Raw genomic sequence first — 55,931 nt, forward strand, 5'->3', positions numbered from 1 at the left:
AGAACAAGGTCGCCTGCGCGGTGGCCATGCGTGTCGTTGATCGATTTGAAATGATCGATATCCAGCATGAGCACGCCCATGGACGCCGCGCCGCTCGATCTGGAGAATATCTCTTCCGCTTCCTCGAAGAAGCGTCGGCGGTTGAGGATCCCGGTCAGCGGGTCGGCATTGGCAAGCACCTTGAGCTGCTCGGCATAGGCGCGCTCCTTCGTCACGTCGATGTAGAGATTGACGTTGAAGTTGCCGACCGTCCTTTGCCGGAACTGGATGCGCTTCGTCGCGCCGCTGGCCGTCCTGACGTCGAGATCGAAGGGCGTCATCTCGCGGTTCTCGCGCCGGGCGTCTGCGATCGAGGAATGCCATTGTGTGCGGGCATATTCGCGGTATTGCGGATCGGGATAGACGAGGCGCCACCAGTCCTCGATGCTTTCGATCTCGTCCTGAGTATAGCCGAAAAGCGCCTTGAACGTCGAATTGGCGAACTGGATCTGGTCGTCGCTGCTGGCGATTTCGAAGCCGAAGGGCAGCCAGTCCAGAAGCGAGATCATCTGTTCCTGCCAGCCGGCAAGGGAGACGGAACCCTGCGGCGGCGCATCCGTGAAGGTGAACAGGCGCACGAGTTCGCCCTCGATCGCGATCTTGGTGACCTGCACCATCAGCACGCGTTCCTGCGCCTGCACCATGGCCCGGATCAGGAAAGGCTCGCCCGGCACGCCGATCGGCGCGACGCTCCATATCTGCGAGAGGAGAATGCTCGCCTCGCGACCGACGAGATCTTCGATGGGCAGGTTCTCGAAGGCTTCCAACCCCAGTCCGAACAGGACCGCGGCATTGGAATTGGCCCGGCGCACATGCAGCGTGCCCTTCTCGACAAGGACCATCGGTGCACCAACGCAGCCCATCCAGAAATCGACGTCCTCACGGGACCTGCCGTAGGGAACATCGTCTGTCTTGGTTCGCTGCGACGCTGTACTGCTCATGCGATCCGATACCCATCGTCCTCTGTGCAAGGCCACAGAGACCTTCCGTGCCCGAAGATAGTCACCTAACGTAAGAAAAGGCTTAAGCGCCCGCAGATTCCATCTGGCCAAGCTTTCTGCGTTTTCCGGCGCTTCCAGCAACGCAGTGCCTCTCGTGCGCAAAACGGTGGCGTCTGGGTCATGCCGGCATTTTTAGGGGTGGGGCGCATTGCGAAATGCGATAGTCCGTGAGCAAAAGGATTTCGGGAAGATCCCGGTCCCCCCGACGGACGGCCGCCAGCCAAGCGAGAACTCAAATGCCGCAACGAGACAAAGACGCAGACGTCGCCATGCCCTCCGATGCGCTGAGGACATATCATCCGGTCTGCGATGCGATTGCGCTCATCCTGCAGCCCTATGCGGAGGTGGTTCTCCACGATCTCTCCAGCGAGACGGTGAGCTACATCGCCAACAACTTCTCGAAGCGGGATCTCGGGGAACCGTCGCTGCTGCACGAAATCGACTTCAAGCCGAACGACCGGACGATCGGGCCTTATGAAAAGGTGAATTTCGATGGAAGGCGGCTGAAATCGGTGAGTGCGGTGTTGCGCGCGCCCGATGACCGGGCGATCGCCATCCTGTGTATCAACATCGACGTTTCGCACATCCAGTCTGCGATCCAGGTGCTGAGCGCCATGTCCACTGTCTCCATCGACCAAGGCAAGCCCGCTGCCCTGTTCAAGGAAGACTGGCATGAGCGGGTCAACGAATATGTGCACGGCTGGACGACGAAGCGGGGCCTTATGATCGCTGACCTCACCCGGGCGCAGAAACAGCAGCTTGTGCGCGAGCTGGCCGAAGACGGCGCCTTCAGCGGAAAGCATGCGGCTGCCTATATCTCGAAGATCCTGCAGATGGGCCGGGCGACGGTTTACAACTACCTTCGCGACACGAAAGCCTGAGCCCCGAACGGCAGAAGGGGCGCCCGCGGGGCGCCCTCTGTGGTGGCGGTCGAGCGGGCTGATCAGCGGCCGTAGATCGCCTGTGTGATGAGATCGCGGTCAAAATTCGCGCCGCAAAGCAAGATCACGCTCGTCTGGCCGGAAAGGCTGGCTGCAACCTTTTCGAAGCCGGCAAGCGCAAGGGCGGCCGAACCCTCGACGATCATGTTCTCCTCGAGAGCGAGTGTTTTCAGGGCGGCGCGGATGTCGTCCTCGCCGCATTCCACGACCTCGTCCACGGTCGCCATCGAAAGAGGCAGCGTGATCGTGTCGAGATCGATGCCGCCGGCGACGGCATCGGCGAGCGTCTCGCGATGCTCGGTCTCGACCACGCGGCCGGCCGCCATCGATGCCGCCAGCGCCTTCGAATGGCTCGCGGCGACGCCGTAGAGCTTCGTGCGCGGGCTGAAGGCCTTGAGCACCGCACCGATGCCGCTGATCAGGCCGCCGCCGCCCATCGCGACGAAGACATTGTCGACGCCGGCACACTGTTCGAGGATTTCGAGCGCGATCGTGCCCTGGCCGGCGACGATATCGGGATCGTTGTACGGCGAGACATAGGCGTGCCCTTCGGAGGCAGCGCGTTCCTGGGCGTGCTGTTCGGCAAGGCCGGTCTCCTCGCCGTGCAGGATGACCTCGACGCCGTAGGAGCGGATCTTCTCAAGCTTGGCGGGCACGACGGTCTGCGGCAGCACGACGGTGAGGCTGCGGGAAAGCGCCTTGGAGGCGTGCGCCGCACCGATGCCGTGGTTGCCGGACGAGGCGGTGATCAGCCGCCCGCCCGCGGGCTGGGCGGACATTTTCGACATTGCACCCCTGATCTTGAAGGATCCGGTGAGCTGGAAGTTCTCCGCCTTGAAGAGCACCGTCGCGCCTTCGGCCTTGCCGGCCTTGCGGGCGGGCAGGAGCGGTGTCTGGTAGATATGGTCACGAATGCGGGCCCTTGCCCGGACGGCGGCGGCCGCGGTTTCGAAGACGATGGTCTGCATGGTTTCCTCGCTGGTCAGTGTTGCGGCCCGATTTGTCGAAGGAATTCCTTCGTACGGGCATGGGATGGATGACGGAAGAACGTTTCGGGATCCGCCTCTTCGAGGATCGTTCCGCGGTCCATGAAGACGATGCGGTCCGCCACGCTTCGCGCGAAGCCCATTTCGTGGGTCACGACGATCATCGTGAGGCCCTGGCGGGAAAGATCCGTCATGACGTCAAGTACCTCCTTGACCATTTCCGGGTCGAGGGCGGAGGTGGGCTCGTCGAACAGCATGACCTTCGGCTTCATGCACAGGGCGCGCGCGATCGCCACGCGCTGCTGTTGTCCACCGCTGAGCTGACGCGGATAGTTGTCCGCCTTTTCTGTCAGCTGCATGCGCGCCAGCATCGCCAGCGCCGCCTCTTCAGCTACCAGGCGTGGTGTCCGGCGTACCCGCCGCATGGCGAGTGTCAGGTTGTCCAGAACCGTCAGATGTGGAAAGAGGTTGAACTGCTGGAAGACCATACCGACGTCGCCGGCAAGCGCCAGCACGTTGGCACAGTCGGCCGAAAGGCTGTGGCCGGCGATTTCCACGGTGCCACCCTGCCGTTCCTCCAGCCCGTTCAGGCAGCGTACCAAGGTCGATTTGCCAGAACCGGAAGGCCCGCATAGGACGATGCGCTCGCCGGCTGTAACCTTCAAGCTGACCCCGTGCAGGACTTGCGCCGCGCCATAGGATTTGACCAGGTTTTCCGCGATGATCATGACGAGGCTCCAAGGGTGGGTGAGCGCGGATGCACCGTACGGCCGCTCCTGCCGATAGCGGCGGCTCCCGGAATGCGACGTTCGAGAAAGCGGAAGGCGAGGCCGAACAGGAAACCGATCGCGAGATAGAGGATGCCGGCGACGATGAAGACCTCGAAGGGTGCGTAGGTTTTCGCCGTGAAGGCGCGTGCCGCTCCCGACATTTCCATGACCGTGACGGCGCTCGCCAGCGAGCTGGCCTTCAGCACAAGGATCAGTTCGTTGCCGATCGAAGGCAGGATCGCCCGGTAGACCTGCGGCAGGAGCACATCGCGCATGCGGCTGAAGCTTGAAAGACCGAGCGAGATGGAGGCCTCCGCCTGGCCGGGTGGAAGCCGCCTCAGGCCGCCGGCGACGATCACGGCGACATAGGCTGCGGAATTGAGGCCGATGGCGATGATGGCGCAGTTCACGGGCTCGCGGATGATCGGCCAGATCACGCTGGCGCGCACCGCATCGAACTGGGCGAGGCCGTAGTAGAGGATGAAGAGCTGAACGAGGAGGGGGCTGCCGCGCACGAGGAACGTATAGATCGTTACCGGCCAGCGCAGCAACGGGGATTTCGCTGTTAGCCCCAGCCCGAGCGGCAGGGCGAGGATCTGGCCGAGTAGGAAGCTGGCCAGGGTGACGACCAGGGTCAGCTTCAGGCCGGCATAGACGATGGGGATGGACTGCAGGAGGATCTCGGAGGACATGGTGCTCACCGTCCGACCGTCAGGCGTCGATTGCCATAGGCGAAGATCGCCATAGAGATGCTGGTGATGGCCACATAGAGGCCGGCGACGATGAGGTAGAAGGTCATGGGCGATTGCGTCGCGCCTGCCGCCACGACGCCCTTGCGCATCAGCTCCTCAAGCCCGACGATCGAAACCAGCGCGCTTTCCTTGAGAATGATGAGCCATTGGTTGCCGAGACCGGGCAGGGCATAGGCGAACATCTGCGGCAGGATGACATGCCGGAATGTTGCGCCGGCGCCAAGGCCGAGGCTCTTGGCCGCTTCCGCCTGGCCGGGCGGGATCGTGTGGAGCGCGCCGCGCAGAATCTCTGTGAGATAGGCGCCGGAAACGAAGGAGAGTGCACAGATACCGGCGGTCAGCGCATCCACCTCGACATAGGCGCCGAACATCCTGCTGAGGAGAACCGTGCCGCCGTAGAAGACGAGGAAGATGACGAGCAGTTCCGGAAGGCCGCGGATGACGGTGACATAGGTGGAGACGCACCAGCGCACCGGCGCATTGCCGAACTCGGCACCGAACACCGCCGCAACGGCAATCACGAGGCCGATGGCAAAACTTCCGAAAGCCACTTCGAGCGTGACGAGCAACCCTTCCAGCAAATGTGGAAGATAAGCGAGGATGAGAGACATGGGTCGACCCTGGGGGCCATGCGCCGCATCTGGCGCGAGGCATGGCCCTGTCCGCTGTTAGCCCTTGAAGGAAAGATCGTAGCCGAAGAATTTGGTCGAGATCTTCCCGATCGTTCCATCGGAGATCATGTCGACGATGGCCTTGTCGACGCGGGCTTTCAGCTCCTCCCGGCCCTGCTTCAGGGCGATGCCCTGCCCGTTGCCGAATTCGGAATAGTCGGCGCTGGTCAGCATCGGGCCGGCAAGCTCAAGCTTGCCCTCGCGAGCCTTCATCAGTTCCTCCCAAACCGACTGCTCGAGAAGGCCGGCATCGATGCGGCCAGCGGCCAGGTCGTCGGCGATCTGCTCGTTGCGCTCATAGAGACGAACGTCGGCATTCTTGAAGTATTTGTTGGCCACGGCCTCGTGGGTCGAACCGGTCTGCACGCCGATCGCCTTGCCTTCCAGCGCGGCCTCGAGTTCCGCCTTCGTCTTGGCGACAGCGAGCGCGCCGCCCTTGACGGTTGCGATGTGATAGGGCGCATCGGCATAGGCTTTTGAGAAATCCACTTGTTTTGCCCGCTCGGCGGTGATCGAGAGGCCGGAAATCACGAGGTCGAACTTGCCGACCTGAAGGCTTGCCAAGAGTCCATCGAAGGACTGGTTCGTCCAGGCGCAGTCTGCGCCGATGCGCTTGCAGATCTCGTCACCGACCTCGCGGTCGAAGCCGACGATATCGCCTGCCGTATTCGTATAGCCCCATGGCGGGAAGTCGGCGCTGGTGCCGATGCGCAGCGGCTCTGCACCGGCGCTCCCGGCGACGATGGCGGCAAAGACGGATGCGATTGCTAGGATTTTCATGTCATTCCCCTTTTCAGTGACGGTTTCTCTAGGTCGGCCCGGCGAAGATCAGGTCGCGGCCCGGATGTCCAATCCGGCGACCCGCTCCAGCACGGTTCTGGCCATGGCGATATCCTGGGTGGCGACCCCGGTGAGATCGGCGATCGTGATCTGCGAAACGGCCTTGCGTCCGCGTGTACGCCCGGAAAGAATGAGGCCGAGCTCGATGCAGTCCTCTGCCTTGATCAGCCCCGCGGCGAAGGCACCGGCGAACTCGCCGTGTTCCAGACATTGACGGGCGAGATCGACCGCCAGCACATTGGCGCGGGCGACGAGCTCGACCGCCAACTCCTGTTTGCCCGGCGCGTCGGCGCCCATGGCGGTGATATGCGTGCCTTCCCGGATCCAGCCGGCCTCGATGAGCGGATGGGCCGAGGGCGTCGTGGTGACGATGACATCGGAGGTGCGGCACATGGCTTCGAGATCGTCTGCCAGCTGGACCGGCAACCCGATCGCCGCGAGATCTGCCTGGAGGGCTTCGGCCTTGGCACGCGAGCGACCCCAGACATTGATCGTGATCGGCCGGCCGGCGAGGGCGGCCATGGCCCTCGCCTGAAAGCGGGCCTGCGTGCCGGTGCCGACGATGGAGAAGGTTTCGGCATCGTCGCGGCAGAGGGCGAAGGTAGCAACGGCGCCGCCGATGCCGGTTCTCAGATCGGTCAGCCAGCCCTCGTCGTTCAGTGTGGCGATCACCCGGCCGGTCTCGGCCGAGACGGCGACGATAATGCCGTTGCTCGATGGCAATCCCCTGGACGGGTTGTCGTAGAAGCCTGCGGCGATCTTCACGACGAAGACCGGATCGCCTGCGATGTAGCCGTACTTGATGTGGCAGTCGCCGTTTTTGCCGGGAAAGCCGAGATAGCCGACCGGCGGCACGTCCGCGCGCCCGTCCGATATCGCGATGTAGGCGTCCCGTATCGCCGCGATCGTTCCGGGGTCGATGCTGATGAGGTTCTGGATGTCGGAACGTGAGAGCTGGATCATGGGCTTCCCGCCTTTTCAGGCAATCAAGGTTTGCAGCCCGCTCCGTTCGGGCACGACATGTCGTGCCCGGCGGAAACCTGGCTGGCCGCAGGTGGCGTGGATTTGTTTACGGGCAACCGGAAGGTCTGGCCGCGGCTGCCGGAGGTGGGGCACCGCAGCGTTTCCGCGACTGGCCTTCATTCCTGCCGGGTACTATAGGAGATAAAACCAAATTGTCTAGTATAGATTTTTTTGTCTAATTGCTGATGTCGGCGAGCGCTGCGATCGCCGCTCCAGCAAGAAGGGTTGCTCCCGGGGCGATGATCGCGTCGTTGAAGTCGTAGGCCGGCTGATGCAGCCGGCCGTCGAAGACCGCCGGACCGTTGCCGATCCAGGCATAGGCGCCGGGGCGGTGAAGCAGGAAGAAGCCGAAATCGTCACCGGCCATCGTGGGACGCGGGTCTCCCCGATAGGCGGCAAGGCCTGCCTCATGCACGACCGCGCGCATGAGATCCCGTTCCGCCGGCGTGTTTGCCACCGGCGGGCACATAGGATCGTCGAAGATAAGATCGACGGCACAGGATGCGGTGGCTGCCGCGGAGGCGGCGATGGCGCGCGTACGCTCCCGAAGCAGGGTGAGGGTCTCCATCCGGAAAGCCCGCAAGGTGCCCTTCAGGTCCGCGGACTGTGGAATGATGTTCTGGGCGTACCCGCCGTGGAACGAGCCGACGGTCGCCACGGCCGCCTCGTAGGGATCGACCGCCCGGGCGACGGCCTGCTGGAGGCCGGTGAGAAAATGCCCGCCGGCGAGCAGCGGATCGCCGGAAAGATGGGGCATCGCGGCATGCGCACCCTCGGCGCGGAAGGTGATGTCGAATTCCGATGTGCCGGCCATGACCGGCCCGTCATGCAGCAGGACTTCGCCGGCCGGCATGTCGGGCCAGTTGTGCAGGCCGAAGATCCGTTCGAAAGGAAAGCGCTCAAGCAGCCCGTCCTCGATCATCAGCCGTGCGCCGCCGAAGCGTTCCTCCGCCGGCTGGAAGACGAGGTAGACGGTACCGGCAAAGTCCCGCGCCCGGGCGAGGAGGGTCGCTGCACCGATCAGGATCGCGACATGTCCGTTATGACCGCAGGCATGCATTTTGCCGGGGTTCTTCGAGGTGTAGGAGAGGCCCGTCGTCTCGCTGATCGCAAGGGCGTCCATGTCCGCGCGCAGTGCCACTGCCGGGCCGGGCGCGGCCCCTTCGATGACGCCGACGAGCCCGTTGCCGCCGATCTTCTCGTGAACCGCGATGCCGAGTGCTTCCAGCCGGTCCCGGATGAACCCTGCGGTCCAGACTTCCTCAAGCGAAAGCTCCGGATGGGCGTGCAGGGTGTGGCGGTAGGAAATCAGCGTGTTGATGTCGGCTTTGGAGAGAGTGTTCATCGGTGCCCGCGAATATACGTTTCTGTCTCATCTGAACATCCTCGTATATCTCTGCGCTGATCGACTTTGCAACCGGCCTCCGTCTTTCCAGCGGGCTGCCGCCACGCTGAAAAGCGCGTCACCGCAGGATCAGGCGCTCCATGAGGGCCTTGAGGTCTCTCGCCACGGCGAAGCTGTCGTCCTGGTGCTGGCGCCTGCAGAAGAGTTCGCAGCTCCACCAGCCGGTATAGCCGGTCGCCTTGACGGCATCGACCCAGCTTTGGAGGTCGAGCACGCCCTTTCCGGTCGGCACGTCGCGGAGGATGGGCTCGTTCGGTATGCCACCGGCATAGTGCAGGGAATCGCAGAGGTGCACACCATAGATCTGCGCCTTGTCGAGCCGGGCGATCCGTTCCGGCGTGTCACCGCTGGTATAGGCGTGCCAGAAGTCAATGACGAGACGCACATTGTCCCGGTCGCAGCGTTCGAGCACCTGCATCTGGGCATCCATCGTGTTGAGCGGGGTCCAGGATAGCGCTTCGAGATAGACGAGTAGACCATGCGATGCGGCGATATCTGCGACGGCCCGGAGATTGGCGGCGGTGAGATCCAGCTGGGAATCTGTCGGTAGGTCGATGAGGCCACAGTAGAGGGCGGGATAGCGCTCTGCAGCGCCCGCCTCGAAAACCCGGATGTCCAGCGGGCCGGTAATGGCCTCTATCCCTTTCGCCCCGGCTGCCGATGCAAGGGCACAGAGATCTTCGGCCTCTCGCAACATCTGACGCCGGGCGTCACCCTGCCGCTCGAGGTCGATCAGGAAGCCGATGCCGGGGAGGGTGAGGCCGCCGAGTCGCGCCGTCAGTTCGGATGTGGAGAAACCGGCATCGAGGAAGGCGGCGATCTTCGGGCCGGAGGTTTCGAGGCCGTCGAAGCCCAGCTCGCGCGCGATTGCGATGTCGATCGCCAGCGTGTTCGGCCGGGAGGCCATGGAATGATAGATGAGCTGGTTTTCTGTCCGGATCATGGATGCGAGCCTCCTGTGCTCGTCTTTGTGTCTGCGGATCCGACGGAAACGGGCCGCTTGTTTCGGGCTGCGCGGATGGCTTCCGCGGCGCGCAGTGCGATGACGTTGTCCTCGCCGAGCGCCATCCATGTTGCCGGCGTGTGCGGCAGGGCCAGGAAGGTTTCGATCGTCGTGACATGCGGGTCGCGCTCGCGTACCGGGATGAGTTCGTTCCGCCCGTTCAGCCGCCGGATCAGGGTGCCCGCTCCTTTTCCGCTCAGCGTGCCATGAGCGATCAGCGTGCCGCGATCGCCGGCAAGCATGACGATGCTTTCGAATTCCGCGGTGGTGAAACTCTCGTAGGATTGAAGCACGGCCCCGCCGGACAGGCCGGCCGCATAGGACTGCTGGTCGGTATCGCCCTGCGCCGGCGAGGCTGAAAGGGCCGAGACGGCGACAGGCTCCTGGCCGGTGAGGAAACGCGCAAGGTCGATGCTGTCGATCGACGCCCCGAAAAGCGCATTGGCACGGTCCACCGTCTCGTCCACATGGCGGTTGGGTGGCGGTTGAAAGGGGGCGCCGCGCGCGATGAGGAGCGACTGTAGCGTCCCGATCTCTCCTTCCAGCAGCAGCCGGCGCATGGTCTGGTGGGGCGAAAGGGTGCGGAAGGGCTGGTGGATGGCCAGCGTTATGCCCGCCGTCCGGCATGTCTCGACAAGGCTTGCGGCAAGACGGCTGCTACCGGCGATCGGACCGTCGCACAGAACGTGTTTGCGCTGCGCCGCCGCAGCCAGGATGTAGTGCCTGCGCCGGTCGCGAACGGCGCTGACATAGGCGAAGCCGACTCGCGGATCCCGCAGTGCCCGCCGCGCCTCAAGGGAGATGCCGGGGATCTGCATGTCCTGCGAGAAATGTGCCGCATATTCCCGGTTCCGGCTGACGACCCACAGTGGCTCCTGCCCGGCCGACCGGATCGCCGCAACCATGTGCTCCGTTGTTATGGTTCCGGTCCCCATGACGGACCACCCGACCGCTCCGCTGGACTGCACCACGGATCCTCCCCTTTTATGCTCCACAGATTGACCGTCCGGCTCTGGCGCGGCAATTGCGCAGGCAATTGATGTCTTTAGCGATATGAAGTAGAACTAGCGTCACAATGCGTCGGATAAGGCGCAGGGGTGACAATGGATCAGCTGGGAAGAGACGGGGCCGCATTGGCGGCGAACCTCAGGACGCTGTGCGAGCAGCACGGCTCGGTTGCGGCTGTTTGCCGCAAGATCAATGTCAACCGGCAGCAGTTCAACAAGTACCTGTCGGGCGCCCATGTGCCGTCGCCCGCCAATCTCAGGATCATCGCGAACTATTTCGGCCTCAGCGTTCCCATGCTCTTTGCCGACCCGGAGGAATTCCGCACGCTGGTGGAGGGGAACTTCTTCCATGCGATGGCGACGGCCCGCCAGCTGCCGGAATTCTCGCGCTTCGTGTCGGGTATGATCGTCGAGAACAATGCCGATCACAACGACATCGTCGGGATCTACGACCGCTACCAGTTTTCCTCGATCTACAAGGGTTTCGTGCTGCGGTCGGCTTTCTGCATCTACCGCAACAGGGAATTCCTCCAGCACTACTATGTCGAGCGCTTCCCGAGCTTCGATGACCCCAAGAAGACGGAATATGTCTTCAAATATTACGGTTTCTGCTTCCCCGTCGCCGACCGCCTCTTCACGGCGGATTTCGAGGGTATCCAGTCGAATGAGATGACCTTCGGCGTCTATGCGCAGGTCAAGCGCAACGCCAAGCGCTTCATGTTCGGTATTTCCAGCGGCATCGCAGCGACCGTCTTCCGCCAGCCCTATTCCACGAAGGTCGCGCTGCATTACCGAGGGCCAGGCCTCCTGCGCCGCGAGCATCTCAAGGAGCTGACGGTGCTGGACCGCAACGACCCGAGCATTCCGCGCGAGGCGTTGCAGTATCTTGGCGATGGCTCCGACATGATCCAGATGAGCTGAGGCGGCCCCGTTAGGGGTGCAGTTCGACGGCGAGCCAGACGCTGTCGCTGTCCGCATAGTAGCGGTGCCAGGGATAGGTCCACTGCTTTTCGCCGGTCACACGGCAGAAGGGATCGTGCGAATAGCCGATCGGCATCACCACGTCCTCGTAGAGCGTTGCCGCGTCGCGCGCCTTGAATTTCTGCATGCGGCCCGATCCATGGATCTGCGTGTGTGTTTCGAGGAACGGGTGTTCGTTGTGGATGAAGCAGTCCGTATCGCCCGGCGACCACCAGAGATTGAGCTTCAGTGTGAAGGTCTGCGACGCTTCGGCTGCAGCGCGTTCATTGGTGAAGACGCGGGGGTCGAGCGTGACGGTGCCGATCTCGTCCTGTGCCGAAATATAGAGCGGCGTGTCGCGCGGAAAGCTGCGGATGCGGTTGCCCAGCCAGTCCCAGCCGCGGAACATGCAGCCGCCGAGATTGGTCGGGTTGACGACCTTGATGATCGCCGCCCGCTCCGCCTTGCGGATGCGGCCGCCCTTCAGCCAGGTCGATTTCCACGCCGGCACGATGGCGGGGTGCTCGTCGCCCGTCACCATCGGGGAGGGGCTGATATTGACCACGACGGCGTCCGCCACGTCATAGTCGATCACGCTCTCAACCAGCTTTGCCGAAATGAAGTCGTCTGCGAAAGCCAGATCTCTGCTCAGGTTCTGCACGGCGATGCCTCTTTTGTCTGTCCGTGTCCTGAGAAAGCCATAGCGCGTATCGTGAAAAAAGTGCGCGCCGGAATTAATTTATTCGCGTGATGATGCGACACCTGCTTCACTTCGCGAAGGATGGTTTTCTCCAGGCCTATCCACCTTTCCCAATCGAGGCGTGCGCGAGCTGCCCCAAATTGGCCGGACCTGCGGCGGCGCGGTGGGCGGGAGCGAAAACTATGACGCAGACCTGCTTTTAAACTGCGTCATCTCGCGTCAGTGTTTCGATGGCTGCGAACTTGCAGTGATGCACTGCTCCGCTGAAGAATAAGCCTATCGCTGGAAGGCAATGCTTCCTGCCCCAAGATAACGAGATTTCAGAGGGTTGATCACATGAAACTGACAGGTGGCCAAGTCGTCGCGAAAGCGTTGAAGGAATACGGCGTCGAATATGTGGCGGGCGTGCCGGGCCATGGCATCTGGTCGCTGTTCGACGCGTTCCTGCAGGAAGGCTCGGAAATCCCGTTCATCCAGGTGATGCACGAGCAGAGCGCCGTTCATATGGCCGATGGCTACTATCGCGCCTCCGGCAAGCCGATGGCCTGCTCCACCTCGGTCGGTCCGGGCGCGGCCAACACGATCATCGGCCTTGCCACCGCCTATTGCGATTCCACCTCGCTCTTCTACGTCTCCGGCTCGCCCCAGACCTACATGCACGGCCACGGCACCATGCAGGAGCTGGAGCGCCAGCAGGACAATGCCTTCCCGCGCATCACCGAGCAGGTGACGAAGCGCGCCTGGCAGGCCAATTCGGTGCAAGTCCTCCCAAGCATCATGCACCGTGCCTTCAGCGAACTTCTGACAGGCCGCCCGGGTCCGGTTCATGTCGAGGTCCCGATGGACGTTCAGGTCGAGGCGGCGGATGTCACCATCCATCCGCTCGGCAAGCGTCTGCCGGTCGGCGTCGCCTATCCGGACCCCAAGGCTATCGAAGCGGCGCTGAAGGTTCTTCTTGCCGCCGAGCGCCCGGTCATCGTCGCCGGCGGCGGCGCGATCACCGCGAACGCTTCGGCCGAACTGACGCGCCTTGCCGAAAAGCTCGGCGCGGCCGTCTCCATCACTTGGAACGGCAAGGGCGCGATTTCGGAAGACCACGAATTGTTCATCGGCGCGGTCGGCCAGACGGGCACCACCTGCGGCAACCAGATCACCGCCTCCGCCGACGTCGTCGTCTCGGTCGGTTGCCGCTTCACCGACTGGTCGGCCTCGTCCTACGCCAAGGGCGTCTCCTTCTCGATCCCCTCGGCCAAGCTCATCCATATCGACCTCGACCCGCGCGAGATCGGCAAGAACTACGAAACCGAGGTCGGCATCGTTGCCGATGCCAAGGTGACGCTGGAGGCGATCCTGTCGCTCATCTCGGATGCGCAGTCGCAGAAGATGCTGGCGCGCCGCGAAAACTTCCTCGCCGACGTACAGAAGGCCAAGGCCGATTGGCGCGCCCTGGTCGCGCCGCGCGAAAACAGCCGCGAGACGCCCTTCACCTCGCAGCGCCCGCTGATGGCGCTCCGCAAGGTTCTGGATCGCAGCGGCATCGTGGTGGTCGGCTCCGGCAACACGCAAGGCTCGGTCAAGCAGAGTTTTCCGGTCTACGAACCGCGCACGCACCTGACCTCCGGTTCCTATTCGCCGATGGGCTGGGCGGTGCCGGCGGCAATGGGCGCCAAGCTCGCCTGCCCGGACCGGCAGGTCGTCGCCATCGTCGGCGACGGCGATTTCATGATGTCGCTGCCGGAAATGGGCACGGCCGTCATGAACGGCATCAACGTCGTGTTCCTCGTTCTCAACAACCAGGGCTACATGTCGATCCGCGGCGGGCAGCGCAAGTTCATGGGCCGCCACATCGCCTCCGAGTTCAACCATCACGCCGGTAACGGCGCCCCCTATTCGGCCGATATCGCGGCTTCCGCCCGGGCGTTCGGCCTTCAGGCCTGGAAGGTCGAGAAGAACGAGGATCTCGAAAGCAGCCTGAAGGCGGCGCTCGACTGCGGCGGCCCGGCTCTCGTCGAAGTGATCGTCTCGCGGGACGCCGCCGGCCCGTTCGCCACCGGCTGGTGGGATTTCCCGTCGCCGGCCTACTACGAGAAGGAACAGGCGGCCTACGCGGACATGCGCGCCCGCGAACAGCACCTCTGACCTGACGGCAGGGGAGGCTCCGCCTCCCCATCTCCTCCCAAGCCCATTGATGACGCGGCGCTCGCAGCGACCGTGAACGAAGAGACTTTGTCATGATCCGGCACATCAAAACAGCCACGGCCACCATCGAAGAGGGCGGCGCCGACAGTGCGGTCACCAGGGCGGTCGAGACGCTTCTCGAAAAGGTCAGGACCGGCGGCGACAAGGCGGTCCGCGAACTCTCCGTTCAGTTCGACACGTTCGATCGCGACACCTACCGCCTGTCGAAGCAGGAAATCGCGGATTGCATCGATGCGCTGACGGCGCAGGAGCGTGCCGACCTCGACTTCGCGCAGGAGCAGATCCGCCGTTTCGCCGAGGTGCAGAAGGCGGCGCTGCGGGATATCGAGGTCGAGACCCTGCCGGGCGTGATCCTCGGCCACAAGAACGTGCCGATCCAGAATGTCGGCTGCTATGTGCCGGGCGGCAAATACCCGCTGCTCGCCTCCGCCCATATGACGGTGCTGACGGCACGCGTTGCCGGCTGCCAGCGTATCATCACCTGCGCGCCGCCGTTCCAGGGCAAGATCGCCGAGAAGATCGTCGCGGCACAGGCGCTTGCCGGCGCGGATGAGATCTATTGCCTCGGCGGCGTGCAGGCGATCGCCGCCATGGCCTATGGCACCGAGACGATCGAGCCCGTCGACATGCTCGCCGGCCCCGGCAATGCCTATGTCGCGGAAGCCAAGCGCCTGCTCTTCGGCCGCGTCGGCATCGATCTCTTCGCCGGCCCGACGGAGACGCTCGTCATCGCCGACGACAGCGTCGACGGCGAACTGGTGGCGACGGACCTGCTCGGCCAGGCGGAGCACGGCGTCAATTCGCCGGCCGTCCTCATCACGAACTCGGAAAAGCTGGCGCGCGACACGCTCGCCGAGATCGATCGCCTCCTGAAAATCCTGCCGACGGCGGCCGTCGCCGGCAAGGCCTGGGCGGATTACGGCGAGATCATCCTGTGCGATACTCTCGAGGAGATGCTGGCGGAAGGCGATCGCGTCGCTTCCGAGCACGTCCAGGTCATGACGCGCGACCCGGACTACTTCCTCGACAACATGACGAATTACGGCGCGCTGTTCCTTGGCGCCCGCACCAACGTCGCTTTCGGCGACAAGGTGATCGGCACGAACCACACGCTGCCGACCAACAGGGCGGCCCGCTACACCGGCGGCCTCTGGGTCGGAAAATTCCTGAAAACCTGCACCTACCAGAAGGTTCTGACCGACGAGGCCTCCGCGATGATCGGCGCCTACGGCTCGCGGCTCTGCCTGATGGAAGGTTTTTCCGGCCACGCCGAGCAGGCCAACATCCGCGTCCGCCGCTACGGCGGCAGGAATGTCGGTTACGCCATGCCGGTCGAGCCCAACTGACAACGGCGCACAAGAGCCCGCCAGGGGCCGCGATCAAAAACCCAACCAGAGAGGATGAAACCATGTCCAAATTCATCGCCACAGCGCTTGCGGCGACCATGCTGATGCCCATAGCCGCCCGGGCGGAAGGCCAGATCGAAGTTCTGCACCATTGGGTTTCGCAGAGCGAAGTCGATGCGCTCAATGTCATCCGCAAGGAACTTGAGGCCAAGGGCTTCCAGTGGAAGGATTCGGCGGTCGGCGGCATGAGCGGCGCGAACGCGCAGCAGGCGCTTCGCGCGCGTCTTACTGCGGGCGATCCGCCGGGCGCCATGCAGTTCCTCGGCTGGGAAGGCGTGCAATGGGCCGAACAGGGTGTCGTGCGCGATCTGAACGATCTCGCCAAGACCGGCGGCTGGCGTGAGGCGCTCGCCCCGCAGCTTCTGCCCTTCGTGACCTCGGGAGAGGCCTTCATCGCCGCGCCGATCAACATGCACCGCCAGAACTGGGTCTGGGCCAACAAGAAGATCTTCGACGACGCCGGCGTTTCGGTGCCGAAGAGCTGGGCCGAACTGATCGAGACCGGCAAGAAGCTGAAGGAAAAGGGTATCGTTCCCGTCGCGATGGGCGACGAGCCCTGGCAGATCGGCATCATCTTCGATGCGCTGCTGTCCGACATCAACGGGCCGGACTTCTACCAGAAGACCGCGATCGACCTCGATCCGGAAGCGCTCGGCAGTGCTGAAATGGTCAAGGTGTTCGACGCGCTGCGCGACGTGCGCGGCCTCGTCGACGACAATTTCGTCGGCCGCGACTGGGCCGTGGCGACAGGCATGGTCATCGACGGCAAGGCCGCCATGCAGTTCATGGGCGACTGGGCGAAGGGCGAATTCCTCGCCAAGGGCCTGAAGCCCAACCAGGACTTCTACTGCTTTGCGACGCCGGGTCAGGTGACGTCCTTCCAGTACCTTATCGACAGCTTCGGCATGTTCACCGTGAAGGACGAGAACGTGCAGAACGCGCAGGTCGCGCTCGCCGAGACCATCATGGACTCGAAGGTCCAGAAGGGCTTCAACCTCATCAAGGGCTCCATCCCGGCGCGCAACGACGTCTCGGTCGACGACTTCGACGACTGCGCCAAGCTCGGCTACCAGGAACGCGCGGCAGCGATCGAGAAGGGCAGCATGCAGGGCGCGATGACGCACGGTTTTGCCGCCAAACCCGAATTCGCTTCGGTCTTCAGCGACGTCGCCGCTCAGTTCTTCGTCGGCAAGATGAGCTCCGAAGATGCGGTGAAGATGCTGGTCTCCGGCATCGACAACGCCCGGTAATCCAATCGCCACAAGGAGGAGCCGCACCCGTCGGCTCCTCCGCAAGACCCGCTATCGGAGCTGACCCATGAGCGCCTCTACGCGCATGTCCTCGCGATTGGCAGGCTGGCTACCGCGCCTCGTCGTCGCTCCCAGCCTGCTCGTCGTCATCGTCACGGTCTACCTGTTCATTCTCTGGACCGGCGTGATTTCCGTGACCTCGTCGAAATTCGTGCCGACCTACGATTTCGTCGGTCTCGAACAATATGTGCGCCTCTGGGCGACGCCGCGCTGGCACACCGCCGTCGCCAATCTTTTCATCTTTTCCGCCCTGTTCTTGGCGCTCTCGACGGGCCTCGGATTGCTGATGGCGATTTTTCTCGACCAGAACATCCGGGCCGAAGGGGCGCTCCGCGCGATCTACCTCTATCCGATGGCGCTCTCCTTCATCGTGACAGGAACCGCCTGGAAATGGATCATGAATCCGGGCCTAGGCATCCAGAAGGTCGTCAACGATCTCGGCTGGACCGACTTCCGCTTCGACTGGATCACCAACCCTGACATGGCGATCTACACCGTCGTCGTCGCCGGCGTCTGGCAATCCTCGGGGTTTGCCATGGCGATCTTCCTCGCCGGCCTGCGCGGCATCGACAATTCCGTCATCAAGGCGGCGCAGATCGAAGGGGCCTCGCTGCCGCTGATCTACCGCCAGATCATCATCCCCATGCTGCGCCCGGCCATGCTGAGCGTCATCGTGCTCCTCAGCTACATCGCCATCAAGAGCTTCGACCTGGTGCTTGCGCTGACGAACGGCGGGCCCGGCACGGCGACCGAATTGCCGTCGACCTTCATGTTCTCGGCCACGTTCCGCCGCAACCAGATGGGCGTCGGTGCGGCGAGTGCCGTGATGATGCTGATGACCGTCGCCGCGATCATCGTCCCCTACCTCTATTCGGAACTGCGGGGTGAGAACAATGGCTGAAGCCCTTTCCCAATCCGGCAAGGCGCGGCTCGGCCGCCTGGTCGTCTACGGCTGCCTTATCGTCGTCGCACTCGTCTACCTCATGCCCCTCTGGGTCATGGTCGTGACGTCCCTCAAGCCGCTCGACGAGATCTACAGCGGCTCGTTCATCGGCATGCCGAAGGCGATCACGCTCGAAGCCTGGCGCGCGGCGTGGTCCGAGGCCTGCATCGGCACCGAATGTACGGGCCTCAAACCCTATTTCGTCAACTCGCTGCTGATGGTGATCCCGGCGGTGGCGCTCTCGACCGGTATCGGCGCGATCAATGGCTACATCCTCACGAAATGGAAGTTTCCCGGCGCGAACTTCGTCTTCGGCCTCCTGCTGTTCGGCTGCTTCCTGCCCTACCAGGCGATCCTTATCCCCATGGCCCGCACGCTCGGCCTTCTGGGCCTCGCCGGCTCCATTCCCGGTCTCGTCGCCGTGCATGCCTCCTATGGCATCTGTTTCACGACGCTGTTCTTCCGCAATTACTTCGTGTCGCTGCCGGATGAGCTGACCAAGGCGGCGATGGTCGACGGGGCGGGTTTCTTCCGCATCTTCTGGAGCGTCATCCTGCCGACCTCGATCCCGATCATCGTCGTCTCCTGCATCTGGCAGTTCACGCAGATCTGGAACGATTTCCTCTTCGGCGTCTCCTTCACGTCGGGTTCCAGCAGCCCCGTCACTGTGGCGCTCAACAACATCGTCAACGTGACCACCGGCCGCAAGCAGTACAATGTCGACATGGCCGCCGCCATGATCGCCGCCATCCCAACCCTGGTCGTCTACATCGTCGCGGGCCGCTATTTCGTCCGCGGGCTGACGGCCGGCGCCGTGAAAGGCTGAAGCCATGTCCACTCTCGAAATCGATCGCGTCCGCAAGGCCTATGGCCATCTCGAAGTTCTGAAGGAGGTATCGATCTCCATCGGAACCGGCGACTTCCTCGTGCTGCTCGGCCCCTCCGGCTGCGGCAAGTCCACGCTGCTCAACATGATCGCCGGGTTGGAAACGATTACCGGCGGCGAGATCCGCATCGCCGGAAAGACCGTCAACGACCTTTCGCCGAAGGACCGCGACATCGCCATGGTGTTCCAGTCCTACGCCCTCTACCCGACGATGACCGTGCGGCAGAACATCGAGTTCGGCATGAAGATCCGCCGGGTCGCCGAAACGGATCGCGACAAGGCCGTGAAGACGGCGTCGGATCTTCTCCAGATCACCCATCTCCTCGACCGCAAACCCTCGCAGCTCTCCGGCGGCCAGCGCCAGCGCGTCGCCATGGGACGGGCCATCGTGCGGGAACCGAAGCTTTTCCTGTTCGACGAACCGCTGTCGAACCTTGACGCGAAGCTGCGCGTCGATATGCGCACCGAGATCAAGCGCCTGCACGCCCGGCTCGGCACGACCATCGTCTATGTCACGCATGACCAGATCGAGGCGATGACGCTTGCGACGCGCGTTGCCGTCATGAAGGACGGCGTGGTGCAGCAGCTCGACGAGCCGCAGGCCGTCTATGATCGGCCGGCCAACGTCTATGTCGCGCGTTTCGTCGGTTCGCCGGCAATGAACATCGTGCCTGCCATGCTTGAGGTCGACGGCGGTAGCGCGACGGCGGTGATCGACGTCGCGCGGCGCCCGGCGGCGCGTGTCGGCGGCGTTGCCCTGTCCGCGGAGGCGCTTCGTCGCTACGCGGGCAAGAAGGTGCTGGCGGGCATTCGCCCGGAGAACTTCTCCATCGCCGCAAATGGTGTCGCGCCGTCGTTGACGGTCGATTTCGACGTTGTCGAGCCGACGGGACCTGACACGCTCGCCGTCTTCCAGCTCGGCGGCGTCGAGGTCACGGCCCGTCTTCCGCCGCGGCAGGCCCATGCGGGCCGCGAGGCGGCGCTCGCCGTCGATACGTCGAAGATCGTGCTCTTCGACGCGGAAACCGAAACGCGCATCGACTGAAAGACCTTTCATGACCGAGACGGCAGATATCGTCATCATCGGCTCTGGCATCGGCGGAGCCTCCCTGGCGCACAGCCTTGCGCCATCGGGCCTCAGCATCGTCATTCTCGAACGGGGTGCGCATCTGAAGGACACGCCCGAGGCGCGCGACGACGTCGCCATCTTCCAGAAGGGTTTTTATCGATCCTCCGAGGAATGGCTGGGCACGGACGGCGAGAGTTTCCTGCCCGGCAACTACTATTATGTCGGCGGCAATTCGAAATTCTTCGGCGCGGTCATGTATCGCTATCGCCGCGAGGATTTTTCGCCGCGTCGCCATATGGACGGCGCATCGCCCGGCTGGCCGCTCTCCTATGACGCGCTTTCTCCCTGGTATGACGCCGCCGAGCAGGTTTTTCGCGTGCGCGGTTCCGCCATCGGCGATCCGACGGAGCCGTCGCACGAAAAGCCTTACGGCTATCCGCCGGTTCCCGACGAGCCGGCGATGGCCGCCGTTCGCCGCCGGCTGGAGAAGGCGGGCGTGCATCCGGCGTCTTTGCCGTTGTCGATCGATATCGACGCCTGGCTGAAGCGGGCGAAGACGGGCTGGGATGCCTTCCCGAACACGGGAACGGGCAAGATCGATGCGGAGGTGGGTCCGCTCGCCAGCGCGCTCGCCCATCCCAATGTCAGCCTCGTCACAGGGGCCAGCGTCACGCGTCTCGAAACCGACGGCGCGGGACTCAGGGTCGTTGCCGTCGTCTATCAGAAGGATGGCGTTGAATACCGGATTTCGGCCGATCGCTTCGCCGTGGCGGCGGGTGCGGTTCAGTCCGCGGCGCTGCTTCTTCGCTCGGCCAGCAAGGCGCATCCGACCGGTCTCGGCAACACCTCGGATCAGCTCGGCCGCAATTTCATGAACCACAACACGACGGCGATGCTGACCTTCGATCCTTTCGCCGCCAATAGCTGCATCTACCAGAAGACCATCGCCTTCAACGATTTCTACAACGCGGACAACGAGACGGGTTTTCCGCTGGGCAACGTGCAGCTCCTCGGCCACATCACCGGAAATATCCTGAAGGCCAATCTGCCGTTTCCTGCGCCCGGCTGGTTTGCGGGGCTCATGGCGCGCTACGCCTATGGCTGGTTCCTGACGAGCGAAGACCTCCCCAATCCGGAAAGCCGGGTGATGGTGCGCGACAACCGCATCGTCATGCACTGGATACGGTCGAACATGCGGGCGCATGAGGCGCTGATCAGGAAAACCCGCGCCGTCATGCGCAAGGCGGGTTTCCCCATCGTCCTCACGCACACTTTCGGCCGCAAGACGACCTCGCACCAATGCGGCACCGCGCGCCTTGGCGACGACCCGAAAACATCGGTCGTCGACCTCAACTGCCGCAGCCATGACGTCGAAAACCTCTACATCACGGACGCCTCCGTGCTGCCGACATCGGCGGCCGTCAACCCGGCGCTCACCATCGCCGCGCTCGCCATCAAGGCCGGCGCCGCCATTTCGGGAGGGAAGGCATGAGCATTCGCGATAGCGGTTCGGCGCGTTACGGCATTTCCCCACGGCATCCGGCGGAGGTCGACACGTTCGACTATATCGTTGTCGGTGGCGGCTCGACCGGCTGCGTCGTCGCCGCGCGCCTTTCGGAGGACCCCGCCATCCGCGTTCTCCTCATCGAGGAGGGGCCGCGCGATCTCAACCCGTATATCCACATCCCCGGCGCCTACTACAAGACCGCGCAGGGCGACCTCCTGAAGCGTATTCCCTGGGAGCCGATGGCGGAACAGGAGCGCACGGAAACGCCGACCATGGTGCAGGCCCGGGTGCTCGGAGGCGGCAGTTCGGTCAACGCGATGATCTACATCCGCGGCGTGCCCGGCGACTATGACCATTGGGCAGACCTTGGCGCGGAGGGCTGGGGATACGCCGATGTCCTGCCGTTCTTCAAGCGCGCGGAGGACAACAACCGTTTCTGCAACGAGGCGCACGGCGTCGGCGGACCCATCGGCGTGTCTGACATCGACTACATTCATCCGCTGACCCGCGCCTGGCTGCAAGCCTGCCAGCAGGCGGGGTTGCCCTATAACCCGGATTTCAATTCCGGCGACCCCACAGGTTGTGGGCTCTACCAGATCACCGCGCGGGACGGCCGGCGCAGCTCGGCCGCCGTTGCCTATCTCAACCCGGCCCGCAAGCGCGCCAATCTGCGCATCGAGACGGGGACCATGGTCACCCGCATCCTCATCGAGAAGGGCAGGGCGGTCGGCGTGGAATGCACCAGGGGCAAGCGCAAGGTCGTCTATCGTGCGGATCAGGAAGTGGTTGTTTCCACCGGGGCGATCGCGACGCCGAAGCTGCTGATGCTGTCAGGTATCGGCCCGGCGAATGAGATCGGGCGGCACGGCGTCGAGGTCCATGCCGACCTGCCGGGCGTCGGCCAGAACCTGCAGGACCATATCGAGATTTCGCTGGTCTATCAGCTGAATGGCCCGCACAGCTACGACAAGTACAAGAAGCTGCACTGGAAGGCCCTTGCCGGACTGAACTATGCGCTCTTCCGCAACGGTCCCGCCGCGTCCAACCTCATCGAGGGCGGGGCGTTCTGGTGGGGAGACAGGAACGAGGCGACGCCGGATATCCAGTATTTCATGGTGGTCGGTGCCGGTATCGAGGAGGGCGTCGATGCGGTACCCGGCGGCAATGGCTGCACGGTCAATCTGGGGCAGATCCGGCCGCGGTCGCGCGGGAAGGTCACGCTTCTGAGCGCGGATCCGGCGGCAAATCCGCGCGTGGCGCCGCGCTATTTCTCCGATCCCTATGATCTTGAGGCCATTACCGACGGTACGATGGCGGCCCTCGACATCATGGCGCAGCCGGCCATTTCGAAATTCGTAGCAGCGCGGCATACGCCGGTGCCGTCCCTGAAAACCCGCGAGGAGATCCGCGCCTTCTGTGTGAAGGACGCGCATGCCGCCCTGCACCCTGCCGGAACATGCCGAATGGGCGTGGACGACCGGGCCGTGGTCGACCCGAAGCTGCGCGTGCACGGTATCGAGCGGCTGCGCGTTGCCGATGCCTCGGTCATGCCGACGCTGATTTCCGGCAATCCGAATTCCGTCTGCATCATGATTGGCGAACGCGCGGTCGATTTTCTGCGTCAATAGGTAGTGCTTCTTGTTGCGTAAATGTGCATGTTCATGCATGATTAGAATCAATAAATGCACAAAAAGGCAAACAGAATGAATCCTAGTGTTGTGGTCTTCGATATCGGCGGCGTGTTGATCGACTGGAATCCAGCTTATCTTTATCGCCAGCTCCTGCCGGACGACGCGGCTGTTTCCACCTTCCTGACGGATGTCTGCACTCCGGCATGGAACGAGGCGTTCGATGCGGGTCGGCCGTTTGCCGAGGGCGTAGCCGAACTCGTGCAGCGTCACCCCGAGCAGGCCAACCTGATCGAGGCCTACTGGCTGCGTTGGCACGAGATGCTGGGCGGCGAGGTGCCGGGCACCGCCGGCATTCTGGGGCGGCTGAAAGCGGATGGCGTTCCCGTGCACGCGATTTCGAACTGGTCGGCGGAGACCTTTCCGCGGGCGCAGGCGATCTTTCCCTTCCTCGGTCTTTTTGATGTGCTCATCGTCTCTGGGCGGGAAAAGTTGATAAAGCCGCATGCGCCCATCTTCGAGCGCTATCTGGAGCGGGCGGGTGTTCGCGCCGAGCAATGCATCTTCATCGACGATAATCCGGCGAACATTGCCGCGGCGGCGGCGCTCGGCTTTCATACCGAACATTTCAGCACGGCCGAGGCGCTGGAAGCCCGCCTGGCGGCGCTCGGCCTGCTCGCGCCCAGCGCGGAGACAGCGGGATGACCGCGGACAGGAAGGAACTCGCGGCACTGTCTCCGGAGGAACGGCAAGCCGTCATTCTCGAAAAGGTCAATGCGGCAGGCCGGGTCCTTGCAGCCGGGCTTGCACAGGAGTTCGGCGTGTCGGAAGATTCGATCCGCCGCGACCTGCGCGACCTTTCGGACGCAGGGCTCGTGCAGCGCTTCCATGGTGGTGCGGCGCGGCTGGTGACGCCGGCGCTCGATTTCCATCGGCGTGAAACGCTGCATGCGGAGGAAAAGCAGTCGATCGGCCGTGCCGCGGCTGCGACGATCCCCGAGGGTGCGACTCTGCTGGTGGATTCGAGCACGACCGTCGTCCGTTTCGTGCGTTCGCTCTCCCCTGCGCTCTCCCTGCGCATCATCACGACGGCGGTCGACGTCGCCGCCGCTGCGCTCGATCACCCGCTTGCCGAGGTGGTCATGCTCGGCGGTCGCCTGAGCCGGCTGACGCGCAGCGCCACCGGCGCCGGTGCGATCGATGCGATCCGGGCGATGCGGGTCGATTACTGTATTCTCGGTACCTGCGGCGTCGATCACGGCCTGACGCTCCGCGCTGACGATTTCGAGGACGCCCATCTGAAATCTGCGATGATCCGGGCCGCGAACAAGACCCTGCTTCTCGCGACGGCGGACAAGCTCGGCCAGGCAGCGACCTACGAAGTGGCGCCGATCTCGGCCGTATCGGCGCTTTTCACCAGCAGCAGAGACACCGCCATCCTCAAGGCCATCGGCGAGGCCGGCGTTGATGTCGAGACAGTCTGACAACGGAGACCATGATGCGCTTTTCACCGGATGAGGACGCCCGGGCGATCCTTCTGCCCGCCTTCGATACGCTCGACGTCATGGATGTCATGCTGCCCTTCCTGGAAAAGGGCGGCTGTTCCGTTCTCCTCGGCGAGACCCGGGCGGAGTATGTCGCACGGCGCATGTCGGCAGAGCGGCTGGCGAGCGAAACGCCGGAGGCCTTCCGCGCTGCCGTTGGGCGGCTGAGGGCCGTAACCTCCCACCTGATTGTCGCCGTCGACCAAGAACTGGGCGGCATCCAGCGGCTCCAGGGGCTGGTGCCGCCGCTTCCCTCGCTTGACGAGGCGCACGCGCTTGGCGATGTGGCACTCGTCGAACGCTGCAGGGCAACGGCCGCCGCTGCCCGCGCGCTCGGGGTCTCGCTGTTCCTGGCGCCGATCGCCGATGTCATCGACGGGCAGAATGCCTGGTTGCAGGGCCGCACGATGGGTAGCTATCCGCAGGCCGTGGCCCGGCTGGTGTCGGCTTTCGTGACGGGTGTCCAGAGCGCCGGAATTGGCGCGGTGACGAAACATTTCCCCGGCTTCAACGACCTGGAAGGTGACCCGGCCCTCGTAGATGTCCTACTCCAGACATCGCGCGACCGCCTTCTTCACAACGCCCTGCCGTTCACGGCTGCCATCGGCGCCGGAACACGGGCGATCATGACAGGACCTGCCCCCGTTGCCACGCTTGATAAACACAACGCCGCCAGCACCTCGCCGGTGGTCATCACGATGCTGCGGAACGATTTCGGCTTCAATGGGCTGATCGTCAGCGACGATCTCGATGCCCCGGCCACAATGCGCGGCCGTTCCCTGCTCGAAACCGCGGTTGCCTCCGTCAGTGCCGGCGCGGATCTGCTGCTCGTGGGGGGCGGACCGCATCTCGACGCGCTGTGTGATGGTATCGCCCATGCCGCCCGTACCGGGCGGCTGGCACCGGAGCGCCTGGCGGAGGCCGCAGTCCGCGTGCGGCAGAACGCGGCGGGCGGTTGAGCACTTCGACGCAGCAGTGAGGCACAGGTTGTTTTGTTGAAATGCTGGACGATCCAATTGCAGTGAAACCGTCGTCTGGGGCGAGCCGGCTGCATTGCAGCCTGTTCTTCCTTTCGGCCGGGATCGGCATCGGCGCATGGGCATCCAGCCTTCCGCTGCTTGCAGCCGGTGTGGGGCTCGACAAGGGGCAGCTCGGACTGGTCCTTCTGTGCTTCGCCTTCGGCGCCATCGTGCTGATGATCAATATCGACCGGGTGATCGGCAGCCGGATGCTGAGCCTGTGCGGCAGCCTGTTGTTCGGTGCTTCCTTTCTCGTCATACCGTTGATCGACAGCCCGGTCGTTCTCGGCGCCGTCGTTTTTTTCGCCGGGGCGGCGTTCGGTACGCTCGACGTGGCGATGAACACGGAAGCGTCCCAGGCGGAGCGGGAAACCGGGCGGCACATGATGTCGTCGTTCCATGCCCTGTTCAGCATCGGCAATCTTGCGGGCGCATTTCTGGTCGGGCAGTTGATCAGCCATGGCGGCAACCTGCAGATCTGCCTTGGGGCCTCCGGCGTGCTCGTCATGCTCCTCGCCCTGTCCGCCCGGATGGTGGCGGCCAAACCTGGCCATGAAGCCCGAGGCCTCCGTTCCGAAACCTTCCCGGCCGGGGCTGCCGTGCTCGACGTTCGACAGCGAACCCTCATCCTGCTGCTCGGTAGCATCGCTTTCCTGGCGCTCCTGGCGGAAGGTGGCATGATGGATTGGACCGCGATCTACATGATCGACATCCTTGGCGCATCGGACAGCCACGGGGCCTATGCCTTTGCCCTCTTCGCCGCGGCCATGGCGGGTGGGCGGCTTGTCGGGGATGCGGTGAGCCGGCGCGTGGGCCATGTGGCCGTGATCAGGGCCGGCGGCCTTCTCTGCGCCCTGTCGGTCGCCGTTCTGCTGCTTGCGGACAACCTGGTTCTCTGCCTTGCCGCCCTTTCCCTCTGCGGTCTCGGGGTCGCGAACATGGTGCCCGCCATGTTCGCCCGTGCGGGGAGTGTGGGGGGCGACGCGGCCGGCAAGGCGATCTCCATCGTTACCACCATGGGTTATAGCGGCCTGCTGCTCGGTCCGGCCCTGCTCGGCTTTCTTGCCCAGGCGACGAGCCTTGTCGCCAGCTTCGGCCTGATCATGCTGGCCTTCCTCGTCATCGCGGCGGTCTCGATCCGGCTGGGTATCCGTCTGAAGCAGCATGTGACACATTGACGGAAGGCCGTTCCTTTTTACCCGGCTCAGAATTTTTCATCGACGCTGGAATAGAGTTCGACCGCCTCCGTTCTTCCTGAGGTCACCGCCATCGCGGCGGAAAATTCAGGAGGTGGAACATGTTGATCCCTATTCAACCGGCATGCCCTTTGGGCTTGCCGTCAGGACCGTTTGCGCCCGCTCGCGGCGTCAACCAGGGGAGGCCGAGATGACCCCCCAGATACTGCAGACCTTCTTCGTGATGGAATTCATGCGTTTCGGCATCGATCTTGCCGGCATGTCGATCCTGATGTTCGGCATGTACTACCGGCGCTACCGCGACAAGGAACTTGTCACGGCGGCGGCGCTCTTCAACATCTTCGTCTTCGCGGTCCTCACCGTGCTTTCCGTCGTCGATTTCGGCGTTGCGGCCGGCTTCGGGTTGTTTGCGATCCTGGCGCTTTTCACGCTGCGCTCCGAACCGCTCAGCAAGACCGAGATGACCTATTTCTTCGGCAGCGTCGCCATCGCGGTCATTTCGTCCGTGCAGGGAACGACGATACCCTTTGCGGCCGTCACCGTGCTGTTCGTGCTGGTCGGCGCCTATGTCATCGATCATCCGAAGATGCTCCAGTCGGTCAGCGGCACGAAGATCTCGCTCGACAAGATCCACCATGCGCTTCTGGCGGACCCGGCGGCCATGCGGGCGGAGCTCTCCCGGCGGCTTGGCGTCGACGTGCTGTCCTATCAGGTCCTTCAACTCGACTACATAACCGAAATGGCGAAGCTCAATGTCTATTATCGTAAACACTGACACCTGGCTGGAGCACGGCTTCCAGCCGATCAGCCTGGCTGCGCTGAATGGCAAGGCGGCAATGCTTGAGCGGCTGGACAACAAATATGTCGTCGACGCCACCGTGCTGAAACACGCCGCCGGCGCCCTGGCGGACGCCTTCGATATGCTGGAAATCGACGGTCTGCGGGCCTTTACCTATGAGACCTGCTATTTCGACGATGCCGGTCGGCGCAGCTATTTCGACCATCACCAGGGCCGGCGCCAGCGTGCCAAGGTGCGGCTGCGCCGCTACGCCGAGGCCGGCCTCTGCTTCCTCGAAGTGAAGCTGAAGGACAAGCGCGGCATCACCGTGAAGAAGCGGCTCAACCGGGATCCGGAAACCTTCGGCATGCTCGACGACACCGCGCTCGCCTATATTGACGACGTGTACCGGGCCCAGTACGGCCAGCCCTTTCCCCACACGCTGACCCGTGTGATCGACATGCGCTACCGGCGCATGACGCTGGTCGCCAAGCAGGGCGGGGAGCGCATGACCATCGATTGCGGCCTGCAGTTCTACACGCCGGATGCACGGCATGCGGTCGATGAGAGCCTGTTCATCCTCGAGACGAAATCGGCCAATGGCAACGGCGTTGCCGATGGCATTCTCAGGGCGCTGCACCAGCACCCGACCAAACGATGCTCGAAATACTGCGTCGGCACGGCGCTGCTCAATCCCGGTACGCGGCACAACAAGTTCCTGCCGGCATTGCGCAAGCTTGGCCGCCTTCCCGGGTCCGATGTCCTGCACCGGCTAAACAATGATAGGAGTGAGTGAGATGATCCAGAAAATCCTGAATGCGCTGCTTCTTTGCGGCTCCGTCCTCATGCCGGCGTCCATCGCCTTCGCGCAACCGGCATCGTTTGCCCTGACCGTGCTCGACGGCCGGGCGGTGGCCGCTACGGATCCGGATGGTCGTACGATCAGCGAATTGTCCGGTCTTGCCTGGGATGCTGACGACAAATTGCTTTATGCGGTTTCGGACGATGGTGTGCTGCATCACTTCCGATTGCAGATCGAAGGTGACAAGATCACAGGCATGGAACCGGTGTTCTCCGTGCGGCTCGCCACCGGGACGACGCCTGCCCTCGTCAATGCCGAGGGGCTGGCCGTCATCAATGGCGACAACGGCACGCCCTTTGATGGCGAGCTCCTCATCGCCTTCGAGGATGGTCCCGCCATCCATCGCTTCAAGCCGGACGGTACGGCAATCGCCGCCGTGCCGCTGCCGGAAGCGTTGTCGGATGCCGCACAGTACAATGAACCGAACAGCCGGCTGGAAGCGGTGGCTGTCCTGCAGGACGGCGGCATCGTGACCGCCCCGGAGGAGGCGATGCAGGGCCAGCCGGGTGACAGCCATACGATCTATGGTCTTGACGGCGGGCGCTGGACGTTCGCGACCTTCCAGCCGAAGCGCAGCAACCTGAAGGCCATCGAGACCATGCCGGGCGGCGAGCTTCTGGTGCTCGAACGCACCCGCGAGACCAAGGGCGGGCCGAGTGTCGGGCGCCTGCGTGTCGTCGATCGCAAGGGTTGTGCCGATGAGGCCTGCACGGCAATCGATCTTAGCGCGGGGTCAAGCACGCTGCTCAACGACAATTTCGAAGGATTGGCCCGCCTCTCGGACACGCTCTACCTGGCCGTAACCGACAAGACGAAGAAGGAGACGCCTGCGACGCAGGTCGTTCTCTTCTCGCTTACACGGCCGTAGTCCGTTCCGATATGATGTGCGCCCCGTCGGCAGGCAACGTCGTTGCCTGCCGATCGCTTTGCGGGTTATCGCGACAGGCGGTTCTCGTCATCGATCAGGGCGAGGCGGCTGGGCAGGACATCGCCCCACGCCCACAGGACGAGATTGAGGTCGTCATCCACGGCGGCCGGCGCAAAACTCTTCACGAGCAGCCCGTGATAGCCCGCGGCCGAAAGCCGACGGGCGAAGTCCTGTGTCCGGGAGATTCCGGAAGTGCGCATCTGGTCGCGCCAGGTCGGATCGGCGAGGGCCCTTGCGTCCATGCCCTCCGCACGCATGGCTTCCGGATCGCGGCAGTCGAAAATCCGGGCGATATCGGCATCATAGGAAACGAGGGTGGTCGGCTGCAGATTGCCGACCTGGTTCGCCTCCCGCAGTGCGGTGAGGATCGACAGCGATGTGTAGAGCGCGGGCGTACCCTTTGGATTGAACCGGCCGCCATAGAGCTCGGCGCCACGCCCGGACAACGGCTCGCGGGCATAGACCGGGTTCAGTGCCCGGTATAGTTTTCCCTGGTAGTGCATCTGCGGGACTATGCGTGGATGCCGGCATCGACGGCGTCGATGTAGTCGAGCACGTCGTCCGCGCGCCCACTTCGAACCAACTGCATGGCCGTCTGGCCGGAAAAGCCGGGAAGCGGCTCGGAGCGATACCAGGCATAGGCCATCAGCGCCGAGCCGAAACGAGGCTCGACCTTGTTGACGATCTCGATCATCTCGCGCAAGCGCCGCTGCGTCTTGTCGGAGCGGACACGGTCCTTGCGCTGGACGGCATCCTTTCCAAGCCCGGCGGTGCGCGCGATCTCTTCGCTCGTCGTGCGCAGAGCATCGGCGATCTTGCGCGGCACGAAGAGCCCGCCGTCAGCATATTGGGCAAGGCCCATGGCGATTTCCTTTCGAAGTTGCCGTTTATAATGACGCAATATAGCGTCATATATTGCGGCTTTCAATGGCCGAAACCGAAAAGGCGAGGCGACCACGCTCACCGCAGGATGGGCCTGTCTGCGGAGACCATTCGATCAAATGCCGTTTTGGATGAATGTAGCAGGGCAGACTACGGAAAATCCGAATTATCAATTTTATAACCGGGCAATTATCGGCCAAGGGTGCGCGACATATCTTCTCCCTGTTCATACCGGCGGCAGGGCGATCTCGCTGGGTCATCTGTCCGGCAAGCCCTACTTTCCGTCCCGCATATTCAGGAGTTTCAAGATGCGAGCCATCGGCTACGAAAATCCGCAATCCATCGACGCCCCAACGGCCCTTGTCGACATTGAGCTGCCGCGCCCGGCGCCTACGGGACGCGACATCCTCGTCGAGGTGAAGGCAGTGTCCGTCAATCCGGTCGACACCAAGATTCGCGCTTCGGCGAAGGCCGACCCCGGTCAGTGGAAAGTGCTGGGCTGGGATGCGGCCGGTATCGTCACCGCCGTCGGTCCACAGGCAAGCCTGTTCAAAGCCGGTGACGCGGTCTTCTATGCCGGGGCCATCAACCGTTCCGGTACCAATGCCGAATATCATCTGGTCGACGAACGCATCGTCGGCAGGAAGCCGGCGTCGCTCGACTTTCCGGCCGCTGCCGCTCTGCCTCTCACGGCGATCACCGCCTGGGAAATGCTGTTCGACAGGCTGGACGTGACCCGGCCCGTTGCCGGTGCGGCAAACGCCATCCTCATCATCGGCGGTGCCGGCGGTGTCGGTTCCATTGCCATCCAGATCGCCCGGGCATTGACGGATCTTACGGTCATCGCCACCGCCTCTCGGCCGGAAACGCAGGATTGGGTAAAGGCGCTCGGCGCCCACCATGTCATCGATCATCGCAAGCCGCTTGCTGCGCAGGTGGAAAGCCTCGGTATCGGCCAGCCGGCCTTCGTCTTCTCCACGACCAACACCGATGATCATATCGCTGACATTGTGGAGCTGATTGCGCCGCAAGGCCGCTTCGGTTTGATCGACGACCCGAAGGTGCTGAACGCCCTGCCGCTGAAGCGCAAGTCGATCTCGCTGCACTGGGAGCTGATGTTCACCCGCTCGCTGTTTTCCACCGCCGATATCGAAAAGCAGCACGCGCTGCTGAACCGGGTCGGCGACCTGGTGGATGCCGGCAAGATCAAGACGACCCTCAACGAGAACTTCGGCACCATCAACGCGGAAAACCTCAAGCGTGCCCATGCGCTCATCGAATCCGGCAAGGCCAAGGGCAAGATTGTGCTCGCCGGTTTCTGAGACGACAAGCGCGGGTCACCGATGGCGATCCGCGCCTCGAAGGGAAAGAGGATCCGATGACGACACAACCCGAAAAACTGATTTCCATCGCCGTCCTGAAGGCGAAAGCCGGTAAACGCGAGGCGCTGCGACAGGGACTGCTCACTCTTATCGAGCCGACCCGTGCCGAGCCCGGCAATCTCGATTATGTGCTCTTCGAGCTGCGCGACGAACCGGGCACCTTCTACATGCGCGAGGCCTTCGTTAGTCAGGCCGCGCTCACTGCGCATCTCGAAACTGCCTACTTCCAGGCTTTCGCTCAGACGATCGATGATCTCCTGGAGGAACCCTTGCGCCTGATCTTCCTCGACCAGGTCTCCTCCTGAGACTCAGGCGCCGCGGCCCTTGGAAAGGGTCGCGGCGATGCGGTCGATGAGCATGCGCACGCGCCGTGGCTGTACGGCGCTCGGCGGATAGACGATCTGCAATGCCGTGCCGCCAGTGGAAAAATCTTCAAGCAGTTCCACCAGGGCGCCGGTGGCGAGGTCGTCGGCAACGTCCCGGATCGATTTCAGGGCGATGCCCCTTCCCTCCCGGCACCATTGCCGTACCAGTCCGCCATCGTTCACGACACGCTGCCCGTGTACGGTGACCTTGCGCATCACGCCGTCGATGAGGAATGGCCAGTCCCGGTCGATATTCTGTCCGAAACGCATGACGATGCAGTCGTGCGCAGCAAGCTCGTCCGGATGGACGGGCGTGCCATGGGCGGCCAGGTAGGCCGGCGCCGCACAGACGATACGGCGGTTCTCTCCGAGCGACTTCGCCCTGAGGCTGCTGTCAGCCAGCACGCCGTGCCGGATGGCGAAATCCATGCCCTGCCCGACGATATCGACATTGCCGTCCGTCAGGTTGAGATCGACGGTGACGGCGGGGTGTTCGGCCAGGAAGGCGTCGATGACCGGCACGAGCAGACGGCGGCCGAGATCTTCCGGCGCACTGAGCCGGACCGGCCCGGAGATGACATTTGCGCCGCGTCGCACGCGGCTTTCCAACTCTTCCGCCTCCGCAAGCAGTCGCCGCGCGCCTTCGACAAGGGCCCTGCCCTCCTCCGTCAGGCTGATCGCCCGTGTCGTGCGGGTCAGAAGCGCCGCGCCATAGTAGGCCTCCAGCGATGCCAGGCGCTCCGAGACGGTGGCAGGTGATAGGCCGACCTCGCGGCCCGCGACCGCAAGGCCGCCCTTCTCGACGATGCGCAGAAAGAGGGAAAGGTTTTCTAACAGCATTGCTCGCTTTTCCCGAATGATGGTGCCGGGAGCGAAGCAATTATCAGGCCTGTCCGCAAGGGATGCCCTGCTGTTTCCGCCTCACAAAGACGCGCCGGGTACGATACCCGACGCGTTTCCGCCGTGGTGTTCGGCGGGCGGGGCCGCATGCGTTCGCGGCCCCGCCCTTTCTCTTACTGGCCGCCCCAGGCAGCCGGATAGTCGGGCAGTTTCTCGCAGCCGCACATGGCATGATGCAGCGGCGGCATTTTGTCGTTGACATACTGGTCGAGGGTCTCGGCCGTGATTGCCGGCTGCGGCATCACCCATTCCGGGCCCGGCACCGCCTCACCCTTGAGGATCTTCACTGCAGCGATAATCGGCGTGCGCCACTGATAGGTGGGATAGGTCGGGGCGATCGCCTTGAAGCCTTCCTGCTTCCACTTCACCAGAAAGTCCTGCTGATCCTCGCCGGTGATGAGCGGCAGTGGCAGGCCGGAATCCTCGAAGGCCTCCAGCGCCGCGACGGCCGTCGCACCGGCATCCATCCAGATAGCATCGATCGCTCCACGCTGCAGGTAGTCCTCGACGATCGACTTGGTCTTGGCATTGTCGCCTTCGGTGAATTCCTCGCCGATGACCGTCAGCCCTTTCTCCTTGAAGACGCGTTTTGCCGCCGAGGCCCGGGTCTCGAGCACGTCGACACCGGGCACGATGCGCAGCATCAGCACGTTGGCGCCGGCCGCGGCATTGGCCGCCAAGAATTCGCCAGCCTGGATGCCGAAGCCATAGCCGCCGACCGGATGGATGAAGGTCACCGGGCAGCGGGTGTTGACACCGCGGTCGAAGACGATGACCGGCAGCGTGGCACAGGCCTTCTCGACGGCCGGGGTCAGGGCCGCGGTGGTGTTCGGCGAAACGATCAGCACCGAGCACTTGCCGCCGTTGATCAGGTCGTCGATGTCGGAGATCTGCTTGTCGTCGGAGCCCTCGGCGTCGACATGGATGAGCTCCTTGATCTCGGGATGCAGCTTCACCTCGGCCTGCATGTTGGTCCAGCCCGTCACGCGCCAGGCATTGTTCACGCCGGCATTGGAGAAGCAGATCGTGTAGGGGCCCTCCTTCTTGTACTGCGCGGTGTCGACCATCTGGTCACCGTAATATTGCGCCCACGGCTCTCCCTCGGGGCCATTGGCCTTGGCCGTCAGTAGGGCGCGCTGTTTGTCGAACTCGGCGGGGTCGTCGAAGTTCAACTGTTGGGCCTGTGCCGTGCTGGCGATAAGGGTCGCCGAAAGGGCGGCTGTCAGCAGTCTTTTCATGTCTCACTCCCATTTGATCATGATGTTCAGGTTCCTCCCGGCGGCCTTGCGGCCGGCGAAATCAGGTCCCGCCGGCGCGGTTGCGCCGGTAGGTGGCAAGCACGACGGCGACGATCAGGATCACGCCCTGCACCACGTCGCGCATCGGCTTCGGCAAGCCGATGAAATTGAGCAGCGTGAAGATGGCCGTCAGTGTCAGCGCGCCGGCAATCGAGGCCGGCACCGAGCCGCGCCCGCCAAGAAGCTGCGCCCCGCCGATGACGCAGGCGGTGATCGCCTGCAATTCGTAGCCGACGCCGACATCGGTCGAGACACCGGCGAAACCGCCCAGCAGGATGCCGGCCGTCACCGCGCTCAGCGACGAGACGACGAATGCGATGATCCGGACCCGTTCCAATGGAACACCCGACATCTGCGCTGCCCGCGGGTTGTCGCCGATCGCGTGCAGCATGCGGCCGAGGCTGGTGCGGTGCATGAGCCAGAACAGGCAGAGCCCGAAGGCCAGCAACACAAGCAGAGCGATGGGCAGGAACTGGATGAGCGGAATGCCCTGGATGTTGGTGCGCCCGAAGAAGCGGAACGTTTCCGGCAGATAGCCGCGCGGTGAGCCGCTCGACCACATGAAGGCCGCCCCGTTCAGCGTGATCATCATGCCGAGCGTCGCGATCAGCGAGGGCACCCGCAGAAAGCTGACGACGAGGCCGTTCACCACGCCGACGGCAAGTCCGATGGCGTACATGACCGGGATGACCCACCAGGTCGCATCGGCATTGTTGTTGAGCAGCATGGACGAACCGACCACGGTCAGCGTGATCAGCGAACCGACGGAGAGGTCGAAGCCGCCGGAAACAATGACGTAGATCTGCCCTGCGGCGAGGATGGCGAGCGGGGCCGCGCGCTTCAGGAAGTTCATGTAGCCTGTAGGCTCGACGAAATTCGGGTTCGACAGCGTGATGGCGACGATGAGCGCCGCGAGCACGAAGAAGACGGGATTGATCTTCGGCAGGCGTGCGCCGCCACCTGTCCTTGCCGGGCCGGCGGTATCCTGGATCATGCCACTATCCTCTTGGAGCGCACGGCGTAGAAGGCGACGGCCGCAACGATGATGATGCCGCGCATGACCTGCTTGGCGAAGGCGTCGACCCCGGCGAGATTGAAGATGGAGTCGATCAGCGAGAAGACGATGACGCCGGCAACGGTGCCCCAGATCCCGCCCTTGCCGCCGGAGAGGATTGTTCCGCCGATGACGACGACCGCAATCGACTCGAGGTCGTAGGCGCCCTCCGTGCCGATCCAGGGCGAACCGGACTTGAGGCGGCTGGCGAGATAGAGGCCGGCCAGGGAAGCGCAGAGACTGCAGATGATGTGGCTGGCCATCACCGCCCGGGTCGTCTTGATTCCGGCGGCGCGTGCCGTATCCCGGTTGCCGCCGACCGAATAGATGTTGGAACCGAAGCGGGTGAACCGCAGCACCGCCCAAGCCGCAACGACGAGAAGCGCCAGCACGAGCAGGCCGATCGGCAGGCCGAGCACCGTGCCATAGGCGAAAATCTGGAATGCATCCGGTACGGAGCCGCCGAAGCGCCCATGGAAGGAGGCAAGGCAGCCCTGGATGATGAGCGCCATGCCAAGCGTGGCGATCAGCGGGTTGACCTCCAGCCGGGTGATCAGCAGCCCGTTCAGCGTGCCGACCAGCACGCCCATTGCGAGAACGGCGAGGACGGCCGGCAGCATCATGGCCGGATCGCCGTTCATGATGGCCGAGGCGACGACGGCCGAGGCGGAGATCAGGTGCGCCACTGACAGGTCGATCGAGCCGACGAGGATGGCGAAGGTCTGGCCAACGGCGGTGATGCCCAGTGCGATGGATCGATTGAGGATCGCAATGCCGGCCTCGGGCGTCAGGAAACGCGTCAGGCCGAGGCCGAGCGCGATCGCGACATAGACGAGAAGCGCCACGCCCAGCAGCAGCGCCGGGGCGTACCGTTCCATGCGCCAGGCCGGGCGCTTTGTGACGCTTGCCGTGCTCATGCCGCCACCGCCTCTTCGCCTGTTGCGGCGAGCATGACATCGGCTTCCGTCACCCCGCGGGCAAAGCCGGCAACGAGTTCGCCGGCGCGCATGACGAGAATGCGGTCGGCAACGCCCAACACTTCCGGCAGGTCGGACGAGACCATCATGATCGCCGCCCCCTTGCGGGCGAGGTTTCGCATGAGATGGTAGATGCCGGCCTTTGCGTTGACGTCGATGCCGCGTGTCGGCTCGATGAAGATCAACAGTCGGGGCGCGAGTGCCAGCCAGCGTGCCACGATGGCCTTCTGCTGGTTGCCGCCGGAGAGCACCTTGATGTCCTGGGAAAGGCTGCCGGCACGCACGTCGAGATCACGCATCAGTGTTTCCATCGCCCCGGTGGAGACGAACGGCGTCGCATCGGCATTGCCGGCGAGGCCGGAAAGCGCGCGTGCCGTCAGCATGCCGTTGTCGATGACCGACTGCATCAGGAGGAGCGCTTCGGCCTTGCGGTCGCCGGGCAGAAGGCCAATGCCGGCGCGGATCGCATCGCGCGGATTTGTGAAGCGGGCCGGCTTTCCGGCAAACACGACTTCGCCCTCGGCAAAGGGGGCAAGGCCGAAGATCGCCTGGGCGAGTGCCACCCGCCCTGCCCCTTGCAGACCGGCAAAGCCGACAATCTCGCCGACGCGTAGCGCGAAGGAGATGTTTTTCAGCCGATCATTCCCGGCATTGCGTACGGAGAGCACGATGTCGCCGATTTCCTCCGGCCTTGCCGGTTCTGCATAGAAGTCGCCGATATCGCGGCCGACCATGGCGCGTACGATCGTGTCGGGTTCCGGTACATGGTCGAAGCTCGCCGCCGTCTCGCCGTCCTTGAGCACGGTCACGCGATCGGCAAGCCGGGTGATCTCGCGCATGCGATGGGTGATGTAGATGATTGCGACGCCGCGGTCCTTCAGCGTATCGACGAGATCGAACAGCACCTCGCATTCGGCCTCGTTGAGCGCTGCGGTCGGCTCGTCCATCACGATGACCCGCGCTTCGAGCGACACGGCCTTGGCGATCTCGACGAGTTGCTGGCTCGCAACATCGAGATCGGCCACGACCGTGTCCGGCTCGATGCGGTGTGCCGAGCCGAACAGCGCCAGCACGCGCCGCGCCTCCTCGTTCATCGCCCTGATGTCGATGAAGCCACGACGGGTCGGCTCCCGGCCGAGGAAGATGTTCTGCGCGACGGTGCGTTCCGGAAGCAGGGAGAATTCCTGATAGATGACGGCGATGCCCGCGCGGATGGCTTCCAGCGGATGGAGGAAATGCCGTTCCTCGCCCGCCACGACGACAGCGCCGTCATCCGGCCGGTAGAGGCCGGAGAGGATCTTCATCAATGTCGACTTGCCGGCACCGTTTTCGCCGGCAAGGGCATGGACCTCGCCGGAACGGGCGAGGAAACTGACGCCTTTCAGCGCCTTCACGCCGGGAAAGCTCTTGGTGATGCCGCGCATCTCGATGGCAGGGACGTTCTGGTTCATGCTGCTGCCCATGTCTTGCGGATGAACGTTGCGCTTTCGCTGAAAAGCGTCTCGAAGTCGGGAAACAGCGGCCGCCAGACGCGGGTCGCCGTCGCGATGGCTGGCAGACCCGCGCCGAATGCCTCCAGAGTCAGCCAGCCGTCATACCCGATCTCCTTCAACACCCTGAACATAGCGGGAAAGTCTATGTGCCCGCGCCCGGGGATACCACGGTCGTTCTCCGATACATGGAAGACGCCGATGTCGCGACCGATCAGACGGATCGCCGCCTCCGGCCGGCTTTCCTCCACATTGGCGTGAAAGGTGTCGTACATGATCCTGAAGGCGGGATGCCCGACCCGATCGACGTAGGCGTGCGCCTGCTCCATCGTGTTGAGATAGTAGGTTTCGAAGCGGTTCAGCGGCTCGAGGCTGAGATGCATGCCGTGGGCTGCTGCCCGCTCGGCCAGCGCGCGGTGTGCGTCCGCCCCGTATTTCAACTCGTCCTCGCTGGGGCCGCTCCCGGTGAAGACGCCGATCGGCGCGTGGAACGGGCCGCCCATGCTTTCGGCGCCGAGCGCGATGGCGCAATCCAGCGCCCAGTCGAGATGGGTGAGGCCGCGCGCCCGTATTTCGGCATCGGGGCTGACGGGGTTGGCCTCCGGCGTCGGCACGATCGATGTGGTCGACCGGCCAAGGCCCAGGGCATCCAGTTCCCGGCCGAGACGTTCGTAATGTGCGACGTTGCCCTTGAGGACGGGGATTTCGACGCCGTCATAGCCGAGATACTGCAAGCGTCTGATGCTTGCTAGGTGCCTGTCCTCGACGAAATCGGTCAGGCAAAGGAGATTGATGCCAAGTTTCATGAGATGCTCAATGCAATGTGATGCCGAGGTCGCGGCAGGTTACGCGAATCCAGGACAGTGATTTTTCGATCATCGGCCCCGCCGCCCCCTCGCATTCGAGACTGAGGACGCCGGCATATCCATGATCCCGCAACTGGGCGAGGCAGGCCCTGATATTGTCGGCATTGACCCCGTCGCCGAGCGCGCAATGGCTGACCGCGATGCCCGTCTGCCCGCCGCGCGCGGCTGCCGCCAACGATTGCGACACATCCTTCACATGAACGTGGCTGACTTTGTCGATGAAGAGCGGCAGGAACTCCGCCGGCTCCTGGCCGGCGATGAAGGTGTTGCCGGTATCCATGTTCATGCGCAGCCATGGGGAATCCACGAAGGAAAGCATGCGCGCCATGAATTCGGGACGTGTCGTGAAATGGCCGTGCGGTTCGATGTTGACGACGATCTCGTGCGCTTCGGCGACCTCGATGATCGTCTCGTAGCTGCGCTTCATGAGCGCCATCGCTTCCTCTTCGGTAAGCCCGGGCGGCATATGCAGGCCATCGGTTGTGTCGACGCAGGGACTGCCGGCTTGCGCGGCCCAGGCGATCGATTTCAGTACATAGGGCACGCCCCGGAGCGGGCCGTCCGCGCCGGAGAGCGGATAGGCGGCATCGACCTGAGAGAAGCGCACATCATACCGTTCCATCTTCCGGCGCAGCAGAACCGGGTCCTCATAGAGGGCGACATGGGGCTGGTAGCCGAGGCCGTGGATCCAGCTCACGCCATCGATCAGGCCGCACTCGATGAAGTGCACATCATTGTCGCTCGCCCACTGCAGGCATTTTTCGAACGACCAATAGGCCGAGTTGAATGCGTCCGTGTGGAACCCTATCCGCACTGGCTGTCCTCCCGATTCTTCCTCCATGCCATTGAGTTTCAATGGCAAATCACCAGCGCCTCCGTTTAACGCTTGATGATGGCGCAGCATTGCGCAATAAATCGCTTCCGGCGTTCGAAATGGACGACTGGTAAATTTTAAACATACCGAGGGAAGCCATGAGCAAGGCCAGCAACGAACGGGCCGTCAATCGGCCGGCAGTTTTCCGCGAGCCGGGCGCCCTGCTCTATGCCGGAAATTGCCAGGACCTGATGAAGGCCTCGCTTGCCGGGCAGGTCGCACTCAATGCCTGGACGCGCCGCGGTTACCCCGGAACCGATCTTGGCAAGGCGCTGCCGCAGGTCTGTTCGGTCGGTGGCTGGGACGCGACGACGCCGCAGGACTGGGGGCTGCGCGAGCATTGCAACGAGGGCGTCAAGATCGCCTATCTCGCGCGCGGCTCGCTTGCGATAACGATGGATGGCCGCAAGACGGTGATCAACGAGGGGCAGATGTTCGTGGTGCGGCCGTGGCAACTCCATGCGCTCGGCGACCCGACCATTGGTGCCAGCCACATCATCTGGGTGCTGATGGACATGGGTGTGCGTCGGCCGCACGAGACTTGGCTCTGGCCTGACTGGATCGGCTGGCCGGAGCGGGACCGCAAGCGGCTGAGCGAGCTCCTGTCGAAAAACGAGCAAATCTCCTACCTTGCGTCACGCGAGGTTGCCCGCACCTTCCTGGATATCCATGACGTGGTCGCCGCGGGTGATATCGAGGGCGGCGAGGCGCGACTGCGCCTGCTGATCTCGATGATGTTGCTGCAGTTCCGCCAGATGCTGGAGAACGAGGCGCCCGTGCTCGACCTTGCGCTTGCAAGCTCCAAGCGTACGGTGGAGATTTTCCTGAAGCGGCTTCGGCATGCGCTGGAGGAGGACTGGACGCTGGAGAACATGGCAGCGGAGTGCAACCTCTCGCGCACCCAGTTCACCCAGCACTGCCAGGTGCTGACCAACATGACGCCGGTGCGCTACCTGCAGATGCTGCGGCTCAATGCTGCCCGGCAGCTCCTGGAGAGCGGCCAGCAATCCGTCACCAATGTTGCCTATGACTGCGGCTTTTCCTCCAGCCAGTATTTCGCCACCTGCTACAAGAAGCGCTTCGGCTTCTCCCCGATGGAGACGCCGCGCCAGCAGGGTGCAATGGCAACTAGCCGGTGGTGACGACACCGCCGTCGATGACGAGGGCCTGACCGGTCATCATGCGGTTCGCCGACGAAGAGAGGAACAGGCAGCCGCCAACAATATCCTCCGGCGCCAGCGCGTCCTTGAGGCACTGCCGGTCGAGATGGGCCGAAAGCGCCTCGGGGGTGACCCATTTCTCTTTCTGCTTGTCGGTCAGCACCCAGCCCGGCGCGAGCGCGTTGACGCGGATTCGGTCCGGCCCGAACTCCCGGGCGAGTGCCCGCGTCATGCCGTTGATGCCGGAATTTGCAGTCACATAGACGGGATAGCCGGCGTTGCCCATCATGTAGCTGATCGAGGTGAAATTCACGATGGCGCCGCCGTTCATCGCCTTCATGCCTGGAAGCACGGCCCGGCAGGCGAAGAAATAGGCCTTCAGGTTGATGGCCATCGTCTGTTCCCAGAAAATCTCGTCGACCGCGAGCGTATCGTGCCGCTGATCGTTGGCGGCATTGTTGACGAGGACGGTGATCGGGCCGTGAACCTGTGCGGCGGCAGCCAGCGCCTGTTCCAGGGAGGCGAGATCGCTGATGTCGGCGGGCAGGAACAGAGGGCGCCGACCGGTCTTCTGCTCCATCGCGGCGCAGAAGGCGGTGGCGTCGGAGCGCTGGCAGAAGGCGACCCGCGCGCCCTGCCGGAGGAAGCCCTCGGTGAGGGCGGCGCCGATGCCCGAGCCGCCGCCGGTGATGAAGACGGACGCACCTTCGAGGTCCGGATAGATCGCCTCTGACATGTCAGCTCTCCCTTGCCGCTTCGATGCTGATGGATAAGCTCCATTCCCGCGTTTCGCCCGGCTGGAGCCAAACGGCCTTGCCGCCGGCGACCGCATCGGCAAGGCTCTCCATCGGTGCCGTGGTGGGGGCGAGGGAAATCTGGCTGACGGGCGCCTCGGCAGGCCAGCCGCCATAATCCAGCCAGAGGCCGAGATGCCCGGCAGCCTCCGCATTCCAGCGCAGAGTGAAGGTTCCGCGATCTCCGACGATACGCGCCTCGGCCAGCCCTTCCACGGAGGCAAAGAATTTTGCGGCGAAACGGGTTTTCAGGGGATGGATCCGGTCAAGGGCTGGCAGGCCATCCCGACCCGGGTCCGGGAAGGTGACGGGGCCCTTCGCAAGAAGGTGCCCGTTGTGGCTGAGGAAGGCCGCGTCCAGGGCTTCGATACCCGGCAAGCGGAGCCGGTCGCCCTCTTCCGGTGCGATGAGAAGATGCTGGGACCACAGATAGGGCATCGCAAGCGAACCTTCGTTCGAGGTGCGATAGACGAGGGTGAGGCGATTGCCATCGAGCGTCAGGGTACGCTGGAAACTGAGCGGGCCGGCCCGGCCGGTTGTCGTGATGCTTTCGTCCGTCGCTTCCATGTCGACCTGGCGGCCCCAGAATTCGCCGTGGTCGCGAAGCGTCATCGGCCAGGCGCTCACCTCGCATGCCGCGGCGGAGGGAAAACATTCGTCCCAGCCGCGTGCCTGTTCGACGCCAAAGGTCGCATCCTGGGCGGGCGAGCCGACTGCAGGCCCCGGAACCAGCCAGTTGCGGCCGGTCGTAAGATCGGTGAGTTCGCTTACCCGTCCGCCGAAATCAGGCTCGAGGCGCAGGCGAAGGGTTCCATTGTCGAGGACGATGCCGCTCATGGCCGCTCCTGTTGCAGACGGGAAAGGGTTTCGGACCATTGCCGGGCGATCGACAGCCCGACGGGCTGGACGGGCAGACACGGGGCTCGGTCGTGGATCGCGATACCGGCATTTTCGCCGAGGATGCGCTTGCCGTAGGTGATGAGATGTTCGAGCGACTGCATGACGAAGGTGGCGGCGGGAAGCGCTGCGGCATAGAGCGCCTCGGCCTCCACGTGGCGGTCCGCTTGCCACAGGTCGAGGATACGGGCCGCGACCGGTGCGATGTCGGGTGCGAGCACGAAACCGCGGCAACCGATGCGAAGGGCATCGGTCATTTCCAGCCCGCCCCGCCCGCCGACGACCGCAAGGCTGTCGCCCGCCACGTCGATGATGCGGGCCAGGCCGAGCGCCGCGTCCTCGGCTTTCACGGCGGCAAGGTTGGGAGCCCGTTGCTTCAGGCGGACGAGGTCTTCGCTGGAAAGGGCGCGGCCGAGATATTGCGGTGCGTTTTGCACGGCGACGGGCAGCGTGGTCGATGTCGCGACACGGGCGAAAAAGTCGAGATAGACATCCGCGCCATAGCTGCCGACCATCGGGGGCTGGAGGATGAGCCAGTCCGCGCCTGCGGCTGCTGCGCAGGCTGCAAGCTCCACCTGCTCGCCCACCGAATTGCCGGCGATGGTCACCGAAAACGGCAACCGGCCCGCATTGGCGCGTGCTGTCGTTTCGACCAGTGCGCAGCGTTCGGCGAAGGTGAGCTTGAGCACCTCGGTCGCCAGTCCCAGGACGGTGATGCCGTGGCAACCGGTCTCGACGCAGTACTCGACCTGCGCCTTCATCGCACCGTGATCGAGCGCCTCTTGCGCGTCGAACAGGGCAAAGAGCACGGCGTAGACGCCGTCGTGAATGTTGGTTCTTGTCATGCTGCACCCATCATGATGTCAACGCCGCGATCTGCGACCGCCATGGCGGGCGCGTTGGTGTTTCCGCTGGTAATGCGGGGCATCATGGAAACGTCGAAGACGCGCAGGCCCTCGATGCCCTTGACGCGCAGGTCCGGCGTCAGCACGGCGAGCGGATCGTCCTCGGCTCCCATGCGGGCGGTGCCGCAGGGGTGGTAATTGGTCTTGACCGTGCGCTTGCAATGGGCAAGCAGCTCGGCATCGGAGCGGAAGGCCTCACCGGGGAAAAACTCACCCTTGATCACCTTCGCCATCGGCCCGGTTTTCAGCACCTCGCGGGCAAAGCGCAGGCCGGCGATCTCGTGGCGGATATCGTCCTCATGGCCGAGATAATTGGAATTGATCATCGGCAGGGCTGCCGGATCGGCCGAGCGAAGGCGCACCGTGCCGCGCGCCTTCGGCTGCAGCAGGCAGGAGTTGAGCGTGACGCCGTCCGTGGGCGCGACACCCATGACGTCGCGGTCGAGATAGACGGTCGGAACGCAGTAAAACTGGATCATCGGCTCGCCCGCGGGGTCGAGCGGATTGATGAAGGCGCAGGTCTCGCAGCCGTTCGTCGAAACGGGGCCGGAGCCGAACAGCATGTATTGAAGGCCATTGCGGAGCATGCGCAGGCCGCGGTCCTCGCCGTAATAGCCGAGCTTTTCGTGGGTGGCAGCGACCAGCGGAACCTCGTGGTGGTCCATCAGGTTCTCGCCGACGCCGGCAAGGTCCGCCTCGATGGCGATGCCGTGTCGGCGCAGGTCGCGTGCCGGGCCGATGCCCGAGAGCATCAGGATTTTCGGCGTGCCGAAGGCGCCGGCTGTGAGGATGACCTCGTTTGCCGCCCGAAGCTTGCGGATCTGGCCGCCTTCTGCGATTTCGACGCCCACCGCCCTGCCGCCTTCGATGAGGAGACGCAGGACGCGCACGCCGGTCATGGCGGTCAGTTTCGGATTGGTGGCCACGGGCTCGATGAAGGCCTCGACCGCCCCGCAGCGGCGGGCGCCGCCGATCGTCGTCTGCATGTAGCCGACGCCGGCCTGCGTGCCGTCGTTGAAATCGTTGCGCAGCGGCAGCCCCATCTCCTGTAGCGTCTTGACGAAGACATGGGAGATTTCGGCGATATGGCGCGGGTTGGAGACCTTCAGCGGCCCGTCCGTCCCATGCGCAGGGCCGGCGAGCGACTGGTTGCCTTCCTGCCGGCAGTAGTGTGGCAGGATATCGTCCCAACTCCAGCCGATGCCGTTGGGGCCGGCCTCCGTCATGTGGTTCCATTCGTCGTAGTCGGACCGCCGGCCACGCATGTAGACCATGGCATTGACGGTCGAGCCGCCGCCGAGCACGCGGCCCTGCGGCAGGTCGTGCGACCGGCCGTCGAGCTGCGGTTGCGGTTCCGTCTTGTGGAAGGTCAGGTATTTGCTGCCCTTCAGCATCTTCACGAAGCCGGCCGGCATGCGCAGCAGCGGATGGCGGTTCGACGGCCCTTCCTCGATGAGTGCGACGCGGGCGCCATGTTCGCCAACCAGTTTTGCCGCGGTCACGCAGCCGGAGGAGCCGCCGCCGACGATGATGTAGTCGAAGTCCGTCATCTCACCATTCCGCAATCGAGCCGTCCGCATGGCGCCAGACCGGCGCCCGCCAGGCGTGACCTTCCACGGCGCGGGCGCGCACCATGTCCTCGTCCACGTCGATGCCGAGACCGGGACCCATCGGGATCGGCAGGAAGCCGGCTTCGATCTTGAAGCGGCTTTCCGGCTTCAGGTAGTCGTTGAGGTCGCCGCCCTTGTTGTAGTGGATGCCGAGGGACTGCTCCTGGATGACGGCGTTGTAGCAGATCGCATCGACCTGGAGGCTGGCGGCCAGCGCGATCGGCCCGAGCGGGCAATGGGGTGCCATGGCGATGTCATAGCTTTCCGCCATATGGCCTATACGCACCATTTCGGAGATGCCGCCGACATGGGCGGTATCCGGATTGATAATGCCGGCCGCGCGCTTTTCGAAGACGGCGCGGAAATCGTAGCGGCTGTGCAGGCGCTCACCGATGACGAGGGGAATGGACGTGGTGCGCGCAAGGTCCGCCATGTGGTCGACCTGAGCCGAGACCACCGCATCCTCGATGAACATCGGCCGGAGCGGCTCGATTTCCTTCAGCAGGATTTTTGCCATAGGCGCATGCAGGCGGCCGTGGAAGTCGAAGGCGAGATCCATGCGGGTGCCGACCGCATCGCGCAGTTCGCCGAGCTTGGCGACGATCCGGTCGATCTTGGTGTAGCTGTCGAGGAACTGGACCTCCTCGGTCGCATTCAGCTTGCACGCGTCATAACCGGCCTCGATAAGCGCTGTCGCATCGGCGACGAGATTGTCGGGCCGGTCGCCGCCGATCCAGCGATAGGTGCGCACCTTGTCGCGCACCTTGCCGCCCATCAGTGCATGCACCGGCTGGCCGAAGGCCTTGCCCTTGATGTCCCACAGCGCCATGTCGACGCCCGACATGGCGCTCATCAGGACGGGGCCGCCGCGGTAGCAACCGTTGCGGTAGATCATCTGCCAGGTGTCTTCGATCAGCAGTGGATCGCGGCCAATGAGAAGGGTTTCCAACTCGCGTATCTTCGCCGCCAGCGTTTCCGCATGACCCTCGAGCACCGGCTCGCCCCAACCGGAAATGCCCTCGTCCGTGGAAACCTTGAGGAACAGCCAGCGCGGGGCGACGACGAAGGTTTCGAGTTTGGTGATTTTCATTGGGAAGTCCTCAGCCGGGCGCCGGATGCGCTGTCGAAGTAACGGATGCCATTGGGGGAGAGCCGGAGGTTGACGGTGGCGCCGATCTCCGGACGGAAGTGCTTGTCGGCCTTGAGCACCAGCCGGCCCTTGCCGTGGTCGGCGACGACAAGCGTCGCATCGCCCGTCGGCTCCACGGAGTAGACGGTGACCGTGAGGTCACCCGCCTCGCCCTCGGCGGCGACCGTGATATCCTCGGCGCGAATGCCGAGCTGGGCTTCTTTCGCGTCGGCTATGCCCGCCGCCGCGATGCTGGCCTTGCCGGAGCGGAAGGCACCGCCCTGGATGTCGCCGGGAATGAAGTTCATCGGCGGCGAGCCGAGGAAGCCGGCGACGAACAGGTTGTCGGGATCGTCGTAGATCTGGTCCGGCGTGCCGATCTGGCGGATTTCGCCGGCCTCCATGATGATCACGCGGTCGGCCAGCGTCATCGCCTCGATCTGGTCGTGGGTGACGTAGATGGTCGTGATGCCGGTCTCGCGCTGGATGTGCTTGATCTCGGCCCGCATCGCGCCGCGCAGCTTGGCGTCGAGGTTCGACAGCGGCTCGTCCATCAGGAAGACATCCGGCGAGCGCACGAGCGCACGGGCGAGTGCTACGCGTTGGCGCTGGCCGCCCGAGAGGTTCTTCGGCAGCCGGTTCGCATAGGGTGCAAGGCCCACTTTCTCCAGTGCGGCAAGGGCGGTCTTTTCCCGCTCGGCCTTAGCCATGCCGCGGGCGCGCAGCGGATAGGCGACATTGTCCAGCACTTTCATATGCGGATAGAGCGCGTAGTTCTGGAACACCATCGCCATGTTGCGTTCGCGCGGCAGGCGGTTGGTGATGTCGGCGCCGTCCTTCAGCACAGTGCCGGTGGAGGCGGTCTCCAGCCCGGCGATGATGCGCATGGTTGTTGTCTTGCCGCAGCCTGAGGGGCCGAGCAGGACGAGGAACTCGCCGTGGGGGATATGGAGATCGATGGGCTTCAGCGCGGTCAGCGCACCCCAGCTCTTGGTGACGGATTGAAGCGTGATTTCGGTCATGTCAGCGATAGGCCCCCATGGTCAGGCCACGGATGAGGTGGCGCTGGAAGACAAGGATGAAGAGGATGATGGGGATGATGAGCAGGCTGGCGGAAGCCGAGAGCTCTGCCCAGGCGATCGTCTGGTAGCCGATGAAGCCATAGAGGCCGACCGGCACGGTGCGCACCGCCGAATCCCCCAGCACCAGTGCGAAGAGGAACTCGTTCCACGAGAGGAGGAAGATCAGGATGCCGACCGAGATGAGTCCGGGCATGGCGAGCGGCAGGGTGATGCGGGCGAAAACCTGGAAATGGTTGTCGCCGTCGAGGCTTGCCGCCTCCTCGATCTCGCGGGGCAGTTCGGAGAAGAAGCCGCGCAGCAGCCAGACCACGATCGACAGGTTGAGCGTGACATGGGCGAGGATCAGACCCAGATGCGTATCGAGCAGACCGAGTTGGTAGTAGAGCACGAAGAACGGGATCAGCATGGCGACGGGCGGCGTCATGCGCGAGGAGAGCAGCCAGAAGCCGAAATCGCCGCGCCCGCGGAAGGAGTATCGCGCGAGGATGTAGGCGGCCGGTGCGCCAAGCGCGAGTGTCAGTAGGCTGGAGCCGGCCGCCACGATCGTCGAAGAGGCGAAATAGGCCCAGATGTCCGGGTTGCCGATGACCTTGGCGAAATTGGCGAAGGTCGGCTCGAACAGGAAGAGCGGTGGTCGAGCCATAGCCTGGATCGGCGTCTTCAGCGCGGTCATGAAGATCCAGTAGAGCGGAAATATGCACCAGATCGCGAAGACGTAGAGGATCAGCCGGCGCAGCCAGACGGAGGTGAACAGCTTCATGGCGCTTAATCCTTCAGGTCGAACAGGCCGAGCCGGCGAAGGAAAACCTGGCCTGCCACAAGGGTGAAGACGAGCATGACGATGGCCAGTGCCGAGGCGTAGCCCATCGACAGGAACTCGATGCCGTATTTGTAGGCGAGCAGGTTCAGCGTGCGCGTGGCGACGCCCGGCCCGCCGCCGGTCAGGACGAAGATGATGTCGAAGGTCTTGAAGGCATCGATCAGCCGGAACAGAAGGGCGAGGGCGAGATAGGGCTTCAGCCGCGGCAGGGTGACGAGGAAGAAGGTGCGGAACGGGCCGGCGCCGTCCATCTGGCTCGCCTCTTCCGGCTCCGGCGGCAGCGCTGCCATGCCGCCCATCACGATGAGCAGGATAAAAGGCGTCCATTGCCAGACGTCGACGAGGATGAGTGACAGGAGCGCAGTCTCGGGCGCAGCCGTCCAGGCGCTGGGAGAAACGCCCATCAGGCCGAGCATGTAGTTCAACACACCCTGCGTGGGGTTGAACATCAGCCGGAAGGTGAAGGTGGCGGCAATCGGGGTGATCGCCATCGGCAGGAGATAGATGACGCGCAGCCACGACGCCTGCCGGACCTCGTGATGCAAAAGGGCAGCGATGCCGACGCCCAGCACCGTCTCGATGCCGACCGCGACGATGGTGAAGATCGCCGTTATGCGTGCGGCATCCCAGAAGTCGGCGGAAGAGAGCAGGTCGGAATAGTTCTTGAGGCCGACCCAGTTGATCGTGTCCGGCGCGGTCAGCGAATAATCGGTGAAGGAGAGATAGACGCTGACGAGGAAGGGGACGAGCGTCAGCGACAGCATGAGGATCGTCGCCGGCGCAAGCATCCACAGGATGAAGCTGCGCTCGGCGCGTTGGATTGTGGTCTGGCGGAGGGGCACGGGCCTGCCTTTCTGATCGGGAGCCCCCCGACCGAAACGCTCGGGGGGCTTGAAATCCGTGTCAGCCCTTGAGGGCAGCATTGATCTTCGTCGTGGCCGCGGTCAGCGCGGCCCTGGCGTCGGCCTGGCCGGTGACGACCTGGTTGATTGCCACGGCGAAGGGGTCGAGGATCTCGCTGGACTTCTTGTGGAACCAGGCCGCCTTGAAGATTTTGGCGTCACCGGAATTGAGGTTGAGGAGGGCGGCTGCCGATGCCTCGGCACCGAAGCGCTTCTGGAACGCCTCGCTCTTCCAGGCGGAATTGCGCACGGTGGCGAGCCCGCCGGCCGCACTCATCAGGCAACCCGGTTTGGAGTTGAGGAAGCTGAGGAGCAGGAACGCCGCCTTCTTCTTCTTCGAATAGGCGTTGATGCCGGCCTGCCAGGCCCAGATGTTCGGCTTGATGGGGTGTTCGCCGGCACGCGGCAGAGCAGCATAGACAGCATCGCCCGCCACCAGGCTCTTTTCCGGATTGGAAATGTCGGTGGCGAAGTTCGAGCTGTCGCAGCCGAGCGCCGCGGCGCCGCTGGAAAAGTCGTTCAGGGCTTCGTACCAGTGATAATTGCCGACGCCGATCGGTCCCGCCTCGCGCAGCAGGCGGCCATACATCTCGACGCCGGCAATTGCCGCATCGCTGTCGAGCACGCAGCGCCCTTCCCCGTCGATGATCTCGCCGCCATAGGAGAAGACGAAGCCGCCGCAGGTCCAGGGACCGGCGGAGCTGTCGGACTTCGCGCGCATCGCGATACCCGCTACGGTGTCGGTCTTCAGCTTCAGTGCCGTAGCGAGAAGGTCGTCCATCGTCGCGGGAACGGCAAGGCCGGCTTCGCCGAGCATCGCCTTGTTGGCAAACAGCGTCTGCGCCTCGGCGGTGATCGACATCGAATAGTTCTGCCCGTCTGTCTGGGCGGGGAAGTCGCGTGCCATGGCGAAGATGTCGTCCTGATCGTACCAGGCGGCATCGAACAGTGCCTTGTCGGCATAATAGGCGTCGAGCGGCTCAGCCCAGCCGGCGGAGACGAACTGGCCGAGCGCGTGGATCATCATCACGTCGGGCTCGGCCGACTTGGCGCCGAGCTTGATTGGCATCTGTGAGGTGTATTCCGTCTCGGACTGGGTGTTCAGCTTGACGGAAATGCCGGTCAGCTCTGTGAAGAGTGGCAGCAGGGGCTCGATCGCCGCGCTCCACGGATGCGTCATCGCCTCGATCGTCAGGCTCTCGCCCTTGAAGGCGATCCAGTCGACATCGGCGCCGGCAAAACCTGCGCGCGCTTCTTCTGCCGTCTGCGCGAAGCTCAGCCGCGGCGCGACGGTCAGCCCGAAGGCCGCCGCCGCGGCGCCAGTCATCAGTTGGCGCCGGCTCAGGCGTATCTCTCTGTTCATCATGCTCTCCTCCTCTTCAGATCCGGTGTGGCCGCGACGTTTGGATCCCATAGGGCTGGGATCGGGCTCCTCCGGCCTCGCTCACGATGGCGCGAACATATCGATACTATTGTTTGTGTCAAGTGTAGTACTATTGGATTTTGTGTGCGACTGTTTGCGCGTCGGGGTCATTTCCGCTATGCCAGCGGGAACAAGAGACGGCGGGGGGCCAGGTTTGACGCAGCAGCACGAGATGGAGACGCCGGACGCAGCATCGGTCAGCGTCCACGAGACGATCGTCACCACCATGGGAAAACGTATCGTTTCCGGGCACTACAAGCCGGGTGCGGTGATCGGCAGCGAGACCGATATCGGCCAGACCTTCAGCGCCTCGCGTACCGCGACGCGTGAAGCCCTGAAAATCCTGAGCTCAAAGGGCCTGATCGAAGGCAAACCCAAGATCGGCGTCGTCGTACGGTCCACCGAACGGTGGAACATGATGGATTCTCTGGTGCTCGACTGGGCGCTGCAGGATGCAAACCAGGCGGAAAAGGCGATCTCGGACCTCTATGCTCTGCGCATGGCGATCGAGCCGAAGGCGGCGCGTATGGCGGCGCGCAACCACGATCAGGCCAATGAAGCGACGGTCCGGCGCGCGCTGCGCGGCATGGCGACCTATCTCGACGAGAACGACCGGGTCGAGCAGGATGTCGCCTTCCACATCGCCATCCTGCGCGCGTCGGGAAATCGCCTCTTCTTCTCGCTCGGCGAGCTGATTTCGGTCGGCCTGCGCCACCTCTTCCACGCAGGCCTACGGGCCACGAGCGAGGAGGATGACCGCTGGATCCGGCGCCACAAGCGGGTTGCGGACGCGGTCTTCGCGCGCGACGAGGCCTCGGCGGAGGCGGAGATGGTCGCGCTGCTGACAGAGGCGCAGCAGACCCACGAGATCATCCCGTCCTGAGCCGGACGGAGGAGTCCTCGCCGCTCAGGGCCGCCCTTTGAGATGGCCAGTCGGAAGCGCCGTCGTATACTTGATCTGACTGAGCGCGAAACTCGAGCGAATATTGGCGACACCAGGGATGAGCGTGAGGAAGTCGACGACGAGGGCCTGGAATTTCATCAGGTCCTCGACCACCACGCGAAGCATGTAGTCCGCTTCCCCGGTCATCAGGTAGCACTCGACGATTTCCGGCTTGGTGCGGATGGCGGCGTTGAAGACGTCGAGCGATTCCCGGTCCTGCTGTTTCAGCGAAACCTGCACGAAGACATTGACCGCCAGCCCCAGCGCCTGGGCATCGACCAGCGCGACCGAACCCTTGATGACGCCGTTTTCCTTGAGGTCGTTGACCCGCCGCCAGCAGGGCGAGGCCGACAGGCCCGTTGCCTCCGCCAGTTCCGAAATGCTCATTTCGGCATTCTGCTGCAGGAGATCGAGGATGCGGATGGAGGCCGCATCGAGGCCTGGTTTGGAAATCGGCATGACTGACCGCAGAAAGAGGAGTTATCGGAATTCTGTTTCGCAATTTCGTGATTGCCGGTCAACTGCGGTCAGTTTTCCCGTTTGTGCCGGTGTAGCATTCCTGGTCATTTGAGGACGGGGAGTGAGACGAGCATGAACGAGGCGGCCTTGACGCCAGCGCAGCTGGAATGCCTGAAGGACCTGGAGCGGCAGGTGCTGTGGCATGCCTGCTGGATGATCCACAATGCCAACCACCTGCGCGAAAAGGGCGAGGTGAAGGTCGGCGGCCACCAGGCCTCCTCGGCCTCGCTCGCCTCGATCATGACGGCACTCTACTTCCATGTGATGCGGCCGGAGGACCGTGTTGCCGTCAAGCCGCATGCCTCGCCGGTCTTCCATGCCATCCAGTATCTGATGGGCAACCAGACACGCGAAAAACTCGAGAATTTCCGTGGGTTCGGCGGCGCGCAATCCTATCCCAGCCGCACCAAGGACATCGACGACGTCGATTTTTCCACCGGTTCCGTCGGGCTTGGCGTGGCGATCACCGCCTTTGCCTCGATCGTGCAGGACTACATTGCTGCCAAGCCCTGGGCGAAGACGCAGCCCGGCGGGCGCATGATCGCGCTGGTCGGCGATGCGGAGCTCGACGAGGGCAACATCTATGAATGCCTGCAGGAAGGCTGGAAACACGATCTGCGCAACACCTGGTGGGTGATCGACTACAACAGGCAGAGCCTGGACGGCGTGGTGCATGAAGGCCTGTGGCAGCGCATTGAAGGCATTTTCACCGCTTTCGGCTGGGATGTGAAGGTGCTGAAATACGGCGCGCTCCAGCAGGCCGCCTTCCGGGAACCGGGCGGCGAGACGTTGCGCGACTGGATCGACCGTTGTCCGAACCAGCTCTATTCCGCGCTGACTTTTCAGGGCGGAGCTGCATGGCGCAAGCGTCTCACAGACGAGATCGGCACGCAGCCGGGTGTCGCCGACCTCCTGGCGGCGCGCAGCGACACCGCGCTTTCCGATCTCATGGGCAACCTTGGTGGCCATTGCCTCGAAACGCTGATCGATACGTTCGAGAGTATCGATCACGACCGGCCCACCGTCTTTCTCGCCTATACGATCAAGGGCTGGGGCACGCCGCTTGCCGGCCACAAGGACAATCATGCCGGCCTGATGACCAAGGCGCAGATGGAGACGTTCCAGGAGCGCGTCGGTGTCGTGCCGGGTACGGAGTGGGAGACGTTCGGGGCAATCCCCTCGCCTGCCCCCGTACGCACGTTCCTGAAGACGGTGCCGTTCTTCGCCAAGGGTGCGCGACGCTTCACCTCCCCTGCCGTGCCCTCCTCCGGCCCGGTTTTCCTCGATGACCGCGAATTGTCGACGCAGGCGGGTTTCGGCAAGATCCTCGATGCGATCGCCAAGCGTGACGATGCCCTTTCGGCACGTATCGTCACCACGGCGCCGGATGTGACGGTTTCCACGAATCTCGGGCCCTGGGTCAACCGCCGCGGCCTTTTCGCCCGTGAGCGGATGGCTGACACCTTCCGGGACGAGCGCGTGCCCTCGGCGCAGAAATGGGAGTTCGGTCCGGCAGGGCAGCATATCGAGCTCGGCATTGCCGAGATGAACCTGTTCCTGCTGCTCGGTGCCGCCGGCCTGTCGCATTCGCTGTTCGGCGAGCGGCTGCTGCCCATCGGCACGGTCTACGATCCCTTTGTTGCACGTGGCCTCGACGCGTTGAACTATGCCTGCTACCAGGATGCCCGCTTCATGATCATCGGTACGCCGTCCGGCGTGACGCTGGCGCCGGAAGGCGGAGCGCACCAGTCGATCGGCTCGCAGCTCATCGGCATGAGCCAGGACGGGTTGGCAAGCTTCGAGCCGGCTTTCCTCGACGAGCTGTCCGTCATCATGGACTGGTCCTTCGACTACATGCAGCGCGACGGCGACGGCACGCACGACAGGCGCACCTGGCTCCGCGACGAGACCGGCGGGTCTGTCTATCTGCGCCTGACGACGCGGCCGCTGGAGCAGATCGCGCTTCGCCGCGAGGATCCGGCCTTCCGGCAAGGCGTGATCGACGGCGCCTACTGGCTGCGCCCGCCTTCGGCACGCACCCGCATCGTGCTTGCCTATCAGGGGTGCATCGCGCCGGAAGTCTTGATGGCGGCCGGGCGTCTCGCCGAGACGCATGGCGATGTTTCGGTGCTGGCGGTGACATCGGCCGACAGGCTCAATGCCGGCTGGACGGCGGCGCAGCGCGCCCGCCGCCAGGGGGATGCCAGCGCCCGCAGTCATATCGAGACGCTGCTTTCCACCGTTCCGCGCGATGCGGGCCTCATCACCGCCACCGATGGCCATCCGGCGACGCTCGGCTGGCTCGGCGCGGTGGAAGGGAACCGGACGGTTTCGCTCGGTGTCGAGCATTTCGGCCAGACAGGCACGATTGCCGATCTCTATGCGCATTTCGGCATCGATACACATGCCATCGTGGATGCGGCGCGTTCCTTCCGGACCGCCGGCTGAAACGGAGTACGGCAGCCCCTGCGGGCTGCCGGTAGCCTTTGCAGGGTTTGTGCGGCGCCGAAGATCCTTCGGCGCCGTGCCGCCCTCAACACATCGAGGGTATCCGCCGTGTGAGGTGGGCCCTTGTCAGGTCCATTCGTGTGCCCGCTCCGTTCGGTAAGGCCGCTCGGCAACAAAGAGCGACGGGGCGTGGCCGGCGACATAGTGCATGGCATCCGCATCGTCGTTGAAGCCGACAAAGACCATGAGCATGGCGCGGGCAGCCGGATGACCCTTCCGGCGGTAGGAAAAACGGATGGCGCAATGCGGATACTGCGTATCCAGTGTGCCTTTGCCTTCGCTGCTCTCGCCGGTGAGCGCAACGAACTGGCCGAGAGCAAAGAACCGATCGATGGCGGCAAAGGCCGAGGCTTGCGACATCTGCTGGTTTGTGCCGGCCCCGGCGGGGCGGCCGTAATAGAGGTTATCGGTCTGGCCCTTGCGACGCGCCGTTTCATAGACGACGAGGCCGCCTGCCACCGCCAGCTCCAGATGGGCGCTGAAAGTCTGGAAGCGTTCGGGATGGCGATCCAGCTCCGTAAACAGACCTCTCAGGTCGGCGACATAGTCTGCGTACAGCGCAGCGTTCATGGAAGGCTCACCTTTGAAATTCCGGTCGAAGTGCTGCGCTCCCTAACACAGGCACGGCGGCGTGAAAACGCCGCCGTGCCTGTGTGGTTGACCCGGAGAGGATCTTCCGAACAATCGTCTTTATCCTCGTGAGCCCCTCTGCGCTTAGGCCGTGACGAGCGTGGCCGCCTCCGCGCGGCGTGCATGGCTGAAGGCGAAGGCCAGCATGGCAAGTGTCGAGATCGCTGCCGGTACGGCAAAGATCAGGAAGTTCTGCTGCAAGGGCAGTTCCTTTGCCAGCAGCATGCCGCCAAGCGTCGGCCCGACAATGGCACCGATGCGGCCGACGCCGGATGCCCAACCAAGGCCGGTGGAGCGGACCGAGAGGTTGTAGAGCTGGGCGACGCTGGCATAGAGCAGGATCTGCGTGCCGATCGTGGTGGCACCGGCGATGAAGACCACAAGGAACAGCAGTGTTACCGGCAGGCCGAAACCGACGAGCGCGATCGACAGCGTGGCCGCGGCGAAGTATCCGATTACCACCTTCGGCAGGCCGAACCGGTCACCGAGCCAGCCGCCGGCAATCGCGCCGGCCATGCCGCCGAAGTTGAGCGAGAAGAGCGTCATCAGGCTGGCCTTTTCCGCATAGCCGGCTTCCTGCATGACCTTCGGCAGCCAGGAGGAAAGCAGATAGACGAGCAGAAGGCAGCAGAAGAAGGCGGCCCAGAGCAGAACTGTCCGCGTTGCCCGCTGGTGGCGGAAGAGTTCCGCGACCGATGCGGCGGCGCCTTTTGTCTCCGTGAAGACGAGCGTGTCGTCGCTCATCAGGCGTTCCCCCGTTTCGATGCGGGCATAGATGCGCCGCGCCTCGTCCTGCCGGCCCTGGCGCAGCAGGAAGCCGAGCGATTCCGGCAGTTTCCACAGGATGAGAGGCAGGATCAGCAAGGGAACGGCGGCGACGAAGAACATCGGCTGCCAGCCATATTGCGGGATCATCCAGATGCCGAGGCTTGCGGCGACCATGCCGCCGACCGAGTAGCCGGAAAACATCAACGCCACCATCGTGCTGCGCAGCCGTTTCGGCGCATATTCGTTCATGAGGGCGACGACGTTCGGCATGAGGCCGCCACAGCCGAGGCCTGCGAAGAAACGACAGACCGTAAATTCGCCCGGCGAGGCGGCAAAGCCCGTCAGCAGCGTCGAGACCGTGAACAGCACGAAGCTGATCG

The 55,931-nt window shown here is 63.8% G+C and carries 54 protein-coding genes (2 of these 54 cut by a window edge); 22 read left to right on the top strand and 32 right to left on the bottom strand.

Annotated features, from left to right (window positions below):
- A protein-coding gene (locus EXZ48_RS22750) for a sensor domain-containing diguanylate cyclase (RefSeq protein WP_130518501.1) crosses the window boundary here: on the bottom strand, positions 1-980 show its 5' portion. Its footprint begins 319 nt before the window's first position; 980 of the gene's 1,299 nt are visible here — the first part of the coding sequence; it begins with the start codon at positions 978-980; the stop codon falls past the left edge of the window.
- A gap of 296 nt (positions 981-1,276) precedes the next feature.
- Here EXZ48_RS22750 and EXZ48_RS22755 point away from each other — a divergent pair, with 296 nt between their 5' ends.
- A complete protein-coding gene (locus tag EXZ48_RS22755) occupies positions 1,277-1,921 on the top strand; it encodes a transcriptional regulator (protein ID WP_024270091.1) in 645 nt (214 codons plus the stop codon).
- A 62-nt stretch (positions 1,922-1,983) separates the two neighbouring features.
- On the opposite strand, the gene EXZ48_RS22760 is transcribed toward EXZ48_RS22755, so the two are convergent.
- The 9 genes from EXZ48_RS22760 to EXZ48_RS22800 all read right to left on the bottom strand — a co-directional run bounded on the left by EXZ48_RS22760 (position 1,984) and on the right by EXZ48_RS22800 (position 10,366).
- Complete coding sequence (locus tag EXZ48_RS22760) at positions 1,984-2,949, bottom strand: threonine/serine dehydratase (RefSeq protein WP_130518503.1); 966 nt, start codon at positions 2,947-2,949, stop codon at positions 1,984-1,986.
- A 14-nt stretch (positions 2,950-2,963) separates the two neighbouring features.
- Entirely contained in the window at positions 2,964-3,695 is a 732-nt protein-coding gene (locus tag EXZ48_RS22765) for an amino acid ABC transporter ATP-binding protein (RefSeq protein ID WP_130518505.1), read from the bottom strand.
- Positions 3,692-4,429, bottom strand: a complete 738-nt coding sequence (locus tag EXZ48_RS22770; RefSeq protein WP_130518507.1) for an ABC transporter permease — start codon at positions 4,427-4,429, stop codon at positions 3,692-3,694. Before EXZ48_RS22770 ends, EXZ48_RS22765 begins: the two co-directional genes overlap by 4 nt.
- 5 nt (positions 4,430-4,434) lie before the next feature.
- Positions 4,435-5,100, bottom strand: coding sequence for an ABC transporter permease (locus tag EXZ48_RS22775; protein ID WP_130518509.1), 666 nt, complete (start codon positions 5,098-5,100; stop codon positions 4,435-4,437).
- Positions 5,101-5,157: 57 nt separating this feature from the next.
- Complete coding sequence (locus EXZ48_RS22780) at positions 5,158-5,940, bottom strand: transporter substrate-binding domain-containing protein (protein WP_050745245.1); 783 nt, start codon at positions 5,938-5,940, stop codon at positions 5,158-5,160.
- Between the two features lie 48 nt (positions 5,941-5,988).
- Positions 5,989-6,963: an ornithine cyclodeaminase family protein gene (locus EXZ48_RS22785; RefSeq protein ID WP_130518511.1), complete on the bottom strand. Its 975-nt coding sequence runs from the start codon at positions 6,961-6,963 to the stop codon at positions 5,989-5,991.
- 235 nt (positions 6,964-7,198) lie between these two features.
- On the bottom strand, positions 7,199-8,368 hold the full coding sequence (locus tag EXZ48_RS22790; RefSeq protein WP_130518513.1) for an amidohydrolase: 1,170 nt from the start codon (positions 8,366-8,368) through the stop codon (positions 7,199-7,201).
- 118 nt (positions 8,369-8,486) lie between these two features.
- Positions 8,487-9,371, bottom strand: a complete 885-nt coding sequence (locus tag EXZ48_RS22795; protein WP_130518515.1) for a sugar phosphate isomerase/epimerase — start codon at positions 9,369-9,371, stop codon at positions 8,487-8,489.
- Entirely contained in the window at positions 9,368-10,366 is a 999-nt protein-coding gene (locus tag EXZ48_RS22800) for a Gfo/Idh/MocA family protein (RefSeq protein WP_050745249.1), read from the bottom strand. The genes EXZ48_RS22795 and EXZ48_RS22800 overlap by 4 nt, the downstream gene beginning before the upstream one ends.
- A gap of 168 nt (positions 10,367-10,534) precedes the next feature.
- On the opposite strand from EXZ48_RS22800, the gene EXZ48_RS22805 reads away from it, so the two are divergent.
- Complete coding sequence (locus EXZ48_RS22805; RefSeq protein WP_023512842.1) at positions 10,535-11,359, top strand: helix-turn-helix domain-containing protein; 825 nt, start codon at positions 10,535-10,537, stop codon at positions 11,357-11,359.
- A 10-nt stretch (positions 11,360-11,369) separates the two neighbouring features.
- On the opposite strand, the gene EXZ48_RS22810 is transcribed toward EXZ48_RS22805, so the two are convergent.
- Complete coding sequence (locus EXZ48_RS22810; protein ID WP_088016546.1) at positions 11,370-12,059, bottom strand: hypothetical protein; 690 nt, start codon at positions 12,057-12,059, stop codon at positions 11,370-11,372.
- 375 nt (positions 12,060-12,434) lie between these two features.
- Between EXZ48_RS22810 and EXZ48_RS22815 the strand changes: the two genes are divergently transcribed.
- The 15 genes from EXZ48_RS22815 to EXZ48_RS22885 all read left to right on the top strand — a co-directional run bounded on the left by EXZ48_RS22815 (position 12,435) and on the right by EXZ48_RS22885 (position 29,313).
- Positions 12,435-14,237 carry a thiamine pyrophosphate-binding protein gene (locus tag EXZ48_RS22815; RefSeq protein ID WP_130518517.1) on the top strand — a complete coding sequence of 601 codons (1,803 nt, stop codon included), beginning with the start codon at positions 12,435-12,437 and terminating at the stop codon, positions 14,235-14,237.
- A 92-nt stretch (positions 14,238-14,329) separates the two neighbouring features.
- A complete protein-coding gene (gene hisD / locus EXZ48_RS22820; protein WP_130518519.1) occupies positions 14,330-15,643 on the top strand; it encodes a histidinol dehydrogenase in 1,314 nt (437 codons plus the stop codon).
- Positions 15,644-15,705: 62 nt separating this feature from the next.
- Positions 15,706-16,953, top strand: coding sequence for an ABC transporter substrate-binding protein (locus EXZ48_RS22825; protein WP_130518521.1), 1,248 nt, complete (start codon positions 15,706-15,708; stop codon positions 16,951-16,953).
- A 67-nt stretch (positions 16,954-17,020) separates the two neighbouring features.
- Complete coding sequence (locus EXZ48_RS22830; protein ID WP_130518523.1) at positions 17,021-17,914, top strand: carbohydrate ABC transporter permease; 894 nt, start codon at positions 17,021-17,023, stop codon at positions 17,912-17,914.
- A complete protein-coding gene (locus tag EXZ48_RS22835) occupies positions 17,907-18,782 on the top strand; it encodes a carbohydrate ABC transporter permease (RefSeq protein WP_130518525.1) in 876 nt (291 codons plus the stop codon). The genes EXZ48_RS22830 and EXZ48_RS22835 overlap by 8 nt, the downstream gene beginning before the upstream one ends.
- A 4-nt stretch (positions 18,783-18,786) precedes the next feature.
- Positions 18,787-19,887 carry an ABC transporter ATP-binding protein gene (locus EXZ48_RS22840; RefSeq protein ID WP_130518527.1) on the top strand — a complete coding sequence of 367 codons (1,101 nt, stop codon included), beginning with the start codon at positions 18,787-18,789 and terminating at the stop codon, positions 19,885-19,887.
- A gap of 10 nt (positions 19,888-19,897) precedes the next feature.
- Complete coding sequence (locus EXZ48_RS22845; RefSeq protein WP_130518529.1) at positions 19,898-21,403, top strand: GMC oxidoreductase; 1,506 nt, start codon at positions 19,898-19,900, stop codon at positions 21,401-21,403.
- Complete coding sequence (locus EXZ48_RS22850; protein WP_130518531.1) at positions 21,400-23,046, top strand: GMC family oxidoreductase; 1,647 nt, start codon at positions 21,400-21,402, stop codon at positions 23,044-23,046. The genes EXZ48_RS22845 and EXZ48_RS22850 overlap by 4 nt, the downstream gene beginning before the upstream one ends.
- Positions 23,047-23,100: 54 nt before the next feature.
- The gene (locus EXZ48_RS22855; protein ID WP_245462334.1) at positions 23,101-23,751 is read left to right on the top strand and encodes an HAD family phosphatase; all 651 of its coding nucleotides are present in this window, start codon (positions 23,101-23,103) and stop codon (positions 23,749-23,751) included.
- Entirely contained in the window at positions 23,748-24,530 is a 783-nt protein-coding gene (locus EXZ48_RS22860) for a DeoR/GlpR family DNA-binding transcription regulator (protein WP_023516826.1), read from the top strand. Before EXZ48_RS22855 ends, EXZ48_RS22860 begins: the two co-directional genes overlap by 4 nt.
- 14 nt (positions 24,531-24,544) lie before the next feature.
- The gene (locus tag EXZ48_RS22865; protein WP_130518635.1) at positions 24,545-25,549 is read left to right on the top strand and encodes a glycoside hydrolase family 3 N-terminal domain-containing protein; all 1,005 of its coding nucleotides are present in this window, start codon (positions 24,545-24,547) and stop codon (positions 25,547-25,549) included.
- A 41-nt stretch (positions 25,550-25,590) separates the two neighbouring features.
- A complete protein-coding gene (locus EXZ48_RS22870; protein WP_130518533.1) occupies positions 25,591-26,787 on the top strand; it encodes an MFS transporter in 1,197 nt (398 codons plus the stop codon).
- Between the two features lie 208 nt (positions 26,788-26,995).
- Positions 26,996-27,580 carry a DUF4956 domain-containing protein gene (locus tag EXZ48_RS22875; RefSeq protein ID WP_130518535.1) on the top strand — a complete coding sequence of 195 codons (585 nt, stop codon included), beginning with the start codon at positions 26,996-26,998 and terminating at the stop codon, positions 27,578-27,580.
- On the top strand, positions 27,558-28,379 hold the full coding sequence (locus EXZ48_RS22880) for a polyphosphate polymerase domain-containing protein (RefSeq protein WP_130518537.1): 822 nt from the start codon (positions 27,558-27,560) through the stop codon (positions 28,377-28,379). Before EXZ48_RS22875 ends, EXZ48_RS22880 begins: the two co-directional genes overlap by 23 nt.
- A gap of 1 nt (position 28,380) precedes the next feature.
- Positions 28,381-29,313: an esterase-like activity of phytase family protein gene (locus EXZ48_RS22885; RefSeq protein ID WP_130518539.1), complete on the top strand. Its 933-nt coding sequence runs from the start codon at positions 28,381-28,383 to the stop codon at positions 29,311-29,313.
- A 65-nt stretch (positions 29,314-29,378) separates the two neighbouring features.
- Here the strand turns inward: EXZ48_RS22885 and EXZ48_RS22890 are convergent, their stop codons facing one another.
- Both EXZ48_RS22890 and EXZ48_RS22895 read right to left on the bottom strand, forming a co-directional pair.
- On the bottom strand, positions 29,379-29,876 hold the full coding sequence (locus tag EXZ48_RS22890) for an RES family NAD+ phosphorylase (RefSeq protein WP_130518541.1): 498 nt from the start codon (positions 29,874-29,876) through the stop codon (positions 29,379-29,381).
- An 8-nt stretch (positions 29,877-29,884) separates the two neighbouring features.
- On the bottom strand, positions 29,885-30,235 hold the full coding sequence (locus tag EXZ48_RS22895; protein WP_023513655.1) for an MbcA/ParS/Xre antitoxin family protein: 351 nt from the start codon (positions 30,233-30,235) through the stop codon (positions 29,885-29,887).
- 328 nt (positions 30,236-30,563) lie between these two features.
- Here EXZ48_RS22895 and EXZ48_RS22900 point away from each other — a divergent pair, with 328 nt between their 5' ends.
- Both EXZ48_RS22900 and EXZ48_RS22905 read left to right on the top strand, forming a co-directional pair.
- Entirely contained in the window at positions 30,564-31,577 is a 1,014-nt protein-coding gene (locus EXZ48_RS22900; RefSeq protein WP_130518543.1) for a zinc-binding alcohol dehydrogenase family protein, read from the top strand.
- Between the two features lie 56 nt (positions 31,578-31,633).
- Positions 31,634-31,942 (top strand): putative quinol monooxygenase, encoded by a 309-nt coding sequence (locus EXZ48_RS22905; RefSeq protein WP_130518545.1) that lies wholly within the window; start codon positions 31,634-31,636, stop codon positions 31,940-31,942.
- Positions 31,943-31,945: 3 nt separating this feature from the next.
- Here the strand turns inward: EXZ48_RS22905 and EXZ48_RS22910 are convergent, their stop codons facing one another.
- From EXZ48_RS22910 to EXZ48_RS22940, 7 genes are all read right to left on the bottom strand, one after another.
- Positions 31,946-32,842 carry a LysR family transcriptional regulator gene (locus tag EXZ48_RS22910; RefSeq protein ID WP_130518547.1) on the bottom strand — a complete coding sequence of 299 codons (897 nt, stop codon included), beginning with the start codon at positions 32,840-32,842 and terminating at the stop codon, positions 31,946-31,948.
- A 173-nt stretch (positions 32,843-33,015) separates the two neighbouring features.
- Positions 33,016-34,140 (bottom strand): substrate-binding domain-containing protein, encoded by a 1,125-nt coding sequence (locus EXZ48_RS22915; protein WP_130518549.1) that lies wholly within the window; start codon positions 34,138-34,140, stop codon positions 33,016-33,018.
- Between the two features lie 61 nt (positions 34,141-34,201).
- The gene (locus EXZ48_RS22920; RefSeq protein ID WP_024270085.1) at positions 34,202-35,194 is read right to left on the bottom strand and encodes an ABC transporter permease; all 993 of its coding nucleotides are present in this window, start codon (positions 35,192-35,194) and stop codon (positions 34,202-34,204) included.
- Positions 35,191-36,171 carry an ABC transporter permease gene (locus EXZ48_RS22925; RefSeq protein ID WP_130518551.1) on the bottom strand — a complete coding sequence of 327 codons (981 nt, stop codon included), beginning with the start codon at positions 36,169-36,171 and terminating at the stop codon, positions 35,191-35,193. Before EXZ48_RS22925 ends, EXZ48_RS22920 begins: the two co-directional genes overlap by 4 nt.
- Complete coding sequence (locus tag EXZ48_RS22930; protein ID WP_130518553.1) at positions 36,168-37,682, bottom strand: sugar ABC transporter ATP-binding protein; 1,515 nt, start codon at positions 37,680-37,682, stop codon at positions 36,168-36,170. Before EXZ48_RS22930 ends, EXZ48_RS22925 begins: the two co-directional genes overlap by 4 nt.
- Positions 37,679-38,527: a sugar phosphate isomerase/epimerase gene (locus tag EXZ48_RS22935; protein ID WP_130518555.1), complete on the bottom strand. Its 849-nt coding sequence runs from the start codon at positions 38,525-38,527 to the stop codon at positions 37,679-37,681. The genes EXZ48_RS22930 and EXZ48_RS22935 overlap by 4 nt, the downstream gene beginning before the upstream one ends.
- A gap of 7 nt (positions 38,528-38,534) precedes the next feature.
- Entirely contained in the window at positions 38,535-39,401 is an 867-nt protein-coding gene (locus EXZ48_RS22940) for a sugar phosphate isomerase/epimerase (protein ID WP_165909388.1), read from the bottom strand.
- 158 nt (positions 39,402-39,559) lie between these two features.
- Here EXZ48_RS22940 and EXZ48_RS22945 point away from each other — a divergent pair, with 158 nt between their 5' ends.
- The gene (locus EXZ48_RS22945; RefSeq protein ID WP_130518559.1) at positions 39,560-40,603 is read left to right on the top strand and encodes an AraC family transcriptional regulator; all 1,044 of its coding nucleotides are present in this window, start codon (positions 39,560-39,562) and stop codon (positions 40,601-40,603) included.
- Here the strand turns inward: EXZ48_RS22945 and EXZ48_RS22950 are convergent.
- From EXZ48_RS22950 to EXZ48_RS22990, 9 genes are all read right to left on the bottom strand, one after another.
- The gene (locus EXZ48_RS22950) at positions 40,590-41,357 is read right to left on the bottom strand and encodes an SDR family NAD(P)-dependent oxidoreductase (protein WP_130518561.1); all 768 of its coding nucleotides are present in this window, start codon (positions 41,355-41,357) and stop codon (positions 40,590-40,592) included. The two genes, EXZ48_RS22945 and EXZ48_RS22950, sit on opposite strands and share 14 nt — an antisense overlap.
- Position 41,358: 1 nt before the next feature.
- Positions 41,359-42,252 (bottom strand): hypothetical protein, encoded by an 894-nt coding sequence (locus EXZ48_RS22955; protein WP_130518563.1) that lies wholly within the window; start codon positions 42,250-42,252, stop codon positions 41,359-41,361.
- Entirely contained in the window at positions 42,249-43,157 is a 909-nt protein-coding gene (locus EXZ48_RS22960) for a dihydrodipicolinate synthase family protein (RefSeq protein ID WP_130518565.1), read from the bottom strand. The genes EXZ48_RS22955 and EXZ48_RS22960 overlap by 4 nt, the downstream gene beginning before the upstream one ends.
- Positions 43,154-44,767 (bottom strand): GMC family oxidoreductase, encoded by a 1,614-nt coding sequence (locus EXZ48_RS22965; RefSeq protein ID WP_130518567.1) that lies wholly within the window; start codon positions 44,765-44,767, stop codon positions 43,154-43,156. The genes EXZ48_RS22960 and EXZ48_RS22965 overlap by 4 nt, the downstream gene beginning before the upstream one ends.
- Before the next feature lies 1 nt (position 44,768).
- The gene (gene dgoD, locus EXZ48_RS22970; protein ID WP_130518569.1) at positions 44,769-45,917 is read right to left on the bottom strand and encodes a galactonate dehydratase; all 1,149 of its coding nucleotides are present in this window, start codon (positions 45,915-45,917) and stop codon (positions 44,769-44,771) included.
- A complete protein-coding gene (locus tag EXZ48_RS22975) occupies positions 45,914-46,978 on the bottom strand; it encodes an ABC transporter ATP-binding protein (protein WP_130518571.1) in 1,065 nt (354 codons plus the stop codon). Before EXZ48_RS22975 ends, dgoD begins: the two co-directional genes overlap by 4 nt.
- 1 nt (position 46,979) lies before the next feature.
- Positions 46,980-47,798, bottom strand: a complete 819-nt coding sequence (locus tag EXZ48_RS22980) for a carbohydrate ABC transporter permease (protein WP_050745277.1) — start codon at positions 47,796-47,798, stop codon at positions 46,980-46,982.
- Between the two features lie 5 nt (positions 47,799-47,803).
- Complete coding sequence (locus EXZ48_RS22985; protein WP_050745278.1) at positions 47,804-48,700, bottom strand: carbohydrate ABC transporter permease; 897 nt, start codon at positions 48,698-48,700, stop codon at positions 47,804-47,806.
- Between the two features lie 61 nt (positions 48,701-48,761).
- Positions 48,762-50,126, bottom strand: a complete 1,365-nt coding sequence (locus tag EXZ48_RS22990) for an ABC transporter substrate-binding protein (protein ID WP_165909389.1) — start codon at positions 50,124-50,126, stop codon at positions 48,762-48,764.
- A gap of 211 nt (positions 50,127-50,337) precedes the next feature.
- Between EXZ48_RS22990 and EXZ48_RS34965 the strand changes: the two genes are divergently transcribed.
- Positions 50,338-51,066, top strand: a complete 729-nt coding sequence (locus EXZ48_RS34965) for a FadR/GntR family transcriptional regulator (RefSeq protein WP_050745280.1) — start codon at positions 50,338-50,340, stop codon at positions 51,064-51,066.
- A gap of 24 nt (positions 51,067-51,090) precedes the next feature.
- Here EXZ48_RS34965 and EXZ48_RS23000 read toward each other — a convergent pair whose 3' ends face one another.
- The gene (locus EXZ48_RS23000; protein ID WP_023516494.1) at positions 51,091-51,585 is read right to left on the bottom strand and encodes an Lrp/AsnC family transcriptional regulator; all 495 of its coding nucleotides are present in this window, start codon (positions 51,583-51,585) and stop codon (positions 51,091-51,093) included.
- Between the two features lie 132 nt (positions 51,586-51,717).
- Between EXZ48_RS23000 and EXZ48_RS23005 the strand changes: the two genes are divergently transcribed.
- Positions 51,718-54,093 (top strand): transketolase, encoded by a 2,376-nt coding sequence (locus EXZ48_RS23005; RefSeq protein ID WP_130518577.1) that lies wholly within the window; start codon positions 51,718-51,720, stop codon positions 54,091-54,093.
- Positions 54,094-54,219: 126 nt separating this feature from the next.
- Here EXZ48_RS23005 and EXZ48_RS23010 read toward each other — a convergent pair whose 3' ends face one another.
- Both EXZ48_RS23010 and EXZ48_RS23015 read right to left on the bottom strand, forming a co-directional pair.
- Positions 54,220-54,723, bottom strand: a complete 504-nt coding sequence (locus EXZ48_RS23010) for a hypothetical protein (RefSeq protein ID WP_130518579.1) — start codon at positions 54,721-54,723, stop codon at positions 54,220-54,222.
- Between the two features lie 144 nt (positions 54,724-54,867).
- Positions 54,868-55,931 carry the 3' portion of an MFS transporter gene (locus tag EXZ48_RS23015; RefSeq protein ID WP_130518581.1) on the bottom strand. 268 nt of this gene lie beyond the right edge of the window, so 1,064 of the gene's 1,332 nt are visible here — the last part of the coding sequence; its start codon lies beyond the right edge, outside the window; it ends in the stop codon at positions 54,868-54,870.

The organism is Shinella sp. JR1-6 (genome assembly GCF_004284735.1).
GTDB lineage: Bacteria > Pseudomonadota > Alphaproteobacteria > Rhizobiales > Rhizobiaceae > Shinella.

Excerpts from the sequence above, each read along its gene's own strand:
- EXZ48_RS22755 (WP_024270091.1), top strand. The coding sequence starts at position 1,277 with ATGCCGCAACGAGACAAAGACGCAGACGTCGCCATGCCCTCCGATGCG.
- EXZ48_RS22760 (WP_130518503.1), bottom strand. The coding sequence starts at position 2,949 with ATGCAGACCATCGTCTTCGAAACCGCGGCCGCCGCCGTCCGGGCAAGG.
- EXZ48_RS22765 (WP_130518505.1), bottom strand. The coding sequence starts at position 3,695 with ATGATCATCGCGGAAAACCTGGTCAAATCCTATGGCGCGGCGCAAGTC.
- EXZ48_RS22770 (WP_130518507.1), bottom strand. The coding sequence starts at position 4,429 with ATGTCCTCCGAGATCCTCCTGCAGTCCATCCCCATCGTCTATGCCGGC.
- EXZ48_RS22775 (WP_130518509.1), bottom strand. The coding sequence starts at position 5,100 with ATGTCTCTCATCCTCGCTTATCTTCCACATTTGCTGGAAGGGTTGCTC.
- EXZ48_RS22780 (WP_050745245.1), bottom strand. The coding sequence starts at position 5,940 with ATGAAAATCCTAGCAATCGCATCCGTCTTTGCCGCCATCGTCGCCGGG.
- EXZ48_RS22785 (WP_130518511.1), bottom strand. The coding sequence starts at position 6,963 with ATGATCCAGCTCTCACGTTCCGACATCCAGAACCTCATCAGCATCGAC.
- EXZ48_RS22790 (WP_130518513.1), bottom strand. The coding sequence starts at position 8,368 with ATGAACACTCTCTCCAAAGCCGACATCAACACGCTGATTTCCTACCGC.
- EXZ48_RS22795 (WP_130518515.1), bottom strand. The coding sequence starts at position 9,371 with ATGATCCGGACAGAAAACCAGCTCATCTATCATTCCATGGCCTCCCGG.
- EXZ48_RS22800 (WP_050745249.1), bottom strand. The coding sequence starts at position 10,366 with ATGGGGACCGGAACCATAACAACGGAGCACATGGTTGCGGCGATCCGG.
- EXZ48_RS22805 (WP_023512842.1), top strand. The coding sequence starts at position 10,535 with ATGGATCAGCTGGGAAGAGACGGGGCCGCATTGGCGGCGAACCTCAGG.
- EXZ48_RS22815 (WP_130518517.1), top strand. The coding sequence starts at position 12,435 with ATGAAACTGACAGGTGGCCAAGTCGTCGCGAAAGCGTTGAAGGAATAC.
- hisD (WP_130518519.1), top strand. The coding sequence starts at position 14,330 with ATGATCCGGCACATCAAAACAGCCACGGCCACCATCGAAGAGGGCGGC.
- EXZ48_RS22825 (WP_130518521.1), top strand. The coding sequence starts at position 15,706 with ATGTCCAAATTCATCGCCACAGCGCTTGCGGCGACCATGCTGATGCCC.
- EXZ48_RS22830 (WP_130518523.1), top strand. The coding sequence starts at position 17,021 with ATGAGCGCCTCTACGCGCATGTCCTCGCGATTGGCAGGCTGGCTACCG.
- EXZ48_RS22835 (WP_130518525.1), top strand. The coding sequence starts at position 17,907 with ATGGCTGAAGCCCTTTCCCAATCCGGCAAGGCGCGGCTCGGCCGCCTG.
- EXZ48_RS22840 (WP_130518527.1), top strand. The coding sequence starts at position 18,787 with ATGTCCACTCTCGAAATCGATCGCGTCCGCAAGGCCTATGGCCATCTC.
- EXZ48_RS22845 (WP_130518529.1), top strand. The coding sequence starts at position 19,898 with ATGACCGAGACGGCAGATATCGTCATCATCGGCTCTGGCATCGGCGGA.
- EXZ48_RS22850 (WP_130518531.1), top strand. The coding sequence starts at position 21,400 with ATGAGCATTCGCGATAGCGGTTCGGCGCGTTACGGCATTTCCCCACGG.
- EXZ48_RS22855 (WP_245462334.1), top strand. The coding sequence starts at position 23,101 with ATGCACAAAAAGGCAAACAGAATGAATCCTAGTGTTGTGGTCTTCGAT.
- EXZ48_RS22860 (WP_023516826.1), top strand. The coding sequence starts at position 23,748 with ATGACCGCGGACAGGAAGGAACTCGCGGCACTGTCTCCGGAGGAACGG.
- EXZ48_RS22865 (WP_130518635.1), top strand. The coding sequence starts at position 24,545 with ATGCGCTTTTCACCGGATGAGGACGCCCGGGCGATCCTTCTGCCCGCC.
- EXZ48_RS22870 (WP_130518533.1), top strand. The coding sequence starts at position 25,591 with ATGCTGGACGATCCAATTGCAGTGAAACCGTCGTCTGGGGCGAGCCGG.
- EXZ48_RS22875 (WP_130518535.1), top strand. The coding sequence starts at position 26,996 with ATGACCCCCCAGATACTGCAGACCTTCTTCGTGATGGAATTCATGCGT.
- EXZ48_RS22880 (WP_130518537.1), top strand. The coding sequence starts at position 27,558 with ATGTCTATTATCGTAAACACTGACACCTGGCTGGAGCACGGCTTCCAG.
- EXZ48_RS22885 (WP_130518539.1), top strand. The coding sequence starts at position 28,381 with ATGATCCAGAAAATCCTGAATGCGCTGCTTCTTTGCGGCTCCGTCCTC.
- EXZ48_RS22890 (WP_130518541.1), bottom strand. The coding sequence starts at position 29,876 with ATGCACTACCAGGGAAAACTATACCGGGCACTGAACCCGGTCTATGCC.
- EXZ48_RS22895 (WP_023513655.1), bottom strand. The coding sequence starts at position 30,235 with ATGGGCCTTGCCCAATATGCTGACGGCGGGCTCTTCGTGCCGCGCAAG.
- EXZ48_RS22900 (WP_130518543.1), top strand. The coding sequence starts at position 30,564 with ATGCGAGCCATCGGCTACGAAAATCCGCAATCCATCGACGCCCCAACG.
- EXZ48_RS22905 (WP_130518545.1), top strand. The coding sequence starts at position 31,634 with ATGACGACACAACCCGAAAAACTGATTTCCATCGCCGTCCTGAAGGCG.
- EXZ48_RS22910 (WP_130518547.1), bottom strand. The coding sequence starts at position 32,842 with ATGCTGTTAGAAAACCTTTCCCTCTTTCTGCGCATCGTCGAGAAGGGC.
- EXZ48_RS22915 (WP_130518549.1), bottom strand. The coding sequence starts at position 34,140 with ATGAAAAGACTGCTGACAGCCGCCCTTTCGGCGACCCTTATCGCCAGC.
- EXZ48_RS22920 (WP_024270085.1), bottom strand. The coding sequence starts at position 35,194 with ATGATCCAGGATACCGCCGGCCCGGCAAGGACAGGTGGCGGCGCACGC.
- EXZ48_RS22925 (WP_130518551.1), bottom strand. The coding sequence starts at position 36,171 with ATGAGCACGGCAAGCGTCACAAAGCGCCCGGCCTGGCGCATGGAACGG.
- EXZ48_RS22930 (WP_130518553.1), bottom strand. The coding sequence starts at position 37,682 with ATGAACCAGAACGTCCCTGCCATCGAGATGCGCGGCATCACCAAGAGC.
- EXZ48_RS22935 (WP_130518555.1), bottom strand. The coding sequence starts at position 38,527 with ATGAAACTTGGCATCAATCTCCTTTGCCTGACCGATTTCGTCGAGGAC.
- EXZ48_RS22945 (WP_130518559.1), top strand. The coding sequence starts at position 39,560 with ATGAGCAAGGCCAGCAACGAACGGGCCGTCAATCGGCCGGCAGTTTTC.
- EXZ48_RS22950 (WP_130518561.1), bottom strand. The coding sequence starts at position 41,357 with ATGTCAGAGGCGATCTATCCGGACCTCGAAGGTGCGTCCGTCTTCATC.
- EXZ48_RS22955 (WP_130518563.1), bottom strand. The coding sequence starts at position 42,252 with ATGAGCGGCATCGTCCTCGACAATGGAACCCTTCGCCTGCGCCTCGAG.
- EXZ48_RS22960 (WP_130518565.1), bottom strand. The coding sequence starts at position 43,157 with ATGACAAGAACCAACATTCACGACGGCGTCTACGCCGTGCTCTTTGCC.
- EXZ48_RS22965 (WP_130518567.1), bottom strand. The coding sequence starts at position 44,767 with ATGACGGACTTCGACTACATCATCGTCGGCGGCGGCTCCTCCGGCTGC.
- dgoD (WP_130518569.1), bottom strand. The coding sequence starts at position 45,917 with ATGAAAATCACCAAACTCGAAACCTTCGTCGTCGCCCCGCGCTGGCTG.
- EXZ48_RS22975 (WP_130518571.1), bottom strand. The coding sequence starts at position 46,978 with ATGACCGAAATCACGCTTCAATCCGTCACCAAGAGCTGGGGTGCGCTG.
- EXZ48_RS22980 (WP_050745277.1), bottom strand. The coding sequence starts at position 47,798 with ATGAAGCTGTTCACCTCCGTCTGGCTGCGCCGGCTGATCCTCTACGTC.
- EXZ48_RS22990 (WP_165909389.1), bottom strand. The coding sequence starts at position 50,126 with ATGATGAACAGAGAGATACGCCTGAGCCGGCGCCAACTGATGACTGGC.
- EXZ48_RS23000 (WP_023516494.1), bottom strand. The coding sequence starts at position 51,585 with ATGCCGATTTCCAAACCAGGCCTCGATGCGGCCTCCATCCGCATCCTC.
- EXZ48_RS23005 (WP_130518577.1), top strand. The coding sequence starts at position 51,718 with ATGAACGAGGCGGCCTTGACGCCAGCGCAGCTGGAATGCCTGAAGGAC.
- EXZ48_RS23010 (WP_130518579.1), bottom strand. The coding sequence starts at position 54,723 with ATGAACGCTGCGCTGTACGCAGACTATGTCGCCGACCTGAGAGGTCTG.